Raw genomic sequence first — 55159 nt, forward strand, 5'->3', positions numbered from 1 at the left:
GCCGGGATGCTGGTGATCCTGCACTGCACGGGCTGGATCCCAGCGCAGGCGGAGCTCGGCTACCAATGGCAGGATCTACCCCAGTACTGGTGGAACTACAGCATCACAAGCACGGGTGGTGCATACTCGTTCAACGTGAACGTCTATGACGAGCCGCCTGATACTGGAAATATCTGCAACACAGATCGGCAATACTACGAGGTCCAAGTGGTCAATCAGGCGAACGCCTGTTGGGGAGGCGTGTGTCCTAGCCATACGGATTGGACAGGCGTGTGGAACGAGACGGTCGCGATCTGGTCCCCTCAGGTAATCGATCCGATTCTAACCGCGACCGAGGTTACCCCGTCGATCGTTCAGATTGTGGATTTCAGTAACGTGAACGCAGCCGGAGGATACCCAAACAACACTATCAGCTATGAGAGCGGAACCTCGTACACTACCACTTCCAGCTTTTGCTACCTGCTCGTCTTTGTCCAGCAATGCAGCAGTGCAAACACGACAGTGGCAACCAGCACCACCTTCTACGCCCCGGGCCACAATCTGGTCGTCACGCAACAATTCTGGGAGTCCGGCTCCTTGATTTTCGATGCATTCAGTCGCGAGTGGAGTATCATCTCTCTGAACTACTACCAACCCTATGCCTTGCCTGTGAACGAGCCCTCGATCTATCCGAGCAGTGACACGATCGTCCCTGGAAATGCCAGTGAGTATCTGTTGTACGGCTGGGGTGGAGCGGGTAGCGAGAATCAGGGGAGAATGGTGTTCAGCTCAGCCCCGATCGGCGGAAGCGTCACCGTAAGTTCGACGACGAGTAGCTCCCAAGTCAAGGCATTCAATCTGGATGTGGGCGTCGATCTCTACGGCGTCAGCGTCGCGACGACGCTTCTGTCGCTGGACTGGTCTCAGACCAGTAGCAGCACGGTGGCCGATACTCTGAGCTGGGAAGTCTACGGTGACAGCGAGACTGTCCCCGCCTGTTACGTGGTCTACGGCGTGGGTGGGTTTAGCTCATCCGCGGGATCGACGGCCGATGCCATAGGTATCTGGGAGTACGCTCCCGAAGAGTCCGGAGGAGTCTATTCCTGCCCGGTCCCGGCCTGAATTGCTGATAAGCCCACAAGTCCCCTAATGAGTTCCGTGGCCCCGAATGAGCAGAAATCGACTCGTTGCGGTCATCGTTGCGTTCGCTGTCGTTAGCGCTGGGAGCGTCGCATCACTCATCGTCTTTCGCGGCCCTGTAACCGCCGGTAACGAGGTGGTCGACGACGGTCCGACACTGTATCAGGCACTAGCCAATCTCAACACTTCGCTGGAGTCGCTGCCCGGTTCTCCCTGGTTCCCATCCCAAATCTACGGGGTGGCCAGCCCGATCCCAGTCAATCCCAGCTCTTGGGGATGGGACGAATACGATGGGACCCTCGCCAGTTGTCAGGCCGCATTCCATGGACTGACCATTTGGAATGGAACGCTGCCCTTGTTCCTCGGCACTTACAATTCTGGGACAGCGCCGTTCTGGCAAATCGTGTACTTCTCGAATGTCACGCAGCAGCTCGCCGTCGCGACCGATATCCGCGGGGCTCTCGAGGTCTATCCCCCCATCTCCATGTCGAGCCCGTGCGCTGTAGATTCGGGCCTCGGCTACGAACCTTGGCGCTGGATGCAATTCTGGCCGGTCGATGGATTCCCCGGGGACACTCCCGTCATGGCGAGCGATGCTTGGAACGTTGTGGCGAAGAGCTACGTTGCGTGGCTCGCGCGCCCGGTCGCGGAGATGTACATTTTTGGAGCCGACCAATTTGGCTCCGGCCAATCCTCGGCGAATCAAGTGAACTTCTTCACCTGCGGGACCGTCGGCGGCGCCGGGGTAGCTCGGGGCCTCGCGATTTACGGGAGCACCGACTCGCCGGACGACTCTGGCAACACGTGGAACTACTCGCTTGGCTGCACGCCTACGAACGACAACTGGACGGCCATCGGCATTCAGATGGACTTCGCCAACTCCAGCGTGTCGGTGTCCGGAAAGAGTGCCTGGATCTCTCGAGAATTTCAGCTTCGATACCTGCCGCCTTCTCCTCTCTCAGGTCCTGCGTACAACGCCCGGGGGATCACGAGCTGGATGACACGCGTGTACCTCAACAACAGCGAAGGAATGCCTATGTCCATGGCCTCCCCCGATTGCGAAGTCTGGGTCTCCTCCGTTTACGGATGTGCCGCGAACAGCTCGGGATGGTATGCTGTGCTGTTGTCTCCGGACGGGAGTTGGGAGGGAACGTTCGGCGAGACGCCGTCGGGTCCGATGTGGAGTTACCCCGTCCTACCGATCGCGAACAACGAGACCATTGTCCTAGTTGTGCCAGCGACGTGGACTGTCTCGGGCGACGAATTCTCTGTCGGCTCCACCACGAGTCAGCTTCCCCTCGGCGGTGCGACCACCCTCGAGTCAGGGTGAAACCCCCGAGTGGGGACCTTCGCGGCAGGCGGCCGAAGTCATGGACCGGCGCGAGGCCGGCTCACAGCCTGTCTCGCTCGGGAACAGCCGACCGGGATGAGCCGGTCCTGCGGCCCCAACGCTCGACGGCGCGATCACAACCCACCATGGACCCCGGCATGCCCAAGCAGGAAGGGCTCGAGGCCGGATCCACCCACGAGCCGGCGAGCGGGTCACGGGGCGGCAGCCGTGCAGGGACATCACCGGGCTCCAGCTCGCGGAGCAGTTCGAGATCGCCTCGAAGGCTCTATCGCACCGGCGCCGGGGCTCAATGGGCGCGGCCAGATTCGAACTGGCGACCTTCACCGTGTCAGGGTGACGTCATAACCGCTAGACTACGCGCCCTGCGGCGGCGCACCGACGCTCGGCTCTTATGCGTGTCGGCGCCGGCTCAGCCGTACCCGCCCGGAAACTGTCCCGGGTCGGGGTGGTCGTTCCAGTTGTAGTAGCCCATCGACTGGCGCTGCGCCTCGGTCGTCTCCTGGCGCAGCCCGCCCTGGAGCGAGCCGTACGCCTCCCGGATCTGCTCCTCGATCGAGCGCGCGCGCTGGAGCGCCTCGCGCAGGTGGGACGCCTCGATGAACTCGCTGCCCGCGACGGCCGCGAGGTCGCCGGCGGTGCGAATGAGGCCGCCGAGTTCTCGGAGGCGCAGCGTGAGCGCGTTGCGCCGCCCATCGAGCGATTCGGCGCGCCGGCGGGCCTCGCGGATCAGCTCGAGCACGGCGTCGCGGGTGGCGGGCCGGATGCGGCCGTCGACCGCGATCTCCTGCGCGCAGAACTGGGCGAGTCGCATCCGGTTCGTCTCCGAATCGGGCATCGAGGTCTCGAGCAGCACCTCGTAGCCGCTCCCCGCGATGCGCGAACGCAGCGGCGAGAGGATCCGGTGCAGGTCCTGGATGTTCGCGGCCGCCACCAGGATGAAGTCGCACGGGACGCCGTCCACACGGACCGCGGCGCCGCCGGACTGCGGGTTGCGGCCGGTGATCGGGAAGCGCTTCTCCTGCATCGCGGTCAGGATGTGGCGCTGCAGGTAGCCGAGGTGCGGCAGCTCGTCGAGGAACAGCACGCCGTCGTGCGCCTCGTGGACCGCGCCGGCGATCACGCGCTCGTAGGGCAGGGTGCCGAGCTGCGGATGTCCACCGTAGGGGTCGTGGCGGACGTCGCCGAGGAGCTCGGTCTCGCTCGCACCGGTCGCCATCACGAACGTGTTGCGGTCGAGCTTGACGAGGACCTTGCGCGGGCTCTCGTGCTGCAGCGTGCGCCGGCGTTCGAGCGCCCGCTGGTCGAGCACCTTGATCCGGTCACCGGCGCGTTCGTAGGCCACGACCTCCTCCACACCGTTCCTGAGGCGCGTCGTCCGGACCGTCTCCTGCGGGTTGCCCCCCGGGCTCGCCGTGAGCTCGAGGATCCCACCCACCAGGTCCCGGAAGGGATTGCCGCTGCCGGAAATGCCGGGAACGACCTGCTTCAGGTTGTTGCAGCTGGGGCAGTAGCGCTCGGTCGGCAACGAGTAGAAGCTGCAGCGTGGGCAGCGGTAGCCCAGGCGCTCGGCCACCGAGGCAGGGGCCTCCGTCGGGAGGATCAGCTCGCCTTCGACCGATCGCGCGGCCTCCCGTTCGCGGTACACCTCCTCGCGTGCCACGACCTCGATGCTCGGCCGCTCGGGGTTCTCCGGGTTGTGGACGACCCGAAGCTCGGTCCGGGGCCGGTCGAGGTGGAGCGCGAGCGCTTGCGCCGTCATCGACTTGCCGATGCCCGGCGGGCCGACGAGGAGGAGGTGCCGTCGCTGGTAGGCGGCGATCCGGGCGATCTCGACCGCCTTCTCCTGGCCGATAACCCGCTCGAGCGGATCGGTCGGGATCGGGATCTGGGCGGTCGTCTCGATCTCCTCGACCGCCACGGGCGATCGCCGGGGGCTCTCCGTCTCGGTGGCGGTCACGGTCGGTGTCTAGAAGGCCGAGCGCGGGGTAAAAGGTTGGCCGCGGGACCCTCGCGTCCCGCGGCCGGAGGGACGGGGGATCTCAGCGCGGGCCGGCGGGACCGCCGAGGTCCGCCTTGGTGAAGACTCGGACCTGCTCCGGGATCTTGCCCACGGGCCCGAGGCGGCTCGCGACGACGGTGCCGATCCCCTTCTCCTGGGCCACGTCCACGAGGCGCTGGCTCACGATCCCGTCGAAGACCAGGGCCTTGGCCGGGGTCGAGAGCGCGGCGAGCGCCTCGTACATCTCCTTGATCGGGGCCTCTCCGACCACGGCGTCGTCCTCCCCGACGAAGAGCGCGCGGGAGGCGTTCTCGATGCCGTTCAGCAACTCGAAGTAACGCTCGAGGTCGGGCGGCAGCGGCGCCGCGGGGACGGGAGGGGGCGGAGGGGGTGCCCGCATCGGCGGGGGCGGAAGGCGCTCCCGCTCGTCCCGGCGCGATCCCCCGCCGTTGCGCTCCTCGCGCCGCTCGCGACCTCCGCCCTCGCCGCGCTCCTCGCGCGGCTCGCGCGTGGCCCCGGTCGATTCGAAGCCGCTCATCTCGAGGTACTGGTTGATCGGGATCTTGTTGCGCAGGCACTTCAACAGCTGCTTCTGCGTGAGCTCCTCGACCTCGCTGCCGCGCGGGGCGCGCGCGACGAAGTCGACGTCCATCGTCTGGAGCATCTCGCGCAGGATCAGCTCGCCGGCTCGGTCACCGTCGGTGAACGCGGTCACGGTCTTGCCGCGGGAGAGGTCCTTCACGGTCTGCGGCACGCTCGTGCCCTCGACCGCGATGACGTTCTTGATCCCGCAGCGCAACAGGTTCAGCACGTCCGAGCGCCCCTCGACGACGATCAGCGCGTCGGCCTGGTCGACGTTGGGGCCGGCGGGCAGGTGCTCCGGCCCGTAGGTGGTGATCTCGTCGACCTGGACCGCCTTGCGGACGGCCTCGGTGAGGTCGACGCCCACGCCCTTCGACTCTTCCTGAAGCCGACCGAGGATCTCCTTCGCGCGCTCGACGACCTTCTGGCGCTTGGAGATGCGGATGTCCTCGACGCTGACGATCTCGATCTTCGCCCGGCACGGGCCGATCCGGTCGACGGTCTCGAGACCGGAGGCGAGGATCGCGGTCTCCACCTGGTCGAGCGAGGACGGTATGATGATCTCCCCCTCGCTCTTGCCCTTGCGGCTGTCGATCTCGACCTCGATGCGACCGATGCGGCCGGACTTCTGGAGGTCGCGCAGGTCGAGTTCGTCCCCGAGCAGACCCTCGGTCTGGCCGAAGACGGCGCCCACGACGTCGGGCTTGTCGATGACGCCCTCGGCGGCGATACGGGCGCGAATTTGGTACTTGGCGGCACTGGGGTCGTTGGTCATGGTTTTCCTTGCTCCGGAGAGGACCACCTCCCGCGGTCGCGGGGGGCCGTCCGGGAGCGGACCTAGCAGCGCCGAGCGACGCGAGCCGATGCGCGGAGCCTACGACAGACGAAGGGGCGGAGCATGAGTCGTGAGTCCGGGATCTCTCTGCGACGTCCGGGGCGAGCCTCGGTCCGTCTCCGGGATTGTCCTTCCGCCCGTGTTTAGCCGCGGTGGGTATTTAAGGGCGGAGGTCGGCGCGAACGACGCCGGGCCCGCGCGCCGGAGCGCGACGGCCGCGTCCGGTCCACCGGCGGTGAAATTCGCGCGGCTGCGAGAGACACTCTTTATAGCGGGCCCGGATAGGCCGCCTCGGAGCGCAGTTCAATGCCCCGTCGCTCGCGTCGCGCCGCGCCGGACCCGGACCCGGATGTGCCCGTGGCCGTCACCAAGCCCGAGGACGATTTCGTCTCGGCCCTCAAGAGCGATCTCGCCCGGACCCAGCAGGCCTCCGACCTCAAGAACGCCGGCGAGGACACTAGCCGACGGGCCAAGCTGAACCAGCGGCTGCTCCAGGACCTGTGGGAGGTCCACAACCAGTTCGAGGAGATCGGTGTCCACCTCACGATCGACCCCTCGCAGACCCTCTTCGCGACGTTCGTCGAGTACCCGACGACCTGGAGCTTCAAGGACAACTTCGACTTCGGCGCCGTCAAGACGATCGAGGTCGCGGACCGCGCCAGCGGCTGGGTCGGCTTCACCCTGCGGGCGTGGTACTATCGGACGCCCGAGGGACGGACGCACCTGCGATCGATCTTCGAGTGGTGCGACGGTGAGAGCTACCACCGCTACTCGGGCTGGATGCGGATGATGAGCCAGGCGGTGCTCTACGACGCGGCCGAGGAGGAGGTCGACCTCAAGCAGCTCCACCAGGTGCTGCGCGACGTCGTCGTCCACTGGTACGCGGCCCACCTGGAGAAGACGCCCGAGACGTTCGTCGCCCACCTGAAGGAGAAGTATCCGAAGGGTGCGTCGTACGCGAAGGAATCGTACCGCTGAGCCGTTTGCGCGCGCGGTCGCGCCCGCGCGCGCAAGCCTTGAAATAAGCGCTCCGGCCTCGGCAGCGCCCAGGGACGTCGCGGGCCGGGCCGGTCCCATGGGGCCCGACGACGTCGGGGGATCCGGTGGCCAACGACCTGCGCGAACACCTGGTCGCGTACTTCGAGGCGCACCACGCGGTCGTGGAGGCGAGCGCGCTGCAGTTGCTCCTCTCGGACCGCCAGCCCCTTGTGCTCTCGCACGAGCTCCTCGCGGCCCGGCGCGACGCATCGCCGTTCGTGACCCGGGAGATGGTCGAGGCCGCGCTCGCGCTGCGGCATCCGCCCGCGCGCGCCGCCCCGGCGGAGCTACGGGCGATGGCCCGGCGGGAGGACGCGCTGGCGCCGGTGCCGTTCGCGCTCCTGCGGGAGGGGTTCACCGGGCCGCCCGTCGCGACCGACCCGCTCGCGGCGTACGCGGCGCTCTTCCATTCCCGCTACCGCGCGATCGCGCGTCTGTTGCGGGGTCGACCCGAGCTCAGCAACCTTCGTGCGATCCGCGACCTGCGGCCGGCCGAGGGCAGCGCCTCGATCATCGGGATCGTGCGCGAGGTCCGCACGACGGCCCGCCAGCACCATCTCATCGTCACGCTCGATGACGAGACCGGCTCGATCACCGCGCTGGTGCCCAAGGAGTCGCCGGGGGCCCGCCTGACCTACCTCCCCGACGAGATCGTGGGCGTGCGTCTAGAGTTCGCCCGGGAGCCCGGCCGCATCCCGCGGGTCGTCGCCGTCGAGCGGCCAGAGGTGCCCGCCCAGCGCCCGGTCGGCCGGGCCGCGCGGCCCCGGCGGGCGGTCTTCCTCTCCGACCTGCACATCGGCAGCCGTTCGTTCCTCGACGAGTGCTGGGCTCACCTCGCCGAGTTCCTTCGAGGTCGGGGTCCGCGCGCCGAGCTCGCCGGTTCGATCGACCACGTCGTGATCGCCGGCGACCTCGTGGACGGGATCGGCGTCTACCCGCAGCAGGAGCGCGACCTCGCGATCGCGGACGTCGTCGAGCAGTACGCCGAGCTCGGTCGCCGCCTGCGCGAGCTGCCCGAGCGCCTGACGATCGTCGTTGTCCCGGGCAACCACGACGCGGTCTGCCCGGCCGAGCCCCAGCCCGCGCTACCGGCGAGCCTGCGCGCCTCGCTCCCCGAGAACGTCCGCTCGCTCGCCAACCCGTCGACCTTCGCCCTCGACGGGGTCGTGGTCGAGGCCTACCACGGTCGCAGCTTCGACGATTTGATCCCCGCGCTGCCCGGCAGCTCCTACGCGCGTCCCACCGAGGTGATGAAGCGGATGCTCGCGATGCGGCATCTCGCGCCGATCTACGGCGACCGGACCCCCCTCGCGCCGCTGCCGCGTGACGGGCTCGTCATCGACCCGGCCCCCGACATCCTCGTGACGGGCCACGCGCACACCTACGGCGTGGACCGCTACCGGGGCGTCCTCCTCCTCAACGCCTCGACCTGGCAGGCCGAGACCGAGTACCAGCGCATGCGCAACATCTCCCCCGTGCCGGCCCACGCGGCGGTCGTCGACCTGTCGACCCTCGAACTCGTCTCGCTCGACTTCTCCCACGGGGACCCGGTCCTCGCCAGGGTGGCCGGATGAGCCCGTACCCCGCCGACCCGGAGTGGGCGCGCGGCCCGATGCGCCTCGTCCTCACCACGTACCCGGGACGGGACCGCGCGCTCTCCGCCATCGGCGGCGTGCTCGAGCGACGTCTCGCGGCGTGCGGGAGCGTCGTGCCCATCGACTCGCGCTACTGGTGGAAGGGGCGGGTGCTCTCCGAAACCGAGGCGCTCGTCGTCTTCAAGACGGTCCCCAAGCGGGTCGGCGCGCTCTTCCGGTTCCTCGAGGAGGGGCATCCGTACGAGGTCCCGGAGATCGTCGAGATCGACGTCCCGAGGGCCACCGCAGGTTACCTCGCGTACCTCTCCGCGACCCTCGACCGAGCCGTCGCCCGCTCGGCGCCGACTAGGCGTCGGGCAGCACCGCGAGCCCCGGCAGCTCGAGGCCCTGGACGAACTCGAGCGCGGCGCCGCCCCCCGTCGACACGAACTGGAAGCCGTTGAGGACGCCGAGGTCCTCCGCGACGTGGGCGGAATCCCCTCCGGCGGCCACGTGGTAGCCCGGGATCGCGCCGAGCGCCCCGAGGACCTCGCGGGTGCCGGCGGCGAAGCGCGGGTCCTCGGCCCGCCCGAGCGGCCCGTTCCAGAAGACGGTCTTGGAGGTGCTGAGCACCTCGCGAAAGCGCGCGCGCGTCGCGGGCCCGATGTCGAGGGCGCGGCCGTCCGACGGGATCGCCTCGACCGGATGGACCTCGACGCCCGATCCGTCTGCCCGTTCGACCACGAGATCGCTCGGCAGGACGATCTCGGTGCCGGCGGCGCTCGCCGCATGCCCGAGCTCCTCGACGGCGGCCAGCAGGTCGGTCTCGACCGGGGAGGCGCCGAGGGGCACGCCGCGCGCCCGCAGGAACGGGAAGGCGAGCGCACCGCCCACCAGGAGCGAGGTCGCCTTGCCGCAGAAGCTGGTGAGCAGCGGGAGCTTGTCCGCGACCTTCGCGCCCCCGAGGACCACGACGTACGGGGTCTCGGGTCGCCCCATGAGGCGCGAGAGCTCGCGGATCTCCCGCTCGACGAGCAGACCGGCGACGGAGGGAAGGCGCTGGGGCACCCCCACCGTGGAGGCGTGGGCCCGGTGGACGACGCCGAAGGCATCCTCGACGAACAGCTCGCCGAGGCGCGCGAGCTGGGCGGCGAACGCGGGATCGTTCGCCTCCTCGCCGGGATGGAAGCGCAGGTTCTCGAGCAGGAGGAACTGACCGTTCTCGACGCGGGTGCTGAGCTCGAGCGCCCGGACCCCGACGATGTCCTCCGCGAGCGGGACGGGTTGCCCCAGGATCGAGCTGAGACGGCGCGCGACCGGCTTGAGGGAGAAGCGGGGGTCGTGCCGCCCCTCCGGCCGCCCGAGGTGCGCGAGGAGGATCGTCCGCGCGCCCGAGGATCGCAGGTGGTTGAGCGTCGGCAGGGCCTCGCGGATCCGCCGGTCGTCCGCGACCTGGCCGGCGGGGTCGAGGGGCACGTTGAAGTCGACGCGGACGAGGACGCGCCGGCCCCGGACCGCGGCCGAACCGATCCCACGCTTGCCGGCCATCGGCCGCGCTACGGTCCCCTTCGCTAAGACGGTTGTCGCCCGGCGCCGGGCCGTCGCGCTGCGGCCAGCTCCGCGACGACGGCGCGCGTGGCGGGGAGATCGATACCGCGAGCCTCGGCGATCCGCAGGATCTCCCCCGAGATCGCGTCGATCTCGGTCGGTCGACCCCGCTCCACGTCCTGCAGCATGCTCGAGCGATTGGCCGCTGTGGCCTGTAGGATCCGCTCGAGGGCCCGATCGGCCTCCGCGTCGGGGATCGGCACGCCGGCGGCCGCGGCGGCCCGTTGCGCCTCTCGCAGGAGCGCCCAGGCCCTCGCCCGGAACGGCGCGTCCCGGAGCCGGCCGTTCGGGACGCGGGCGAGCGCGCTCACCGGGTTGATCGCCGCGTTGACGAGCGCCTTGCGCCAGAGCTCGCGCGCGAGGTCCGGGACGCGACGGACCGGGATCCCTCCGCTCGCGAGTAGCTCGGCCCAGCGCTGCGTCGAGGGCCCGGCGGCGCCGGCGCGCTCGGTCTCGGAGAGCACGATCTCGCCTTCGCCGGGCTGCTGGACCACTCCGATCGCCTGCCAGTGCGCCGGGATCGAGTTGACCGCGCGCACGAGGACCGCCGGCGCTGCAGCCCAGCCCGCCCGCTCGAAGCGCGGCGTGACGTGCTCGAGGACGCCGAGTCCGTTCTGCGGCAGGAGGGTGGGCTGGGGGAGCGGAACGGCAGCCCCGATCGACGCGATGGCACCGTCGAGGTCGAACGTCTTCACGGAGAGCAGGATCGCCTCGGCGTCCGTCGGCGCGCTGAGGGCCGTGGCGGCCCGGACCTCGACGCGCCCCGGCCGTACCCCGGCCACGCGGAGACCGTGGGCTCGGACCACCCGCACGAGGGGCGCGCGACCGATCAGACAGACGTCGTGGCCGACCACCGCGAGGCGGGCGCCGAGGAGCGAGCCGATCGCCCCGGCGCCGAAGACGACGACCTTCACGGCGGCGCCCCGGCCTACGGGAAGCGGCGGACGAGGTTCGCGAGCGCCGGATCCTGACCCCAGTCCCGGCGCAGGAGGATGAGCAGCCGTTCGTAGTATCGGACCTGTTCGCGCGCCTGCCGGACCTTCAGCTCGAGGTACTCCTCCTCGCGACGCAGGCGCCCGAGCTCGGCGAGAAGATCGCGCTCGGTGGCGCGGAGCGTCTCGTGCCTATCGATTGCGGAGTGCGTAACTCGATGCGGCACTCATCATCTCCAGCGATGCGTTCGCCCGAACGGAGGGAAGCGTCGCCTGCACGGCCTCGCTCAGGCGCACGAGATCGCGGCGGACGCGCCGCAGGCGCGCCTCGATCCGCCGACGGTGCTCCCGCACCTCCGCGAGCGAGCGTTCGAGCACGTCCATCCGGCGACGCCAGTTGTCCCGCTCCTGCACGCTGAGCAGGGTGGAATCGACGTCGACCATCGCGGCCTCCGCACCGGCCCGTGCGAGAATCAAGGTTTCGCCCGAGGCGCCACGCCCCGCGCCGAGCCCCGTCGCTGACGTTTAAACCGACGGGACCGTGGGCCGACGCGGGAGGGGTCGGATGAGCTACCTGTCGAAGGTCGTTGTGCTCGGTGCGGGGAACATCGGCGGGTCGCTCGCGCAGCGCCTCGCCGAGCGGGACGTCGCCCGCGAGGTCGTGCTGGTCGACATCATCGACGGGCTCCCGCAGGGCAAGGCGCTCGACATCCAGGAGTCCGCGCCGATCGTCGGATTCTCGACCCGGGTCTCGGGCTCGACGTCGCTCGAGGTCGTCGGCGGGGCCGAGGTGGTCATCGAGACCGCCGGGCTCGCGCGCAAGCCCGGTATGAGTCGCTCGGACCTCCTGGAGAAGAACGCGGCGATCGTACGAGGGCATGCCGAGGCCGTACGGGACCGAGCCCCCCGGGCGGTCGTCATCGTCGTCACGAACCCGGTCGACGTGATGACCTACTTCTTCCGGCAGGTGAGCGGACTGCCGCCGGCGAGGGTCTTCGGCGAGTCGGGCACGCTCGACACGGCCCGCTTCCGCACCTTCGTCGCCGAAGCGCTGGGGGTCGCGCCGCGCGACGTCACGGGATTCGTCCTCGGCACCCACGGCGACACGATGGTGCCGATCCTCTCCCTCACGAGCGTGAGCGGCGTGCCGCTCGCGCGCCTGCTGCCCCCCGACCGGCTCGCGTCGATCGTCGAGCGGACCAAGCAGGGCGGCGGCGAGATCGTGAACCTGCTGAAGATGGGGAGCGCGTTCTACGCGCCGACGGCCGCGCAGGCCGAACTGGTCGAGGCGATGGCGACCGACGCCCACCGTCTCGTCCCGGTCGCCGCGCACCTCGACGGGGAGTTCGGCGAGCGTGACGTCTACATCGGCGTGCCCGTCGTGCTCGGGCGAGCGGGGATCGAGCGGATCGTGGAGGTCGACCTCACGCCCGTCGAGCGCGAGGCGTTCGCCGCGAGCGTGGCGGCCGTCCGCGCCGACCTGGCCCTGCTGGCCCCCCCCTCCGGTGCCGGCGGGGGCGTGCGGTGAGCGCCGACGCGGCGCCCGCCGCGGTGACGTTTGTCGAGATCAAGCGCCGCCTCGGCACGCTGCGCTTTTCCACGGACTCCCCGGAACACGCGCACATCACGACCACGCCGGCGATCTGCGCGAAGTGCCCGCATTCGTTCTGTACGTTCGTCTGTCCGGCCCAGTGCTACCAGCGGATCGACGGTCGCCTGGTCTTCCGCTACGAGGACTGCGTCGAGTGCGGCGCCTGCGCGATCGCCTGCGACCAGGGCTCCGTGACCTGGAACCTGCCGCGCGGTCCGTACGGCGTCCGCTACCGCTACGGCTAGGGCCGACCGGGCCATCGGGCCGACCCCGGCCGCGTTCGCGTCGACCCGCATCTTAAAGCCCCGGTCCCAGGGTCCTCGGGACGGAGCGACCACGACGCCGTCGGCGAGCACCGCCCCGGAGCCCCCCGCCCTGTTCCCGTACCGGGTGCGACCGGGTCAGGAGGCCGTCCTGCGCGAGGTGATCGCGCTGGCCGAGCGCGGCGGACCGTTGCTGCTCAACGCGCCCACGGGCAGCGGCAAGACCGTCGCAACCCTCGCGCCGCTGCTGGAACATGCCGAGCGCGCCGGCCATCGGATCGTCTACCTCGTGCGGACCCACTCCCAGGAGGTCCAGGTACTGCACGAGGCCCGGACGATCGCGCACCGGCTCGATCGGCCGTTCCTCGCCATCGGCCTGCAGGGGCGCGCGGGTCGCTGCTTCCTGCTCGAGAACGTTGCCGAGGTCAAGGGCGCCACCGCGGAGGAGCACGGCAAGCTGTGCGCGGACCGCAAGCGGGCGACCGAGCGCGCGATGCAGGGGGAGGCGCCGCTCGCCCCCCCACCCGAGCTGCCCGAGGGCGGCGAGATCGACCTCACCGACCTCGACGGGTGCCCGTACTACGCCCGCGTCCTCCAGACCGAGCTCGAGAGCCTCGTCGAGCGGTTCAGCGCCCGGCTGCCGAACCCGACCGAGTTCGAGGGGTTCTGCCGGGAAGAGAACCTGTGCCCGTACGAGCTCTCGAAGAAGCTCGTCCCGCACGCCCGGCTCGTGACCGCCCCGTACGCCTTCTTCTTCCACCCTCACATCCGCCGCTCGCTGTTCTCCTGGCTGGGCGTCGGCCCCGAGCGGGTCGATCTGGTGATCGACGAGGCCCACAACCTGCCGAACCACCTGCGCGAGCTCTCGACGGTCGCCCTCCCCCAGGAATCGGTCCGCCGGGCCCGGGCGGAGGTCGACGAGCGCGGGGACTTCCAGCTGCCGGACGGGCCGAGCGCCACGCGGTTCTTCGACATCGTCGGGGCCGCCGTGGAGGAGCTCGTCCAGGCGCTCGCGCGGGACGACGATGCCGTGCTGCCGCCCGCGGTGTTCGAGGAGGCCCTGTTGACCGCGCTCGGCGGCACCAGCCACCGGCTCGACACCTGGCTCGGCGCGCTGGCGACCTGGGGCGAGAACCTGCGCGAGGAGCGACGACGCGAGCGCCACCTCCCGCGCTCCTGGGTCCACACGGTCGCCCTGACGCTGCTGTCCTGGCCGCAGCTCGAGCCACCCGGGTACGTCAAGGTCGTGACCCGCCGCCCGCGCCCCGCGCTCGAGGCCTACGCCCTCGACGCCTCCGCGCCCGCCCGTCCGATCCTCGACTGCCACCTGTCCGTCCACATGTCCGGCACCCTCGTCCCGCTCGAGGAGTACCGCGACTCCCTCGGCCTCGGCGCGGGGGCCCGCCTCGTCGACGTGCCCTCCCACTTCCCGGCCGAGCACCGGCGGTTGCTCTACGACCGGTCGATCACGACCCGCTTCGAGGAGCTCCACGCCGACCCGCGGGCGGTCGGACGGATCGCCGACCGCCTGGTCGAGGTGCTGCAGTCGCTGCCCGTGAAGACGGCCGTGTTCTTCCCGAGCTTCGAGCTGATGCAGCGGGTGCTCGAGGCCGGGCTGCAGTCGCAGCTCCCCGGGAACGTCTTCATCGAGTACGCGAAGCTGCCGATGGGCGACCTCTGGCGCTCGATCGAGGGCTGGAAGAAGGACCCGGAGGGGACCGTGCTGATCGGCGTCGCCGGCGGCCGGCTCGCCGAGGGGATCGACTACCCCAACGAGGAGCTCGAGGCGGTCGTGCTCGTCGGGATCCCGTATCCGCGGCCGACGGCCAAGCGCGAGGCCCTGCGCCGCTACCTCGACCTGACCACGGGCAAGGGCTGGGAGTACACGGTCGAGGCGCCGGCGACGCGGATGATCCTGCAGGCGTGCGGGCGGATGATCCGCTCGGAGCACGACCGCGGGATCGCCATCATCCTCGACCGTCGCGCGGCGGCGTTCGCCGCCCACCTGCCCGGCCTCGAGCCGATCGAGAACCTGGCCGAGACGACGCACCGCTTCTACGGCCGGCGGGCGCGCTGGTCCCGGACCGCGAGCCGCCCCCCCGGCACCCCGAGCGCCGCCAGCGCCCGGGACACCGAGCGCAACTCCTAAGAGCGCGCCCGGGCGCTCCATCGCGCGTGATCATCACCCGCACGCCGCTGCGGATCAGCTTCATGGGGGGCGGGACCGATCTCCCGTCGTTCTACCGGGCCTACGGTGGCGGCGCGGTCGTTGGCGCGGCGATCGATCGCTACATCCACGTCCTCGTGAACGAGAAGTTCGACCGTTCGATCCGGGTCGCCTACTCGCGAACGGAGAACGTCGAGCGGCGCGAGGACCTTCAGCACGAGCTCGTGCGCGAGGCGATGCGGATCGCCGGCGTCTCGGAGGCCGTCGAGATCCACACGGTCGCCGACATTCCGGGCGAGGGCACCGGTCTCGGCTCGTCCTCCAGCGTGACGGTCGGCCTCCTCCACGCGCTCCACGCCTTCATGGGCCGCCTCAAGGACCCCTCCGAGCTCGCGAGCGAGGCCTGCCGGATCGAGATCGACATCCTGGGTGGGACGCTGGGCAAGCAGGACCAGTACATCGCCGCGTTCGGTGGGATCCAGCACTTCGAGTTCCGGCCGGACGACTCCGTCGGCGCGACGCCCCTGCCCCTGTCGACGGCCGACCGCGAGGCGCTCAGCGACCACCTCTCGCTCTACTATACCGGCATCACGCGGCGGGCGGCGGGAATCCTGAAGGACCAGGAGGCCCGTACCGCCGCGAACGAGGAGGCGCTCGTGCGCCTGCGCGCGCTCGTCGGCCCGACGCGCGCCGCGGTCCTGCGAGCCGACTGGGCGGAGCTGGGACGCCTGCTCGACGAGGGCTGGCAGCTGAAGCGGGGGCTCTCCGCGTCGATCTCGAACCCCGAGATCGACGCGCACTTCGCGCGGGCGAAGGCGGCCGGCGCCTTCGGCGGCAAGGTCACCGGCGCGGGCGGCGGCGGCTTTCTCCTGCTCGTCCACCCGCCCGAACGCAGCCGTGAAATAGCGGCCGCCCTCTCTCCGATGCCGCGCCTCCCCGTGCGGATCACGCCGGAGGGCTCGCGGATCCTGGGCGTCCATCGATGAGCGATCTCCCCGGACTCGACGCCTACGCCCGGAGCTACCTGGCCGAGGCGCGGGAGGCCCTGCGCGACGACTACGTGATCGCCGCGATGCGGCGCATCGTGCCCATCGTGCTCGAGGCCCGCGCCCGCGGCCGGCACGTCTTCCTCTTCGGCAACGGGGGGAGCGCCTCGACCGCCTCGCACTTCGTGACGGATCTCGCCAAGGTCGCGCGCCGTGGCGACGCCCCCGCGATCCGGTCGCTCGCGCTCACCGACAACATCCCGAGCGTGACCGCCTGGGCGAACGACCGGGACTACGCCTCGATCTTCTCCGAGCAGCTGCGGGCCCTGGGGAGCGCGGGCGATGTCGCGATCGCGATCTCGGGCAGCGGCAATTCCCCGAACGTCCTCGCCGCGGTGGCGGTCGCTAGCGAGCTCGGCCTGCGCACGATCGGGCTGACCGGCATCGGCGGCGGGAAGCTGAAGGACCTGGTCGAAGTGCCGGTGGTGGTCCCGTCGGACAGCATGCAGCACGTCGAGGACGTCCACGTGAGCCTCCTCCACCTGTTGACCGCCTACCTGCGCGACGAGGGGCCGACCTCGTCCCGATGATCGTCCTCGTCCGGGACTACATGGTGCTCGAGGTCGAGCACCTGCGGGACACGGCGACGATCGGGGAGGCGATCGACCGACTCTCGAAGAGCCGGCACCACGGCCTGCCCGTCACCGACGCCGCGGGCAAGCTCGTGGGCTTCGTGAGTGCGAAGGAGCTCCTCCGGCACGCCACCGAGCGCGCGCAGCCGCTGAGCGGCATCCTCCGGCCGGGCACGTACACGGCCCGCCCCGAGACCGGTCTCGACGACGCGGCCCGCATCATGTTCCGCTTCGGCCTGCGCGACCTCCCCATCATCGACGTCGACGACCGGTTGTGCGGGATCCTCTCGAATCTCGACATCGTGCGCTCGCACTTCGAGCGGGCGTCGCCGGCCAAGGCCGATACCCTCAAGCACCTGTTGAGCGAGCGCTACGGTCTGCCGTTCTCCTTCCACCGCGGCCGCGTGACCCTCGAGCGGCTCACGCCGACGCAGTGGAAGGTCTTCGAGGACGAGCTCGAGGGCCGTCGCTACGAGCTCGAGCGCGGGTTCGCCGAGCCCGTGCTCGTCGTGCAGAAGGGCGACGCCTGGATCCTCGTGGACGGACATCACCGTGCCCTCGCGGCCCGCGAGATGGGCCTCCCGCAGCTCCAGGCGTTCATCCTGACCTGCGACCAGCCCGAGGCGTTCGGACGGGTCGAGACCGGCTTCGAGCGCCTGGCCCGCGAGCACCACCTGCGCACGATCGACGACATCGAGATCGACCGATCGGCCCACCACCCCCTCATCGAGGTGACGACCCAGTTGATCCGGCGCTTCGAGGCGGGCGCCGCGCACGACGCCCCCTCCGCCCCGTGAGGGCGGGCGCCGGTCGGTCCTTACCGATGCGATAAGAGCGGCGGCGGGGCTCTTGGCCCCGGTCGCGAATGCCGTTCCCCCTCCCGCCCCTCGGGGTCAACGCCTCGCTCGTGCCCTTCGCCGTCGTCGCGCTCGCGATGATCGCGATCACGATCTTCGTCCTCGGCCAGGTGCTGCCGCGCGACGGCCGCTCGCCGCTCGTCACGCAGATGCTGCTCGCGCTCGCGGTCCTCGGTGGCGGCAGCGTGCTGCTGCTCGCCCTCGTCTTCGTGTTCCTCAACCCGGACGGGACGAGCGCCTGGACCTGGGTCCTGCTCGCCTTCAACTTCATGATGATGGCGCCGGCCGGGATCTGGTTCATCGGCCTCGTGATCTTCCGCGACCGCCGGGTCACGGTCGACGACTGGGCCTGGCCGGTCAGCCTCGGCCTCGTCACCACCGGCTCGGAGGTGCTGATGGGCCTGCTGTTCGTCGTCGGGGACGCGAACGGTGCCTCGGCCCTCGCGCCGACCTTCGCGCTGGGTCTCTCGTCCATCTGGTTCTTCTGGTCGATGGCGGCGATCATGGTCGCGTTGTTGCTCTGGGCGCCGCTCGATCCGATCGAACGCGGTGCGCTCGTCACCCTCACGCTCGCCGCGGTGATCGGACCGTGGGTGACGGCGTTTCCCATCGTCGGCGGGATCGCGATGACCGTGCTGATGGCCGGCGCCTTCGCCGTGATCGTGCGGGCGATCACCCAGCGCCGCGCCGTGCGCGCGGAGGAGGCCGGCCTCCTGCTCGGCCTCGCGGCCGCGTTCCTGGCGACCGCCCTCACGGGGCTCGCCCTCGTCGCGACCGGCGGCACGGTCGCGGCCGTGCTCGCCTTCGGCAGCGTGATGGCCGTCGTGATGGGCGTCGAGATCGCCTACCTCGTGCGGCGCTTCTACCTGGGACCGCCCTCGCCTGCCTGGGTCCGCCGGGCCATCTCCCCCGAGGAGGGGGCGCGCCCGGACCTGCGGCGGGCGGTGACGCGGGCCGACGGGCCGGCCTCCGAGGCGCCGACCGGGCTCTCCGGCGCGGCCGGCCGATAGTGGCGCCCGCTCCGGCTCGGGATTCGTACAACACTCATATCAACGGCGCCAAGGTCGCACCGCCGTCAGGGGAGACCGTGACGGAGCCGCGGGCGCGCCGACTCTCCGGGCCCGCTCGGCGCGCGATGCCCTGGTTCGTGGCCGGCCTCCTGCTGGCGACCGTCGGGCTCCCGTCGGTCGCCGCGATCGGTCCACTGCCGTTCGCCCCCTCGGTGGGGTTCGGTCACCCCGCCGCGCGGAACTCCTCGGCGCTCGTCGTCCTCACGGACCGCCCGCGCTTCGTGCCGGACGCGCTGAGCGCGAACGCGAGCGCCACGATCTCCATCGAGCTGTCGAACGCCGGCGCCTACGACCACACGTTCACGCTCTCCAAGGTGCCGAACGTGATCCTGAACACCTCCTGGACGCCGACCGAGCTCGACGCGTTCTTCAACGCGAACGGCTCGCTCGCCAACGTCACCGTCGCGCCCCACGGCCTCGCGTGGGCGAACGTATCGTTCAACGGCTCGGTCGGCGGCGACTCGTTCGAGTTCGTATCGGTCGTGCCGTTCCAGTTCCAGGCCGGGATGTGGGGGTTCCTCAACGTCTCGGCCACCGGCCCGGGCATCCAGCTCTCGGAGAACACGACCGACAGCTACCAGTTCGTCCCGGCGGTCCTCTCCGCCACGCCGACCCACTACCCGGCGGTGCTCGACGTCCTGGTGACCAACACGGGCCAGCTCGGCCACACCTTCACGGTCTCGCCGCTGTCGAACTACACGCTCTCGCCGGGGAACTTCTCGAGCACGTTCGCCTCGAACCCGCCGCTCGTGAGCGCGCCGGTCCCGAGCGGGCCGGGCAGCACCGTCTGGGGGAACTTCACCGTCCACGCCCCCGGCGTCTACCAGTACATCTGCACGATCAGCGGCCACTTCGCGAACGGCATGACCGGGCTGCTCTACGTGGGCGTGACGGTACCGCCGCCCCCGACTCCCCCGTCGACCGCGATCGTGGAGACCTGGGTGCTCATCGGCTCCGGCGCCCTGCTCGGCATCGGCATCGTCGTCACGGCCGTCGCCTCGTTCGCCGGTCGCTTCCCCGCCACGGGCGGTGGTCACGACCGGCACGAGTGAGGCGATCGGGGCCCGGGACGTCGGGCGTCCTAGGTCACGACGAGGAACGAGCGCATCGTTCCGTGGAACTCGCCGCAAAACTCCGTGCACTGGATCAGGTAGTGCGTCCCCGCGGCGACGTCGGGCACCGAGAAGGCGAACATGTTCGTGCGGCCGGGGATCGCGTCGATGCGAACGCCGAGCTGCGGGATATTGAACGAGTGGATCACGTCCGCGCCGGTGACGTTGATCTGGACCTCCGCGCCCGGAGCGGCCCATAAAGCGCCGCCGCTCACCGTGTTCGTGCTCGCGTCGTACGTCGTGTTGAAGCAGCCGGCCTTCGAGGCGTTGGCGTAGCAGAACTCCCACCACCACTGGTGGCCGATCACCGTGACGTACTCCGTCGGGTCGCTCGGGAGCGCGTCGAGCTGGTAGAGGAGGATCGTCGAGTAGGCCGCCACCCCGGCGAGGAGTGCGACCACCGCGAGGGTCCAGGCGACCTCGAGCTTGTTAACCATACCGGCGGTTCCTCATGCCCGGATCGCGGAACTTCCAGACGGCGTAGACGAGGTAGGCGAAGGTCACGATCGCCCCCGCCACGCTGATGCCGATCATCACCCAGAGCAGCGGGTTGGTGAGTTCCAGGTTCGATTCGGCGGCGGCGATCGGGCCCAGGAGCAGCGCGACCGGCACGGCGGCTGCGACGGCCGATCCCCCACTACGGGGATCGCGTTCGCTCACGCGTCGCACCGGGGAGCGAAGCTACATATCGCCCGCGTACGAACCGGGCACCGGCCCCTCCACCGACCGGGGTCCGCGCCCTGTACGTACGGAGGGGCTTTAGAGGGCGGGCTCCGTCCTCCGCCCGTTTCGGTCGACGGTGGAGCGATGAGCCTGCGAGGTCCCGAGCGCGCGGCGGTCGCTCTCGCGCTCGCGGTGCTCCTCGTGGGCGGTGCCGCGATCGCACTCGTGGACAGCGCGCCCGCGCGCGCGGCGACCGCCGTGCGCACCGACGCGAGCGACGCGGTCTCGGTCACGGCCGTCTCGGGCTTCTCGTTCACGCCCAACGCGGTCCAGGGCCTTCCGACGAACGCGACGATCACGCTGACGTTCACCGACTCGGACTCGCTCGACCACACGTTCTGGATCATCGGCAAGCAGGGCTGGGTGATCCCGCCGTCCTACTCCTCCGGCCAGCTCGAGGCGCTCGCGTTCGGCCACCTTCCTCCCGCGCTCGTCGGGGCGAACGCGAGCGCGAACGGCGGGCAGAACATCACGACCTTCACGTCGCCCTCGGCCCCCGGGTGGTACGAGTTCGTCTGCACCGAACCCGGCCACTTCCAGAACGGCATGTACGGCTTCATCGCGTTCGGGATGAACCTGCCCGGGAACCTCACCGTCTCGGCCGCGAGCACCAACCCCGGTGCCGCGGTGTTCATCATCGTCGGGGTCATCGTCGGGCTCGTCGTGATCGCGCTCGTGCTCGGCTTCGTCGTCGGCCGCCGCCGGGGCGCGACCTACGAGATGCCGCCGGAGCGCCTCGGCTACCCGGAGCCGGAGTCGCCGTCCGAGCCGGAGTCGCCGACCGGCGCCCACGAGCCTCCCGGCTGACGCGCCACCGCAACCCTCAAATCTCGGCAGTCGCATAACCTACGGACCTCGTAGTAGGTTCGGGGAGACCGAGATGGCATGGGGACAGCCCAACCGGGAGCGCCGCGTGCTGAAGGCGGGCCACTCGTCGATCGCGGTCACGCTGCCGAAACCGTGGGCCGAGGCGATGAACCTGCGACCGGGCGACCTCGTCGTCTTCGACCAGAACGACGACGGGACGCTCTACCTCAAGCCGGCGCCCGTCCCCGGGGCGGCGAGCTCGGGCGCGCCGTTCCTCGTCTCGGCCCGGTCCTTCGACACGCCCGGCGTCCTCGAGCGCCTGGTCGTGGGCGCCTACCGTGTCGGGCACGACTCGATCGAGATCCGCACGGACCTGCCGCTCGCGCCCGACCGGGTGGAGGAACTCCTCGCCGCGGCGCGGGGCCTGCTCGGCGTCTCGGTCGTCGCGCAGGAGCCGACCCGCGTGGTGCTCCAGAACTTCATCGACCCGTCGAAGTACGGGCTGCCGCAGCTCGTCCAGCGCATGAAGATGATCCTCGTCGCCTTCCTGGAAGAGGCCGAGGAGGTCATCGCCCGCCGCCAGCGCAGCCGCCGCATCTCGACGCTCGAGGAGGAGAGCACGAAGGTCCTGGCGCTCCTCGTGCGCCAGCTCTTCCTCGCGAGCCGCGACTGGTCGCTCGCCCGCCGCATCGGCAGCCCCGATCCGCGCCAGCTGCTCGAGTGGCGCGTGGTCGTGCACTCCCTCGAGGAGCTCGCCCAGCTCTTCAGCGCGAGCCTGCGTACGCTGAGCGACGAGGCGCCGAAGCGCTCCGCCGCCGGCCTCGACGCCCTCGCGCTCGGCCTTCCCGAACTCAAGATCCAGCTCAAGGCGGTCGTCGAAGCGCTGATGCGGCCCTCGCTCGACCACGCCTGCGAGGTGTACCATGCGACGGACCGCGTCGGCGCCGAGGTGCGCGCCGCGGCCGACCGTCGCGCCGGCCGGGCTCGCACGTCCGGCCTGCGCTCGGCCTCGGTCCTGCTCGGCCGGGGCGCGACGTGCCTCGGCGTCCTCGCCGAGATCGCGATCGATCGCGCGGTCTCCTCGGGCACTGAGACCGTGATGGTCGAGGCGGCCTGAGGCCGGTTTATCTACCGGCCGTAGGGACTTTCGGTACGAGTCCGGTCGTCCCGTACGAACGCCATATCGGCCGAGGGGCCGCTCGCAGCGGCGAGGCGCCGATGTTCGATTCTCTCGACGATTGGCTGATCATCGCGGTGGTGGCGGGGATCCTGTTCTACGGCTCGAGCAAGATCCCGCAACTGGCCCACAGCCTGGGGCGCTCGGTGGGCGAGTTCAAGAAGGGCCGGATCGAGGTCGAGCGCGAGCTGAAGGCGGAACAGGCCGGCGCGGCCGCGCCCGCCGCCTCCGGGCCGGGCCGCTAGGCGCGAACGCTCCCGCGCGGCATGCTCGAGGAGTCGAATCCCCGGTGCGATCGAGCCCCCGTGTCGGCGCCGGGCCCCGGGGGCCGGGGGGAGGCGGCCGGGTGACTGATGGGCGAGCTCGATCGGATCCTCTCGGTGCTCGGCGAGGTCCGGCGTCGCGCGATCCGGATCGGGGTCGTGCTGGCCGGCCTGTTCGGGTTCCTGCTGTTCTTCGAGCTCATCCCTGTCTCGGTGCGGGTCCTCGGGGTCCGCCTGCCCCTCGCCTACCCCTGGCCGAACCCCTTCTACAACGTCACCGCGCAACTGTTCATCGCGATGCGGCAGTGGATGCTACCGTCCAACGTCGAGCTGCTCAACGTCGGTGTCGGCGACTCGATCCTCGTGCAGATGGAGATCGGGCTGCTCGTCGCGCTGATCCTCGGGATGCCGTGGATCGTCCACGAGGTCGCGGCGTTCCTGGTGCCCGCGCTGCGTCGCAACGAGCGCCTCCTCCTCCGGCAGATCGGGATCCCGGCGACGGCGCTCTTCGCGATCGGTACGGCCGCGGGGATCGTCTTCCTCACGCCGTTCACTTTCCGACTGCTCTTCCGCTACGTCGCGGCGATGGGCCTCGCGCCGGTCCTCGGCGTCCAGGACTTCGTGACGTTCGCCCTGCTCTACTCGCTCGCCTTCGGCGTGGTCTTCGAGCTGCCGGTCTTCATCTACGCCCTCACGCGGCTCGGCGTGGTCAAGGCCGGGGCCTGGCGCAAGCACTGGCGCGGCGCGGTCCTGGGCTCGCTTGTCTTCGGCATGATCGTGACGCCGGACAACTCCGGGATCACGATGCTCATCATCGCGACCCCGATGATCGGCCTCTACCTCGGTGGCGCCTACTTCGCCGCGCGCTGGGAGGCCCGACAGGAGCCACCGGCGGCACCGCCACGGCTCGCCGCGGGCGCGGGGTGAGCTGATGGCGCTCTTCTCGGACATCGACTGGCTCATCGTCCTCGGCGCGGCCGGCCTGCTCCTGTTCGGCAAGGACAACGGCGCGACGCTGCGCACGCTCGGGCGCTGGTACGGGCGGGCCGCGCGCCTGAAGCAGGAGCTGCTCGAGGAGTTCTCGAAGGCGGCCGATCTACCGGTGGCACCCGCCGGCGCCCGCTCGATCCGCGGCGCCCTCCTCGGTCTCGACGCTCCGGCCGCCTCCGTCCGCGGGATTCCCGCCGCGGTGACCGTCGCGCCTCGGCCCTCCGCGCCCCCCCTCGCCCCCGCCTGGGGGCCATGGACGGGCGGGGCGCCGGTCCCGACGTGGTCGATGACCGTCCCCATCGAGGTGCCCGAGGAGGCCGCCCGCCCGTGAGCGCGCTGACGCCCGAGCAGGTCGTGACGCTCACGGAGATCCTCGTGATCCTGATGGGGATCGGGATCACCTGGGCGGTCTACCTCGGCAGCGATCGGGCGGAGCTGCCCGGCGATGCGACGGTCCCGGACCCGAACGACGTCGACGATGCGCGGCCCGACACGCGCGGGAGGACCCTGCGGTGATGGGCCTCTCCGACTGCCCGGCCTCCTGCCCGTACCTCGCGGACCGCCCGGCGGCCCTCGACTTCCCGGTGGGCCAGATCCGGCGCTTGGCGGCGATCGACCCCGAGGACGACGTCGACGAGACCAAGCGGAACGTCCTCAAGCTCCTCGCGGTCGCGGGGATCGTCGGGGCCGGGGTCGGCGGCCTGGTCGGCGGGACGCTCCAGTACGTCCAGCCGCCGACGGTCGGCCTGACGAGCTACCCGAAGACGCAGCTGCTCGACGTCGACGGGAGCCCGCTGTCCGTCTCGAAGGTCGAGAGCGAGTACAACGTCGACACCGCCGATCTCTACCTGTTCAACTACCCGCTGCGCAACGAGCCGAACTTCCTGCTCAACCTGGCGCCCGCGAACGGACAGGCGCCCTCGCCCACGAACCCGGGGGCCTGGCAGGTGCCGAGCGGCGTCGGGACGAACGGCTCGATCGTCGCTTACAGCGCGATCTGCCAGCACCTCGGATGCCCCGCGCCGGCGATCTCCTACTACCCGCCGGGCACCTGCTCGCGGACCTTCAACGGGCAGCCGTTCTACATCCACTGCTCCTGCCACGGCTCGACCTACAATCCGGCGAACGGGGCGTCGAACCTGACCGGACCGGCCGTGCTGCCGCTGCCGCAGGTGATCCTGACCGTCGAGGACGGCGACCTCTACGCGACCGGCATCACACCGTCGAGCCCGCCGGTGAACGGGCACCTCAACACGCTCCAGGGCGACTACGGGGTCGGGTCCTCCTCGCAGCTCGCCAAGGAGAGCCCCGTGATCCTCTGCAGCTTCCCGTCGTAGGAGGTCGCCGGACATGTCGTTCACGAACTGGTACAACCGAACCCTGAACCGGCTCTGGGGGTTCGTCGAGGACCGCACCGCGATGCGGAAGTGGGCCCTGCGGCCCCAGCCCGAGTTCACCTTCAAACCGTCCTACTGGACCGGCGCGTTCGTCGCGGTCGCGTTCTTCTACCAGGTCCTGTCCGGGCTGCTGCTCCTGCTCTACTACCAGCCGAGCACGAACACGACCCTGACCGCCTGCGGCCAGCCGGTCGGCACGCAGTCGATCGCCCCGGCCGCCTGGTGCTCGACCTACTACATCGTCCACTCGGTGCCGATGGGCCAGCTCCTGCTCTCGAGCCACCTCTACGGCGCCTATGCGATGATCTTCCTCATGTTCGTCCACTTCTACCGCGGCTACTACCTCGGCGTCTACAAGGCGCCGCGCGAATTCTCCTGGATGCTCGGCACCCTCCTGATGATCACGACCCTCGGGATGGGGTTCACCGGATACCTCCTGCCGTACACCCAGATCTCGTACAACGCCACCAACGTCGGGCTCGTGCTCGCGCTGCGACTGCCGACCGTCGGGCCGCTCCTCGGACCCCTGATCCTGTCGGACGGGACGAGCCAGGGCCTGCTCTCGCGCATGTTCGCCGCGCACGTGCTGCTCCTGCCGCTCGCGCTCGGGGCGCTCCTCTACGCCCACATCGCCTTGTTCGAGTCGCACGGGATCGCGCCCCCGGCCACCTCCGACCCGCTCCAGCGTCGGCGCTACACCGAGAAGGAGGACAAGCAGCACGTCCCGTTCGTCCCCCACATCCTGTGGTACACCCTGAAGTGGGGCCTCCTCTACGTCGGGGTGCTGTTCGGGATCGCCGCGCTCTGGCCGTGGACCCTCCCGACGTACGTCGGCAACGTTGCGGCCGCCGCGGTCGTTACGGAGCCGGACTGGTACTTCCTGTGGCTGTTCAAGTTCGTCGATTTCCAGGGGGTCACCCCCGTCCTCGCGGTCGGCGTGACCACCGTGCTGATCGCCTACGTGCTGTTCCTGCCGTTCCTCGACCGCTCGACGCGGACGCACCCGCGCGATCGGCCGTTCTTCATCTGGCTCGCGACGAGCCTGCTCGGCTTCTTCATCCTCATGACCGTCTGGGGCGGCGAGACGCCCGGGGTCCAGATCGTCCCCATCTCGATCGCCGAGACGATCGGGCCGGTCTTCGCGGTGAACGCCCTCGTCACGCTCCTGTTCTACTGGCGCTACCGCCGCAGCTACCAGCGCCGGCTCGCCGCGCGCGAGAGCGCCCTCGCCGGGATCGCGCCGGCCCCACCGCTCACCCCGATGCCCGCGCCCACCCGGGCCTCCACGGAGGCGACGGCCGTTGAGTAGCTCGGAGGCGCCGCGCTGGCGGACCGGCTGGCTGTGGGGGATCCTCGCCGCGCTCCTCGTGGTCGGGACCGTCGGCTCGGCGACGGTGGTCTACGGTTTCCTGGGCGTGGAAAGCGGGGGCGTCCTCTTTGCGATCCCCCTCGTCGTCGGCGCGCTCGTCGCCGCGCTCGCCTTCCTGTTCCTCGCCGGCATCCTGTACCGCGTCGACCGCTACCGCGGTGCGACCGCTCGGAGGATCGAGTTCTTTGAGTAGCGAGGTGGTCGACCGCGCCGCGATCCGTCGGCTGCGCCGGCGACTCCTGGCGATCTACGACGGGGTGACCTACCTCATGCTCGTCGGCATCGCCGTCCTGCTCGTCTACTCGATCGAGCTCGGTTCGCTGACGAGCCCCGGAGCGCAGGAGTCGTTCGGGATCGCGCTCGCGCTCATGTTCCTCATGTCGACCGTGATCGTCCACATCGTGGACCGGACCTACCGGGTCTGGCCGCTCGGCCGCCGGATCCATCCGACCCCGCCCGGGCCCGTGACGGTCGAGGCGCAGGTCCGCTTCGTCAAGGTGCTGATCTTCGTGATCGCCGCGGCCGGGATCGCCTACTTCCTCGGGGCGCTGCTCGCATGACCGATCTCACCGAGCCGGTCACCGCGATCGTGCTGATCGCCGGGCTCGCGACGTTCCTGCTCTGGGTGTTCACCTACCACGGGACCTGGCTCGTCCCGACGATGAAGAAGTGGCTGTTCACGACCGATCACCAGCGCATCGGCCTGATGTACATCGTCACCGGCATCCTGTTCTTCTTCATCGGCGGGATCTACGCGGTGCTCATCCGCACCGACCTCGGCCTGGTCCAGGGCCTCGGGTTGGACCCGCAGACGACGCTCGGCATCACGCCGGACGTCTACTCGACCCTGTTCACGATGCACGGCGTGCTGATGATCTTCATGTTCATCATGCCGACCCTCGCCGGCTTCGGCAACTACCTCGTTCCCTCGATGATCGGCTCGCGGGAGATGGCGCTCCCGCGGATCAACGCGATCGCCTTCTGGATGCTCCCGCCCGCCGGCGTGATCCTGATCCTGTCGAACGCCTACGCCGGCTGGACCGGCTACGTCCCGCTCTCGATCGAGACGTTCGGGCCGAACCCGTACGGTGTCGATCTCTGGATCCTCGGCCTGCACATCCTCACGATCTCCTCGATGCTCGGGGCGATCAACTTCCTCGTCACGATCCTCAAGCATCGCGCGCCGGGCGTCCACTACTGGAACATGCCGCTGTTCGTCTGGGCGACCCTGATCAACTCGGTCCTCCTCATCTTCGCGCTGCCGTCGCTCTCGATCGCCCTCACCTTCGTGCTGTCCGATCGCAACTTCGGCACGCACATCCTCGCGGCGGTGAACGGCACGCCCCTCGGCGGCGCGCTGCTCTACCAGAACATCTTCTGGTTCTTCGCCCACCCCGAGGTCTACATCATGGTCCTGCCGGCGTTCGGCCTGGTCTCCACGATCATCCCGAAGCTCGCGCGCAAGGACATCTTCGGCTACGGCGCGATGGCGATCAGCCTCGGCGCCTTCGCCGTGCTCTCCTTCGCGGTCTGGGAGCACCACATGTTCGTAACGGGGATCGCGACGAACGTCCGGTTCGTCTTCATGCTCGCCACGATGGCGATCGCGGTCCCGTCCGCCGTCAAGACGTTCAACTGGATCGCGACCCTCTGGGGCGGCCGCATCTGGATGGCGGTGCCGATGTGGTTCTGCGTCGCGTTCATCACCGGCTTCGTGATCGGCGGGCTCTCCGGCCTCCTGCTCGCGTCGATCCCGATCGACTATCTCTACCACGGGACGTACTTCGTGGTGGCCCACTTCCACTACATCCTGCTCGGCGGGACGCTGATGGCGATCTTCGCCGGGATCTACTTCTACTTCCCGATCATCACCAAGCGCTGGTACAGCCAGCGCCTCGGCCATCTGCACTTCCTCCTGACCTACGTCGGGATCAACCTGCTGTTGTTCCCGATGTTCATCCTCGGCGCCGAGGGGATGCCGCGGCGGGTCTACACCTACCTGTGGGCCGGGAACTTCCAGGCGCTCAACTTCCTATCGACACTCGGTGCGTACATCCTCGGGATAGGTCAGCTCGTGTTCGTCTTCAACATGGTCTACAGCTACTTCGCGGGCCAGCCCGTGACGAGCCCCGATCCCTGGGGCGAGGAGCTCGCGGTCCGCATGAGCGGGCCGGCCCACCCGCTCCCCTCACGCCTGCCGACCCCGGGGCCGACGCCGACCGCGGCTTCCGCCGAGGGCCCGTAGAGGACCGTGCGCGGCCACGACCTCTTCCGGATCGCCGCCCTCGTCACCGTGGTGCTCTGCTACACGACGATCATCCTCGGCGGCAACGTCATCACGACCGACAACGGACTGGCCTGCCCGTCGTGGCCGACGTGCTTCGGGAACGGGAACTACCTGCCCAGCGTCTCGGGGGGCGCGGCGATCGAGTGGAGCCACCGGGTCTCCGCGTTCTTTCTGAGCGTGAGCTCGCTCGTCCTCTCCGGGCTCGCGCTCGCCTACGAGCGGGGCCGTCGGGTCCTCCTGCGCCTTGCCGTCGGGGCGCTCGCGCTCGTCGTCACCGAGGCGCTCCTCGGCGGGGTCGTGATCCACTCCTCCCTCGACCCCGGCATCGTCCTGCTGCATCTCGGGATCGCGACGGCGCTCTTCGGCATGCTGCTGGTCCTCGCGCTGCTCGCCAACCTGAAGGAGATGCCCCGGCGCTGGATCGATTGGGCCCGCCGCGCCGCCGAGGAAGGACCCGCGGCCCGGGTGCGGTCGAGCGGCACGGCCGATCGCGCCCCCGCGGGCCCGGCCGAGCCCGGCCGGCCGGCCCGCGTCCCGGGAGGCTGAGCGGCCCCCGGGCCGGAACGGCGATGGCCGACGCGACCGCGACCGGCCCGCCCTCCTCTCGCCGGGCCCTCTTGGCGGACGTCGTCGCGCTCACGAAGCCCGGCATCACGGCCCTGATCTGCCTGGTCGCGGTCGGCGGGTTCCTGCTCGCCGCGCCGGGCGCGGTGGCGTTCGGTCGCCTCGGGCTCCTGGTGGCGACCGGCGCGGCGGCCTCCGCCGGCTCGGCGATGCTGAACCACTACCTCGACCGGGACCTGGACGCGCGGATGCGACGCACCCAGCACCGCCCGCTCCCCGAGGCGCGGATCGCGCCCTCGGGCGTCGTGGCCGCCGGCGGGATCGCGCTGCTCGCCGGCGGCGTCGCCGCCGCGAGCCTGCTGCTCAACCCGCTCACCGGCCTATCGATCCTGCTCGGCGGGCTCACCTACGTCGTCGTCTACACGGCCTGGCTCAAGCGCCGCTCGAGCTGGAACATCGTGATCGGGGGGTTCGCCGGCAGCGCCCCGGCCCTCGCGGGCGGAGCGGCCGCGCTCGGGACCTGGAGCCCGGCGGTGATCGCGTTCGCGCTGCTCGTCTTCCTGTGGACGCCGCCCCACTTCTGGAGCCTCGCGCTCCTCCTCAAGGACGACTACGCGCGGGCCGGGCTCCCGATGCTGCCGCGCATGGACGACGCGGCGTACTCCGCGCGCGTGGTCGTGGTCTCCGCGGGCCTGCTGGTCCCCGCGACGCTCGCGATCGGGCTCACCGGGGCGCTCGCCTGGCCGGTCCTCGCGGTCCTGCTCGCGCTTGGCGCCGGCTTCGTCCTGGTGACGAGCCCGCTCTGGCACGGTGCGAGCCGGGCGGTGGCGCGCCGGGGCTTCCTGTACTCGGGACCGTACCTGCTCGGCGTCGTGGTGGCGATCGTCGCGAACGCGCCGCTCCTGCGGCTCGGGCTCGGGCCGGCGTTCTAGCCGAGCGCTCCGGTGCGCACGTCGAGCTTATCTCGGGAGCCGGACCTCACTGCGTCGATGCCCGAGACGGAGCCCCGGAGCTCGGAGTCCGACCGGCTCCGCGCGGCCGAGAACGTCCTCAAGCGCCTCGGGTTCTCCCGCGTGCCGCCCGCCCGCCGCGAGGGCGAGGGCGGCGCCGCCTTCTGGGTCCAGGAGGCGGGGGTCCCTCGCCGGACGTTCCCGGTGTTCGTGCCGCTGGCGAGCCCGGCGAGCGACGACCGGATCGAGGAGTGGGCGAGCGCCGCGAGCGGCGCCCACGGCCTGGGTCGCCGCGCGATCTTCGTCGTGCCGAGCGACCGCGCGGCCGACGAGGCGTGGGCGCGCCTCTCCCGGCGCCCGGGCACCACGATCGACAACGAGGTCTCGGTCCTCGTGGTCCCGACCGGCGTCCGTGCCCCGCCCGAGGCGGGCCACTTCCATCTCCGGATCGCCGAGCCCCGCGAGATCCTCGCGCTCGCCACCGGGATCGTGGTCGGCCTGTTCCGCCGGGCGCGGGCGTCGGACGAGCCGGGCCAGGTCGACTTCGAGGAGCTCCTCGCGCTGTTGAAGGCCCGCTTCGGCGTCGACGTCCACCGCTCCCTCGGCGTCAAGAGCGACGAGGACGCGCTGTACCTGCTCTACCAGCTCGCGCTCCGCGACGCCTACGCGCCCGGCGACCCCGGCACGAACCTCCACCTGCTCGTGCTCAAGCCCACGGGGCCCGCGGCCCGGCTCCCGTGGTTCGCCGGCTAGCCCGGACGAACCGAGCCGATATGAAGCCGAGACCGCTCGGCCCGACCGGGGCCCGATGAGCGCGCCGGCCGGCTTCCGCACGCCGTACGCCCGCTCGCCCGGGAGCTCGATGCCCGGCCCGGAGGTCGGGCCCGAGGAGGGTAAGCGCGACCTGTGGGGGTTCTTCTGGCTGACCCTCGCCAACACGGCGATCATCTCGGCGGCGGGGATCGGCGTCTGGCTGTACCTCCACCACTAGCGCGCGGGGCGCGGCGCGCGCACCGCTTCGGGAAACCATTATCAGCGCCGTCCGGGTCCGCGCGCCGCCGGCGCGGCACGGGGCCGTGGGGTAGCTTGGACCATCCTTCTTGCTTGGGGTGCAAGAGACTCCGATTCAAATTCGGACGGCCCCATCCTCCCCGCCGGTCCGGCGCCCGGCTCATGTAGCCGGTCCCGTTCGGCCCGCGATGCCCCGGCGGTTCGTCGCCGAGCGCCGTCGCGACCCGTACTACCGCGCCGCGCAGCGCGACGGACTGCGCAGCCGCGCCGCGTTCAAGCTCGCGTACCTCGACGACCGATACCACCTGCTTCGCCCCGGCGCCCGGGTGCTCGACCTCGGCGCGGCGCCCGGCGGCTGGTCGGTGGTCGCCGCCGCGCGAGTCGCTCCGCGCGGGCACGTCGTCGCGGTCGACCTTCGGCCGATCGAACCGATCGCCGGCGTTACGGTCGTGCGCGGTCGCGTGGGCGACCCCGCGCTGCGGGCCCGGCTCGGTACCGAGCCGTTCGACCTCGTCCTCAGCGACCTCTCGCCCCGGATCAGCGGGGCGTACGCCACCGACCACGCCCGCAGCATCGGGCTGGTGCGGGAGGCGCTCGCGCTCGCGAACGAGGTGCTGCGCGCGGGCGGGGCGTTCGTTGCGAAGGCGTTCGACGGGGACCTGTTGGCCGAACTCGAAGCCGAGCTCGCCCAGCGCTTCGCCGAGGTGCGCCGCACGAAACCGCCCGCCTCCCGCGAGCCTTCGTCGGAGATCTACGTGGTCGGACTCGGTCGGCGCACGCGTCGTGCCGCACCCCCTTCCGGGGGCCGGGACCCCGTCCCTCCGGGGGCCGATATATAGGACCGCCTCTTCCCGCGGGTCCACCGTTTTCGAGGTCTGGTTACTCGTGATCCGGTTCGGACCTGCGGGGATCCCGCTCTCGTGCAAGGGGCGGACGCTCCGGGACGGGATCGCCGACGTCCACCATCTCGGGCTCACCGCGATGGAGGTCCAATTCATCAAGGTCAACCCGCTCACGCGGATCGCGCTCGACGAGGAGATCGGCAAGCTCCCGCGCGAGATCCCGCTGCAGCTGATCATGAACGTCGGCGCCGGCGACCACGATGGCGGGACGCCGTCGCTCGGGGCCTTCGCGACGCCGGTGAAGAAGCGCGACTCGCTGACCACGCTCACCTGGAGCCTCGCGAAGGACCACGCCGACCTCGCGCAGACCAAGGCGCTCGCGCGCGCCCTCGACGTCGACCTGACGCTCCACGCGCCCTACTACGTCGACTTCTTCGGCTCGAGCGACGCGCGCGAGCAATCCACGCGCCAGATCCAGTGGGCCGGGGTGCTCGCCCAGGGCCTCGGCGCGCGCCTCGCCGTGACCCACCTCGGCTTCTACGGCGGCGGGGAGCGCGCCGACTCGATCCAGGAGCTCACCCACATCGTGGGCGACCTGTCCGACTGGCTCGCCAAGTTCTCCCGCGGCACCGTGCGCCTCGCGATCGAACCGAGCGGGCACCCCGACGTCTTCGGTTCGCGCGAGGAGGTCCTCGACCTGGTGCGGCGCGTCAAGGGGACGGTCCCGGTGCTGAACCTGCCGCATCTCGCCGCGCGGGAACGGCGACCGTTCGACGAGGTCGGCGACCTCGAGCCCCTGGTCAAGGAGTTCGTCGCCGCGACCAGCGGCCCGCTCTACCTCAACTTCTCGGGCGTCGAGTTCTACGGGTCCGGGGAGTTCCGCCTCACCCCGATCAAGCGCGGCCTGCTGCGCTTCGACCCGCTCGCGGAGCTGCTCGCGGAGCGGGACTACGACGTGAGCGTGATCTCGAGCTCGCCGCTCCTCGAGCACGACGCGATGTACATGAAGCTGCTCTACGAGCGGGCGCTGACGCGCCGCTACGCGCGCCTGCACGCGCCGCCCGCGCCCAAGCCGGCGAAGAAGCCGGCGGGCGCGTCGCCCGCGCCCGAGCGGGCCCGCCCGGTCGTGCGGGCCGCCGCGAAGCGCGCCCGGCCGGCCCCGCGGCCCCGGCCGGCGGCCGCACGGCCGGCGCGCCGCCAGGAGGGACGCCACCGTGGCGCGCGCCGCCGATAGCGCTCCGGCGTTCTCCCGCGCGCAGCGTTACATCGCCGAGCGGGTCTCCGACGCGCTCGACCGCCTCGATCCCGCGACGATCCACCGGGTCGTCGAGCTCATCGCGCGCGCCCCGGCGACGTTCGCCTACGGCGCCGGGCGCAGCGGCATCGTCGCGCGAGCCTTCGCGATGCGCCTCGTCCAGCTCGGGCTCACCGCCTACGTCATCGGCGAGAGCGTCACGCCGATCGTCCGCCGGGGCGACGCGGTCGTCATCCTGTCGGGGCGGGGCGAGAGCTACTCGTCGATCCAGACCGCGAACATCGTGAGGCGCGAGGGCGCCGAGCTCATCGTGATCACGGGCCACGCGACCTCCAAGCTCGCGCACATCGCGACCGCGCTCCTGCCGATCGGCTTCCCCGAGGATGCGGAGCGGCCGCGCTGGGCCCCGCTCGGCACCCTGTTCGAGTCGGCGGGCCTGCGCCTGACCGACGCGATCGTCGCCGAGCTGATGGTCGTGCGCGGCGAGACCGAGGAGTCGATGCGCCGGCGCCACGCGATCATGGTGTAGGGCGCGCGGTCGCGACGCCGCGCGCCCCAAGGGTTAAGGGTCGACTCGTCTCCTCGCGCGCGTGCCCGCCCGTGCGGCGCCGGCCGCGCAGACCCTCGTGCCCGTGCCGACCCGCTTCTTCGTCACCAGCGGCAAGGGGATCAACAAGACGAGCGAGCTGAACGCCTTCGATCTCGCGCTCCTCCAGGCCGGCATCGGCGAGCAGAACCTCGTCAGCGTCTCCTCGGTCCTCCCGATCGGGATCCGCCAGATCGATCGCGTCCCGATCGCGCGCGGCGCGATCACCCACGCGGTGCTCGCGCGCTACTCCGGCGGCGAGGGCGAGGTGATCAGCGCGGGCATCGCCTACGGGTTCCGCACCGACGGGGAGGGCGGCTACGTCGCCGAGGGGCACCTGCACGGCACCCAGAAGTCGCTCAAGGAGTTCCTGCGCTGGCGCATGCAGGAGATCGCCCATTTCCGGGGCGTGGAGCTGCGGCGGATCCACTACCGGACCGAGGAGCTGTCGATCCCGATGGACCACTACGGCGTCTGCATCGCCGCCTGCGTCTTCCTTCCCTAGCGCGCCGGGCCGCGCTACAAGAGCTTGCGGAAGAGCAGTTTGTCCTCGAGGCTACCCTCGATCGCGAGCCGCCGGGTCACGAGCGCCTTCATCGGCCCGATCTCCTTGTGCACGAGGCCGTTGAACGTCGCGACGTCGGTGACGATCGTGACGTCGGCGCCGTTCGCGCCGCCGCTGCGCAGGTTGGTGAGGCGCCCGTCCCTGAGGTCGACCGCGTAGCTCCCCACGTCGGTGAGCCGGATGCGGATCGTGCGGGCGAGGCCGTGGAGCTCCTCGGCCATCGCCGGCGTGGCCGCGGCCTTGCGGTTGAACCGGTCGACGAGCGAGGCGAGCGTCTCCTCCACCGTCATGGCCCGAAGCGATCGAGGGTCCGAGCCGGCCGAGCGCGTTTAACCCTTTGCACCGTTTCCCAGGACCGGCGCATCCACTCCGGGATCGACCCGCCGTCGCGGGCATGGCGCGCCACGCACGCCTGCGTGACGGGGTCGGACGGATAGCCGCTGCCCATCGGTTCGTCGACGGCTCGGCGCAGCGCCTCGAGCGCGGCGTCGCGGCGGACCTTCGCGACGACCGACGCGGCGCTCACGACCGGGATGTCCTGGTCCGCGTGGTGCCGGCTGACGATGCGGGTGGGCGCGCCGACCCGGGCGGCGAGGCGGCGGCCGAAGCGCGCCGCGTCGACGTCGCAGGCGTCCACGTACGCGACGTCGGGGCGGAACTCGCGGACGAGGTCGGCGAACGTCTCGAGCTCGAGCTCGTTGAGGCCGCCGCGCGCGACGTAGCGGTCGATGGCGCGCGGCGCGAGCTCGACCGCGCGCTCCTCGCCCACGCCGCCCAGCCGGGCATAGACGTCCGCGCGCGCGACGGGGCTCAGCCGCTTGGAGTCGCGCACGCCGAGCGCGCGCAGCGGCCCCTCGCGATCCTCCTCGCAGCAGAAGCCGCCGACGACGAGGGGCCCGAGGACGCTCCCGCGACCGGCCTCGTCGATCCCGAGGACGCGGCGCCCCGTCGTCCGGCTCCCCCGCGGGCCGTAACGGCCTGAGGGGTTAAACCCGCGGGCGCTTGACCTCCGGCGTGCGGCTCGACGGGCTCGTGGTGCCGGCCCTCACGCTCTTCTCCGCCGATGGCGAGCTCGACGCCGGCCGCAACGCGCGCTTCGCGCGCGAGTTGGCCGACGCCCGGGTCGACCACCTCTTCGTGTTGGGCTCGGCCGGTGAGTTCCCGTCGATCACCGACGCGGAGCGCGCGCGCTATCTCGACGCGGTGGTCGACAGCCTGCCGGGCCGCACCGACGCCTGGGTCGGCTGCGGCGCGCCGTCCACCCGCCAGGCGGTCCGCTTCGCGAGCGATGCGGAGGGCGCCGGCGCCGCGGCGGTGGTCGCGGTGCCCCCGTACTATCTGCATCCCACGCCCGAGGCCGTCGACCGTTACTATCGGGCGATCCGGGCGGCCGTGAAGATCCCGCTCTTCGCCTACAACATCCCGTCGCTCGTCGGGTACGCGCTCGATCCGGCGCGCCTTCACGCGCTCGCCCGCGACGGCACGCTCGCCGGTACGAAGGACACCTCGGGCGCGCTCGGGAGCGTCACGTCGTTCCTCGAGGGAGCCCCGGCCGGCTTCGCGGTGTTCCCCGGGGACGACGCGCTCGCCGCTGAGTCGATCCGCCGCGGCGCCGCCGGGGCCGTGATGGGGATCGCGAACATCGTCCCCAAGCTCTGCCGTGAGCTGGTCGGCGCCGCCCGCGCGGGCGACTGGGGGCCGGCTGCCGAGCGCCAGGCGCTGGTCGACCGACTCGTCGAGGTAATCCGCGCCGGGCCGTTCCCCTCGGTCGACAAGTTCCTCGCCGCGGAGCTGCGAGGCGTGGACGTCGGCTACCGGGCGCCGTACGACCCGCTGTCGGCCGTCGAGGAGCGCGCGGTCCGCGCCCGGCTGGATCCCCTGCGCGACGCCCTGCGACCGTTCCTGTCCGGGTGAGCCCTTGCGCGCGATCGTCGTGCGCCCGCCGGCGCCCGGGGCCTCGCTCGAGGACGTGACAGGGCCGACGCTCGGGCCGGGCACGCTGCGGGTCCGGGTCCTCGAGGTCGGCGTCTGTGGAACCGACCACGACATCGTCGCCGGCAAGTATGGCCAGGCGCCGGCCGGCGCCGGCTACCTCGTGCTCGGTCACGAGAACCTCGGCGAGGTGGCCGAGGTCGCCGACGGGGTGGTCGGGTTCTCGGTCGGCGACACCGTCGTCGCGACCGTGCGGCGCGGCTGCGGACGGTGCCGCTTCTGCTTCGCGAACCGCTCGGACTTCTGCGAGACCGGCGGCTTCACCGAGCGCGGGATCTCCGGCGCCCACGGCTACATGGCCGAGGAGTACGTGGAGGTCCCCGAGTACCTCGTCGCGGTCCCGCCCGAACTGCGGCGGGTGGCGGTGCTGCTCGAGCCGCTCAGCGTCGTGGAAAAGGCGATCCTGATGGGCCAGCGCGTGCTCGACCGCAAGGAGCCGAGCCCGGGGTTCCCCCGGACGGCCGCGTCGACCGCGCTCGTCGCCGGGACCGGCGCCGTCGGGATGCTCGCCGCCTTCGTCCTGCGTCTCCGGGGCTACGAGGTCACGGGCGTCGACCGGCACGATGCGTCGCCGGCGGTCGACCTGCTCGCGACGATCGGCGCCCGGCACGCGAACGTCGTCGGAGGGCTGGGCACGCTCGGCGGCGCGCGCTTCGACCTCGTGGTCGAGGCGACCGGCTCGGTGCCGCTCGACTTCGACCTGGTGGACGTGCTCGCCCCGAACGGCGTGCTCGTGCTCACCGGCATCCCGGACGCCGACGCCCCCCCGACGTCCGTTCCGGGCGGGGCGATCTTCCGCGGGATCGTCCTGCACAACCAGGCCGTGGTGGGCTCGGTGAACGCGAACCGCACCTACTTCGAGACCGGGCTCGCGGACCTCGGCGCGTTCGAGGCGCGCTGGCCCGGCGCGGTCGACCGGATGATCTCCTCCCGTCGCCCGCTCGAGCGATGGGCGGAGGTACTCCTCGGCCGCGCGGGCGGGACGGTGAAGAACGTCCTCACCATCGCCGGTGCGGCGCCCGCGCCCTCGAGCGCGCGATAAACCTCTTATACCGCACCCCGCTCGCACGGCCCTCCGGAGTCGGATGGGGATCTGGCAGGGCCGCTCGCGTCGCAAGCGCACCGGCGGACGCCTGCGGCCGATCCGCAAGAAGCGCCGGTTCGAGATCAGCCGCGAGCTCCAGCACGCGACGATCGGTCCGGGCACCGTGAAGCCGTACCGCATCCGCGGGGCGAACTCGAAGCTGCGGATCCTGACGACGCAGACGATCAACGTCTACGACCCGGCCACGAAGTCGATGCGGCCCGCGAAGGTGATCACGGTCCGCGAGAATCCCGCGAACCCGAACTTCGTCCAGCGCAACATCATCACCCGGGGCGCGATCCTGGAGACCGACGTCGGCCTGGTGCGCGTCCGCTCTCGGCCGGGGCAGGACGGCGTCCTCAACGGCATCCGAATCGGCGCCGCCACGCCGCCGGCGTAAGCGACCGGCCGGGGCCGCGATGCCCGACCATTTCTACGTCTATCCGGCCTACCTCGGTCGGGGCCTCAGCCGGCGGGCGGGCCGCCGTTTGCCCGAGAGCGAGGCCGTGGCCGACGCGACCGCCGAGGAGATCGCGCAGGCGGCCCAGCGGCTCGGCTACAGGGCCGAGCTCGAGTCCGCGAAGCAGTACCCGCGACGCTTCTTCGCCTACGAGGGGCGGGTCAAGGTCACGAAGCGGGCCGGCACGACCAAGACCACGTTGTTGCGGGCGCTCGCGGCGGAGGTCCGCCGCCACCGCCCGGCCTCGGCGAAGAAGTGACGATGGACGAGCCGGGCACGATCTACTTCGCCGGCACGGCGGGGGCGGGCAAGACCTCGTTCGTCCGCGCGTTCGCCGACTGGATGCACTCGGCCGGGTACGAATCGACGATCGTCAACCTGGACCCGGGCAGCGAGTCGAAGAGCCTCGAGCCGGCGGTCGACATCCGCGAGTGGGTGCGCCTGGACGACCTGCAGGACGAGTACGGGCTCGGGCCGAACGGGGCCCAGATCGCGGCCGCCGACATGATCGCGCTCAAGATCTTCGACGTGAAGCAGGCGATCGACGAGCTACGCACCGACTACGTGCTGGTCGACACGCCCGGCCAGATCGAGCTGTTCGCCTTTCGCGAGGCGTCCCGGGCGATCGTCGACGCGCTGAGCGGCGACCGGTCCCTGATCGCCTTCCTGTTCGACCCGGCGCTCGCGCGCTCGGCCTCGGGCTTCGTCTCGCTGCTGCTGCTCAGCGCCACCGTCGAGTTCCGCTTCCGGCTGCCGATGCTGAACGTGCTCGCGAAGGCGGACGTCCTCACCGCCGAGCAGCTCGCGGAGATCCGCGGCTGGGGAGAGGACCCCTCGGCCCTCCATGATGCCGTATCGCGCGACGCGCCGACCCCCGACGTGCAGCTCTCGACCGAGATCGTCCGCGCGATCGAGGTGCTGGGCCCGCTGAGCGGCCTCGTCCCGACCTCGGCGAAGGAGGGGACCGGCCTCGAGGCGTTCTACCAGGGCGCCCAGCGCGTCTTCGGCGGCGGCGAGGACCTCGAGCCCTCGCACGCGCCCGCGTCGGACTGAGCGGATCAGCCCTCCGTGAAGAACAGGCCCATGCCGGCGGAGGCGGACTCCTCGTCCTCCTTGATGCGGCGGTAGACGCGCTCGGCATCCGCCGGCTTCGCGCCCAGGGGGCCGAGGAGCTCGTCCGCGCGACGGACCGCCTCGGGCCCGCCCTCGAGCAGCACGTACAGCGCGTCGGCGGGGCCGCTCAGGGTGCTCGCATCGCGGATCGTCTGGCTCTGCCGCGAGAGCTGGTCGTCCCGCAGCGCGGCCTCCAGCGCGCCGCGCTGCGCGCTGGGGAGGAGGTACAGGGTCCAGGCCATGCGGCGGGCGACCGACCCGGCCTATATGGGTTCGCGGGGCCGTTAGGCAGATACGGGGCTCCGCCGGTCCTCCGGGGGTGTTCGCCTCGACCACCGAGGGACCGGTGCTCCTGATCGGGGTCGCGCACGTCGTCGACCTCGAGAGTCCGCTGCGCCGTCTGCTCGCGGACCGGACGCTCGATGCGATCGCGATCGAGCTCGACCCGGAGCGGGCCGCCTCGCTCCTCGGCGATGGCGCGACGTCGGGTCCGTCCCGCGGACCCGCCTTCGCCCGGCTCTGGGCGCACGTCCAGCGTCGCCTCGGCGATCAGATCGGTGGCGGGCCGCCGGGGGCGGAGATGAAGGTCGCCGCGCGCCTCGCGGCCGAGCGGCGCCTGCCGCTGTTCCTGATCGACGACCCGATCGGCACGACCCTGGCGCGGCTCGTGCGGTCGATGCCGCTCCGAGAGCGCGTGGCGCTCCTCGTCGGCGCGTTCGTCGCGCTGTTCGTGCCGGCCCGGCTCGTCGAACGGGAGATCGACCGCTACGTGGAGAGCCCCGAGGCCTACACGGAGGAGTTGCGGCGGGCGAGCCCCACGATCGCGCACGTCCTGCTCGACGAGCGCAACGAGCACATGGCCGAGCGCCTCGCGACGCTGCGGGGCCGCGGGTACGGTCGCCTCGCCGCCGTGGTCGGCGACGCGCACCTTTCCGGGCTCGGCTCGGCGCTGCGGCGTCGCGGAGTGCCGATCGAGTCGATCCCGTTCCGCGCCCTGCGGGAGCCTACAGTACCGTCGATGCCTTCGACGTGATCGCGTCGACGGCGGCGCCGACCGAGTCCGCGAGGGCGGCGAGCTCGGGGGAGGCGTACTGCTCGAGTCGGCCCTCGTCGGCGAGGGCGGAGATCGCCGGGGCGAGCGGCAGCCGGGCCAGCAGCGGGATGCCGTACTCCTCCGCGACCGTCGCGACGTGGCCCTCGCCGAACAGCGGGATGCGCTCGCCGCAATGCGGGCAGGTGATCCAGCTCATGTTCTCGACGACGCCGAGGAGGGCGACGTGGAGGTCGCGGGCCATGTTCATCGCCTTCTTCACGATCAGCGCGGCGAGGTCCTGCGGGGTCAGCACGAAGACCATCCCGTCGATCGGGATCGTCTGGAACACGGTGAGCGGCACGTCGCTGGTCCCCGGCGGCATGTCGATGAGCAGGTAGTCGAGCGGCCCCCAGTGGACGCCCCCGAAGAACTGGGTGATGAGCCGCGTGACGAGCGGACCCCGCCAGATCACGGGCGCCTGCTCGTCCTCGACCATGAACTGGGAGGAGACGATCGGCATGCCCGAGCGCGTCCGCACCGGCTCGATCCCTTCGCCGCGGTCCGTGAGCGGGCCCTTGAGCCCCAGCAGCTTGGGGATCGACGGTCCGGTGATGTCCGCGTCGAGGATTCCGACCGCCCGGCCGCGGCGCCCGAGCTCGGCGGCGAGCAGCGCGGTCACCGATGACTTACCGACCCCGCCCTTGCCGCTGCCGACCGCGACCACGTGGCGGATCGCCCCCTTGTCCATCCGCTGGAGGAGTCCACCGGGGCGGCCCCGGGGGGGACCCGCCGCCGACGGGCTGGAGGTCGGGCGCATCGCGCCCGGGCCCGATGGCGCGCTCACGTTCGAAGGACGCCGGAGTGGCTATATAACGGGCGGCTGGGTCGCCGCCCCGCGAGGTCGCGCGCGATGACCGTCGGGCGATCCTCGGCGCTGGACGAGATCTTCCGGCCGCGATCGATCGCCGTGATCGGCGCGTCCAACCGCCCCGGCACCGTCGGCGCGAGCCTCTTCCGCAACGTCCTCGGCGCCGGCTACCGGGGCGTCGCCTACCCGGTCAACCCCCGATGGGAGAGCGTCTCGGGGGTCCGCTGCTACCGCCGGGTGGCGGACCTCCCCGACGTCGCGGAGCTCGCGGTCGTCATCGTCCGCGCACCGGAGGTACCGGCGATCGTCGACGAGCTCGGCGCCGCCGGCACGCGCGGCGCGATCGTCATCTCCTCCGGTTTCGGGGAGGTGGGCGCCCCGGGCCCGCGGCTCGAGGCCGAGCTGGTCGACCGGGCCCGGCGCCACCGCATGTCGCTGGTCGGCCCGAACTGCTTCGGCGTACTGAACACGGACCCCGAGGTCGGGCTCAACGCCACATTCAGCGAGGACCTGCCGCCGCGCGGCAACATCGCCTTCGTCTCGCAGAGCGGCGCGCTCTGTGCCGGCATCCTGCAGTACGGCATCGCGGAGCGGATCGGCTTCTCCCGGTTCGTCTCCGTCGGAAACCGCGCCGGGGTCGACGAGAACGACCTGCTCGCGTCGCTGGCGGACGACGCGGCCACCCGCGTGGTCCTGCTCTACATGGAGAGCCTCGCGAACGGCCGACGCTTCCTCGAGGTCGCGCAGGAAGTAACGGAGCACAAGCCGGTCCTCATCATCAAGAGCGGGCGCACGCCGGTCGGGGAGCGAGCGGCGCGCAGCCACACCGGCTCGCTCGCGCAGTCCGGCCGGGACCAGCTCTACGATGCGCTCTTCGAGCAGGCGGGCGTGCTGCGGGCGGACACGATCGCGGACCTGTTCCGCATGGCCAAGGTGTTCAGCTCGGGTGTGCGCCTGGACGGACCGCGCCTCGCGATCCTGACCAACTCCGGTGGGCCGGGGATCGTGGCCGCGGACGCCGCCGCGCGCCAGCACCTCGAGCTGCCGACGCCGTCGGCCGCGCTTCGGTCGGCCCTCGCCCGGAGGCTCTCGCCGTCCGCCGCGCTCAGCAACCCCCTCGACATGACCGCGGACGCCGGACCGGAGCAGTACCGCGAGGCACTGCACCGGCTCCTGTCCGAGCCGACGATCCACGGCGCGCTCGTGATCGCGACGCCGACCGGCACGCTGACCGGCGCGGAGGCCGCCCGCGCGATCCGCCAGGGCCGCGGCGCGAGCCGCAAGGCCGTGACGGCGTGCCTCTTCGGCCTCACCGACCTGTCGAAGGAGGTCGCCGATCTCGAGGCCCACGGCATTCCCACGTTCACGTTCCCGGAGGAGGCCATCCAGGGCCTGGGCAGCCTCGCGCGCTACCGGGCCTGGGGCGCGCGGCCCCGGACGCCCGTGCGCTCGTTCCCCGTCGACCGCGCCAGGGTGCGACGTGCGCTCGCCCGCGCGCGCGCCTCGGGCGCGACGGTCCTCCCGGAGTACCTCGCGCGCTCGATCCTGTCGGCCTACGGCCTGCGCTTCCCCGAGTCCCACCGGGTCCGAACGCTCGACCAAGCCCTCTCGGCGGCGAAGGAGCTCGGCTACCCGGTCGTGCTGAAGGTCGCCTCGCCCGACATCTCGCACAAGACGGACGTCGGCGGCGTCGCCCTCGGCCTCGAGGGCGCGGAGAGTCTCTCGGAGGCCTGGACGCGGATGGGCGCGACGCTCTCGACCCGGGCCCCGCGAGCGCGGATCGTCGGCTTCGAGGTCGAGGCGCAGGTCCCGTCGGGCACCGAGGTGCTCGTCGGCGTCCAGCGAGACCCGAACTTCGGCCCGATCCTCGTCTTCGGGCTCGGGGGGATCTACGTCGAGGTGCTGCGCGACGTGACGTTCCGGCTCGCGCCGCTGCGGGCGCTCTCCGCCCGGCGGATGATCTCCTCGGTGCGCGGCTTCCCGATCCTCGAGGGCGTGCGCGGCGGGCCGCCCGGCGACCTCGCGGCGCTCGCGGAGGCCATCGAACGGGTCAGCCAGCTCGCGACGGAGCTGGACGCCGTGAGCGAGCTCGACCTCAACCCACTGATCGTGCGACCCGTCGGCGAGGGCGTCGTCGCGGTCGACGCGCGGCTCGTGCTCGCACCGTCTTCCAGATCGGGACCGTCCGCTTCAGCCGGTCGATCAGGAAGCGGGTCGCCGCGAACGCGGGGGCGCGGTGGGCGGCCGCCGCCCCGACGATGACCGCGATCTCCCCCGAGGCGACCCGACCCACGCGGTGCCACAGCACCGTCCGCTCGACGCCGTAGCGTGTCCGGGCGGCGCGATCGAGCGCCGCGAGCACGTGGAGGGCCGGGGCGAGATGGACCTCGTAGTCGAGCGCGAGGACGCGCCGGCGACCCGTACCGTCGGCGCGCACGCGCCCGGCGAACAGTACGACGCCGCCGAGGCCCGGGGACTCGAGCTCCCGGGCCGCGGTCGCGAGCGATAAACGGCGTGCGGTGAGGCGGTGCGACACGCTAGCCACCGCCGTAGGGGGGGTGGACCGCGAACTCATCCCCCGCGCGCAGGCGCTCGCTCCCGCGGCCGAGGTACGCTCCGTTGCGGACGAGGCGGGCGGTGCGCAGCACGCGAGAGAGGGCCGGATAGGCGACGCCGAGCGCGCGCACTAGCTCGTCGGCCCGCACCCCCTCCGGGGCAACGGGCCAGTCGAGCTGGGCGCGGCCGACCGCGGTCCGCGCGGTCGAGAAGAGGAGCACGCGCACCGTGCCGACCATCGCGCCGCCAGTCCGACGGCCGTCTAAGCGTTCTCGGCGGCGCGCGTGCCGCACAACCGCTTAATACGCACGCCCGATAGAAGCGCGGATGCCGGATCTCGCGGTGCGCGCCGGCGGCCAGGCCGGCGATGGGATCGCCTCGATCGGCGAGTCGATCGCCCGGTGCCTGTCGCGCATGGGCTGGCACGTCTTCGCGCTCAATGCCTACCAGTCCGTGATCCGCGGGGGCCACGTCTGGTTCCAGGCCCGCGCGTCGGACCCGCGTCCCTACTCGCAGGGGGACCGGGCCGACGTCCTCTATGCGCTCGACAAGCAGACGGTGTCGATCCATGCGCCGTCCCTGCGCGCGGGCGGCACGGTGATCTACGACCCCGAGAAGTTCGCGGTGGCGGAGTCGGATCTGCCGGCGGGCGTGCGGGCCCTCGGGGTCCCGACGCTCGAGATCGCCCGCAAGTACACCAGCCAGTCGATCCTGCAGAACGCAGGCGGCATGGGGGCGGCCGCCTTCCTCGCCGGGATCCCGCTCGAGCTCCTCCAGGAGGTCCTGAAGGACTCCTTCGGCAAGAAAGCCGGCGAGATCGCCGACTGGAACCTCGGCGCCGCCGCCGCCGGCTTCGCGTTCGCCGCGTCGCATGCCTCGGCGAGCGAGCACGCGCTCGCGCGCCGGGGGGCCCCGAAGCTCCTGATGAACGGCAACGCCGCCATCGCGCTCGGCGCGGCCGCCGCGGGTTGCAAGTTCCTCGCCCAGTACCCCATGACGCCCGCGTCCTCGATCATGCACTGGATGGCGGCGCACGCCCAGAGCCTCGGCGTCGTCGTGAAGCAGGCGGAGGACGAGCTCGCGGCGATCAACATGGCGATCGGCGCGTCGTTCGGCGGAGTGCGGGCGATGACCGCGACGAGCGGGGGAGGGTTCTCGCTCATGGTCGAGGCGCTCGGAATGGCCGGGATGACCGAGACCCCGCTCGTCGTCGTCGAGTCGCAGCGCGCCGGTCCGTCGACCGGTCTGCCGACGAAGACCGAGCAGGGCGATCTCAACCTCATGCTCGGCGCGGGCCAGAGCGAGTTCCCGCGGGCGATCCTCGCACCGAGCCATCCGGCCGAGGCCTACCGCGCGGCGATCCGCGCCTTCGAACTCGCGGAGGACTGGCAGACCCCGATCCTCGTCGCGAGCGACCTCCATCTCTCGGAGAACATGGCGACGGTCGACCGGGAGGAGATCCCGACCGCGGTGCCCGTGCGCTCGCTCTTCACCGTCGAGCCGAACGGCCATGACTACCACCGCTACCAGTACACCGATAGCGGCGTCTCGCCCCGCGCGATCCCGGGGCAGCCGGGCCTGCAGTTCGTCGCGGGCTCCGATGAGCACGACGAGCGCGGCCATCTCATCTCCGACGTGAAGTCGGGCATCCCGGTCTGGGTCACGGAACGCCAGCGCATGATGGACAAGCGCATGCGCAAGCTCCACGGGATCCTCGCGGCCGCCGAGCCGCCGGCCTGGGAAGGGCCGGCGAGCGCCGACCTGACGTTCGTCGCCTGGGGCTCCACCATCGGCGCGATCCGGGACGCGCGGGAGATGCTGGCCGCGCAGGGCCGAGCCACGAACCTGCTGCACTTCCCGACCGTCTATCCGCTCGACCCCGAGCGGGTACGCGCGGAGCTATCGAAGTCTCGGCGCACCCTGCTCGTCGAGGCGAACTACTCCGGACAGTTCGGCCGCCTGATCCGGGCCGAGACCGGGGTCGAGCTCGCCGAGCGGTTCCTCAAGTACGACGGCGAGCCGTTCTACCCGCACGAGATCGTGGCGCGGGCGCTCGAGGTGATCGGTCATGGCGGATAGCGCCGCGCGCGCGGTCGGTGTGCCGACCGGGCCCGCGCTGCCGGTGGTCGGCAAGTCCGACACCAAGCCCACGTGGTGTCCGGGCTGCGGCGACTTCGGGGTCGTCGCGGCGGTCGAAGCGGCGCTCAAGCGCCTCGGGATCCCGTCGTACAACGTGGTGATCGTCTCGGGGATCGGCTGCTCGTCCAACCTGCCGCACTTCCTCTCGTCCTACGGCTACCACGGCATCCACGGTCGGGTCCTCCCGGTGGCCGAAGGCATCCGCTGGGCGAACCACGGCCTCACCGTCATCGGCACGGGGGGCGACGGGGACGGCTTCGGGATCGGGGCCGGTCACTTCGTCCACGCGATGCGGCGCAACGTCGACCTCACCTACGTCACGATGGACAACCAGATCTACGGGCTCACGACCGGCCAGGCGAGCCCGACCTCGCAGATGGGCCAGAAGACGAAGTCGACGCCGACCGGCGTGATCGAGCATCCGATCGACCCGATCTCGCTCGCGCTCGCGAGCGGGGCGACCTACGTCGCCCGCGGCTTCTCCGGCGACGTCAAGCAGTTGACCGAGCTCGTCGCCGGCGGGATCCAGCACAAGGGCTTCGCGTTCGTCGACGTCTTCAGCCCGTGCGTCACCTACAACAAGCTAAACACCTTCGACTTCTTCCGCCAGCGCGTCTACAAGCTCGAGAGCGCTGGCCACGACCCGAGCGACATCGTGGCCGCCTGGCAGCGTTCGCTCGAGTGGGGCGACAAGATCCCGATCGGGCTGTTCTACCGCACCGACCGTCCCTCCTACGAGGACCTCGAGCCGGTGCTCCAGGCCGGCCCGCTCGCCCAGCAGCCGGCCGGCCTTGCGGGCCACGAGAACGTGCTGGACGAGTTCGTCTAGCGCGGTCGATCGGCCTAGCCGAGGTCGATCTGGAAGAGGTAGGCGTCCCCGTCCTGGAACCAGAGCGGGAACGCCGTCGGATCCGCCAGCAGGGGCGCCGGAGAGAACGGCGGCCAGAGGACCGTGTTGGCGCCGGTGACGATCAGGAACCCGGCGTCGAGCGAGGCGAGCGCGTCCCGTCCGCTGCCGTTCAGCGTGGCATTCGATAGCTGGCTGACGACGAGGCGGTACGACGCGTTCGACCACTGCCAACCCGGGACGAGCGGATAGAGCAGGACCACGTTCGCAACGTAGCCGGGGAGGAAACCGGCCGCGCTCCCCGGGGCGATCACCACCCGCGCCCCGGCGGGAAGGTGCCCGGCGGCGTAGCCGAACAGGGCGAAGTCGCCGGCGCTCACGTTCCCGAAGTCCGTGTAGAGCTCGGAGAGGACGGGGGGCAGGGCGGTCGTCGTGAGCACCGCGCCCGGCACGATGACGATCACCGCGATCCCGATGGCGATGGCCCCGCGCGGCAGGACGGAGCGGCGGACCGGCCGGGCCACCGAGCGGGGCGGTGCCGGCGGCCGATCGGCCGCGAACGCCCGCTCGAGCGCCAGCACGAGCGGAAGGGCCGCGACGAAGCCGTAGAGCGTGAACAGCCAGATCGACAGCTCCGCCGCGCTCGACACATCCGCGAAGCGAACCGCCGGTCCGAAGCCGGCGGAGCTCGCCCACAGCACCCCGAGCAGCGCGACGATCACGACGGCGGCGACGAGCGCGAAGCGACGGAACGGCGCGAGGTAGCGGGCGAGCCCGGAGCGGCTCCCCGCCACCACGAGCAGCCCGAGGCCGATCGTGAGCAGGATCGCGAGCTCGAGCCGCAGCGTCGGGACGGGTGAGAGCCAGACGTCGGTCGCGCGGAACAGGTAGGGATCGATCCCGCCGACGAACTGTGCGCCGTTGATGCCCGGAAAGGTCCCGGCCGGAGGGCCGGCCGCTCCCAGGGTGAGCCCGGGGCTGTTCCATCCCTGGGCCAGCACGTAGAAGGTGGGCGCGAGCGGGAGGAGCGCCGCGCCGACCGTGATCGCCCATCGCCCCAGGCGCACCGCGAACTCTCGCCAGCTGCCGAAAGGGCCGAGCGCGGCGAGGACGAGGAACGTGAGCAATAGCCACTGGGCCCCGACGGGATTCATCGCTGCCGAGTAGCCCACGAGCAGGCCGAAGGCGAGCGCGCCCGTCCACCGATCCTCCGGCGCCGGGGAGGGTCGGACCGCCTCGCCGGCGAGGAGGAGCACCAGCGGGAAGGCGAACACGAAGTCATTGCTCCCGCCGACGAGCACCCGGGTCCACGACGCCACCGACGCGAGGAAGATCGCACCCGCGACGCCGGCGATCTCGGTCCCGAAGGCGCGGCGGGCGAAGGCGAACCCGCCGAGCGGCGCGAGCCCGAGGAACAGCGGCGTCACGAGCAGGCTCGTACGCGCCGCCGGTAGGCCGAAGTCCAGCTGGGCCCAGGCGAGCCAGACGGTCGTGCCCTGAGGGTAGAGCAGGCCGAGAGGGGCGTACGGCCGGAACGACAGCGGGATCGATCCGTGCTGCAGGAGGAGGGCGACGTAGGTCGTGAGGAGGCTGGCATCGAACGTGTTGCCGGTCGCGACGGGCAGCGCGATCGAGAGCTCGTAGGCGAAGAGCGCGAGCGCGCTCGCGAACGCGACGGCGCTCGGCCCGCTGAGGCCGATCCGCTTGGCCCAGGTCCGGTCGGGCCGCCCGCCGCCCCGGCCCCGGTGGATCGCCCGGGCGACGACCGCGAGCGCCGCCGCGACCGGCACCGCCAGGACGACCGGCGCGACGAAGGCCCCGATCGGCAGCGCCGCGAGCAGGTACATCGCCGCCCCGCCGAGATAGAAGTCGAGCAGGAGCCGTTCGATGAGGCCGAGCGAGCGCCACATCGCGACCCAGCGCTCCGTGAACCGGCGCACGAACTCGCCGAGGAACGCGGCGGCCGCGGCCCAGGCGAGCAGCTCGAGGGCCCACGCGACCCCGTTCGGGCCGGGCAGGGTCACGCCCTCGCTAACGGCGTGCCCTAATAGCAACGTGCCGCCGAAGCGCTACGTATTTACCGCCGGTCGACCCGACCGACGGCCGGGCGACCGGAATTGTCGACTGCGTCCGGGGCCCGCGACGGCCTCTCGAGCGTCACCCGAGGCACGCTCTTCCTCCTGATCGCGACGCTCTGCTACGTCGGGCTCAACTTCGTCGCCCGCGTGATCATCACCCACACGATCTCGACGGAAGAGTGGAGCTCGTTCTCCCTCGGACTCACGATCATCGGGGTCGTCGGCTCGATCGGCGCGCTCGGGCTCACGAACGCCGTCGCCCGAGGGCTTCCCTACGCGCACTCCGACGACGAGCGGCGCGGGATCGTCCGAGGTTCCGTGGTGATCAGCGTCGCCTCCGCGGCCATCTCCTCGATCGGCCTATTCCTCCTCGGGCCGGAGCTCGCCGGCCATCTCGGGCTTCCCGATCTGGGGCCGACGTTCGAGCTGTTCCCGCTGGCGGTCGCGACGTCCGTCGTCATCGGGATCATCGCGGCGATCTTCCAGGGCTACGAGGACGTCACGCCGAACGCCCTCTTCGTGCAGATCCTCACGCCGGGCTTCTTCGTCGCCTTCCTCGGCATCGCCGCGATCCTCCCGTCCCGGCTCACGTTCGAGGCCGCGCTCGTCGCCTACGTCGCCGGGAACGTCGCCGCGCTCCTGCTCGCCGTCGGCTACGCGCTCCAGCGGCTCGGCCACCTCTTGCCGGCGGGCCCGCGCGCGCCGGGGGCGGTGGGCCGCCTGATGAACTTCGCGGTCCCGCTGTTCTTCGTCGGACTGTTGGGAACCTTGACCGGGGGCGGCGACTCGCTCGTCCTCGGCGCCTACCATGCCGCCGAGTTCGGCTACTACAGCAACGCCCTCACCCTCGCGCGCCTGCTCCAGGTCGGGATCGGCGCGGCCGCCTACATCTTCCTGCCGGTCGCGGCCCGGGCGCTCCGGCAGAAGGACAACTCGACGATCGAGCTGACCTACGTGACCGTGACGAAATGGATGATCCTGTTCTCGCTGCCGCTCTTCCTGCTGTTCTTCGTCCTGCCCGGCCCGTCGCTCGAGTTCGTCTACGGCGCGCAGTACTCGCACGCGACCCTTCCGCTGCAGATCACCGTGCTCGGGGCGTTCGTGACGACGGTCCTGGGGCCCGCGGCCAACGCCCAGGTCGCCTTCGGCCAGGCCCGCCTGCTGGCCTACAACGCCGGGATCGCGGCCGCCGTCGACGTCGGTCTCGCGTTCGTCCTCGTCCCGGCCTTCGGCATGAACGGCGCCGCCATCGCTTGGACGATCGCCAACGCGAGCTACACGGCGCTCTCCCTCATCGAGCTCGCGGTCCTCACGCACGTCCACCCGTTCCGGCCCCACTTCTTGGTGCCCCTGGTCGTGACGGCGGTACCGGTCGGGGCGGTCCTTTCGCTCGCGCCGGTCCACTACCCGCTGTGGTCGCTGCCCGTGATCGGGGTCGCGATCGCCGGTCTATTCGTCCTCGTCGTACTCGCGACGCGGAGCATTGACGAGGGCGACCGGCTGCTGCTCGGAGCGTTCGAGGGGCTCGTCGGCCGTCCCCTGCCCACCCTGCGGCGCATCGGGCGCGCGGGCGTCCGTCGTCCCAACCGCTGAGGCCGGTCCGGGCGATCTCGACTCGCGCGCGTGATCGAGCAGCAGCAGGACGACCCCGCCGGCGAGCAGGAAGAAGACGAATTCGGCGAGCGTGTTCGCGACGGCGACCGCCCCCGCCGCGTCGATCACCGCGGTGACGACGAGCAGCATCAGCGCGGCCGCGATCGGGTAGCGCGAGTCGAGGCGTGCCCACTGCGAGTAGACCATGTAGGCCAGCAGGAGCGCGAGGAAGACGGGGACGTACGGGAATCCCACGTCGGCCCGCAGCGCCGTCGAGGACGTAACGTTGGGCGGTCGTATAACCGCGGGACCGGCCGGCGCCGAGAACGTTCGTGGGACAGGCTTATAGTCGGCCGGCCATCATCCCCGACTCGGGACGCCCCGACGGCGTCCAGGTTATGGCTCGATCGCACGCGACCTCCCGCGTGGTGCCGATAGCGCTCGGCCTCGCGATGCTGGGGATCATCATCGCGGCGGCGCTCTCCCCCAACACCGGGGCCGTGCCGGCGCAGGGGTACTGCCAGTACAACCAGTGCATCGCGGGGACCTCGATCCCGTGGTGGGTGGTCGCCGTGATCGCGATCGTCGTGGTCGCTGCCCTCGGCGCGGCGCTCTTCCTCATGCGCCGTCGCCGCCCCCCGAGCGGCGTGCGCCCGTACGCGGGCGCGGCCGGTGGCGGGGCCGCCGCTGGCGGACCGGCCCCGCCGGGCGGAGCGGCGCCGGCCCAGCCGGAGTACCTGGAGACGGCCGAGGACGTGGGCTCGGCCCCACCGGTGCCCGCGGGCGCGGTCGCCGGGGCCGGTGCCGGCGCCGCTTCGGGCGCGGCGGCGAAGGGCGCCCAGGAACCGGACATCGATTCGCTGATGGCCGAGCTCGACAAGATCAGCACCGAGATCCTCAAGCGGCCGAAGACGCCGCCCGAGGGTGGCGGCGACACCGGTGGCACGAGCTGAGCTCGTCGACCCCCGCTCCTTAAGAGCCGGCGGCCGGTCGTTTCCGGGATGCCGAGCGATCCACGTGCGGCGGAGGAGGAGCGGCTGCTGGACGCGCTGCGCCTCGCCGTGCACGGCGCGCCGCGTCCGCCCCGGGAGATCGAGGTCGGCATCGCGCTGTCGATCGCGCTCGGTCGCCGTCGTCCGTCGGTCGCGTGCGGGGGGTGCCAGAACCCGCTCGACTTCGAAGGGATCCCCGCGCGGACGAACGCCCGGCTCGGCGAGCCGTTCCGCCTGATCTGGGACGCGCCGGCGACCGCGTAGCCCCGGCGGAAGACGGCCGCGAGGTCCACCGAGCGTGACGTTCTCCCTCATCGGCTCCCTGATCGACGGGATCACGCTGGTCCTCGGCACGATCGGCCTCCCCGGCCTCTTCGCGCTCATGGTGGTCGAGAGCTTCGGAATCCCGCCGATCCCGAGCGAGGTGATCCTGCCGTTCGCCGGCTTCCTGGTCGCGGAGGGGACGTACCCGCTCGTCGATGCCACCGCCCTCGCCCTGGCCGGAGGGCTCGTCGGCGCCTTCGCGGCCTACGCCGTCGGCCGGTGGTGGCGCTCCCGCCTCATCGGCTGGGGCCTCGGCGCGGTGCGCATCCGCCCCGAAGACCTCGACCGGGTCGACCGGTGGTTCGCGGAACGGGGGGAGGCGACGGTCGCGATCGCCCGGGTCGTGCCGATCGTCCGCAGCTACGTGAGCTATCCGGCGGGGACCGCCCGCATGAGCCCGGTCCGCTTCGGTGCCTACACGCTGCTCGGTTCCGCCCCGTGGACGATCGGCCTCCTCTTCGCCGGCGTCGCCCTCGGCGCGGACTGGTACCTCCTCGAGGCCTACCTCGCGCCGCTCGACTACGCCTTCGTCGCTCTCCTGGTCGCCGGGGCGGGCTACGTGGGGCTGCTCGCCGCCGGCCGCATCACCCCGGGCTGGCCTCCGCGGCGCCGCGCCCGCGCGTCGGATCCCGACCCTCCGGCCGGCCCCGGGTAGCTAGCGCGACGCCGCCGGCGACGGGGGCCGCGCATAGTCCGGCCGCACGACGCGGCCGGTCGGCGACCCGACGTACTCACCGGCCTCGACGATCCGCTCCCCGTCGCGGTAGTGTTCGCGGGGAAGGACCGCTTCCCACCCCTCGAACGGCGTCCAGCCGCAGGCGCTGTGCAGGTGCGCTCCGGCGAGCCGGCGTCGAGCGCGGAAGTCGACGACGACGAGATGCGCCCGGTGGCCGGGAGCGAGGCGGCCCATCGGTTGACCGAGCCAGCGCGCCGGCCGATCGATCGCCGCCCGGACCAGGGTGCCGAGGTCGAGGGCGCCGGCCCGGACGCGCTCCAGTAGGAGCGGCAGCATCGTCTCGACCCCCGGGACGCCGCTCGGCGCCCGGTCGAACGGCGCGTCCTTCTCCGCGGCCGGGTGGGGCGCGTGATCGCTGGCGAGGAACGGGATCTCTCCTTGAGCGAACGCGGTCCAGAGGGCCCCCCGCTCCCGCTCGGCGCGCAACGGAGGATTGACCTTGAAGCGGCCGCCGGTCCCCGAGGCATCGGAGAGCAGGAGGTGGTGCGGCGTTACCTCGGAGGCGGCCGCGACGCCTACCGCCCGGCGGAGCGCGGTGACGCTCGTGATGTGCGCGACGTTGCATCGGAGCGACGGGGGTGCGCTCGCGAGCCGATCGATCGCGGCGAGCTCGGCAGCGATCGGTCGGACGGCGTTCCAACCGACCGGGTCCGCGGCGGACGTCCCGGCCGAAAAGCGGTCCGGATCCTCTGCATGGACCGAGAGGGCGAGCCCGGTCTCCGCCACGCGCCCGAAGAGCCCGGGCAGGCCGGCCGGGAGCGGCGCCCGCTCGATCCCCGTGGTCGGACTCAGGTACATCTTGAAGCCGCCGGCGAAGCGACCCAGCGACTCGATCGCCGCCGACTCCGAGGCCGCCGCGTAGAGGAGCACGTCGATCGCGGCGCGGCCGGGCACGCGCGCGGCCTTCTCCTCCAGTCGCTCGCGGTCGGTCACCGGCGGGAGCGTGTTCGGCATGTCCGCGATCAGCCCCACGCCCCCGATCGCGGCCGCGATCGTACCGGTCGCGAAGCTCTCGGCCGCCAGCGGACCGCCGGGGTCGCGAAAGTGAACGTGGAGGTCGGTGGCCGCCGGCAGGATCACGGCGTCCCCGAGGTCGCGCCGGGGCGCGCCGGTCCGCACCTTGCCGACCGACGCGATGCGCCCGTCGTCGCCGATCGCGATCTCGACCGGCTCGAGCCGGCCGTGGACGAGCGCACGGCCGGCCAGGATCAGCGAGGTCCCCACCGTCTCGGCGGGAGCCTCGGCCCGTCTCCGCCGAGCGGGTGCCATCGCCGCTCGGACGCCGGTCCCGATAAAGAAGGAGTGCCTGCGCTCCGGGACGCTATCTCCTCGGTGCGGATTCGCCCGGCGTGGACGATCCCCCCGCCGGCGCGCCCGGCTGGACGTACGCGCGCAGTGGGGTGGACGTCGGAGCCCGCGGGCAGGCGCTGGCGGCGTTCCTCGCCGAGGTCCGGTACCGGGCGCGGCCCGATCACGGCCGACCGGTCCGGGCCCCGGGCCATTACGCCGGTCTCGTTCGGATCGGTCGCGAGACGCTCGCGGTGACCACCGACACGGTGGGCACGAAGGTGCAGCTCGCCGAGCGGCTCGGGCGATGGGAGGAGGTCGGCGAGGACCTCGTCGGGGCCAACGTCAACGACCTCGCTTCGGTCGGCGCGCGACCGGCCGGCCTCGTGGACACGATCCTGTGCGCCCGCCCGGAGCCGGCGGTCTTCGCCGCCCTCGGCCGGGGCCTCGACCGGGGACTGCGCGCGGCCGGATGCTCCCTGCTCGGCGGCGAGACCGCGGTCGTCCCTTCGATCGTCCAGGGGATCGATCTCGGGGGCACCGCGGTGGGATTCTTCCCTCGGGGCCGTCGGCCCGTGCTCGGCGAGCGGATCCGGCCGGGCGACGCCCTGCTCGGCATCCCCTCGAACGGTCTGCACGCGAACGGCTTCACCCTGGTTCGGCGACTGCTCGAGGAGCGTTCGGTCGACCTCGCTCGCCCCCGGCCCGGGGCCGCCGTCCCCCTGGGTGAGGAGCTGCTCGCGCCGACCCGGATCTACACCGGTGCGGCCGAGGCGATCGCCGCGCGGCCCGAGACGCACGGTCTCGCGCATCTGAGCGGCGGCGGGGTCCGCAACCTCGTGCGCCTGCACGCGCGGGTGGCCTTCGTGCTGGAGCGCTGGCCCCCGCCGCCCCCGCTCTTCGACTGGCTCCAGCGGCTCGGCGAGATCGCCGACGCCGAGATGTTCCGGACCTTCAACATGGGGATCGGCTTCGTCCTCGCGGTCGCGCCGACGCATCTTGCCGAGACGCGCCGCCGGATAGCGCGCGCCGGCGCGCCGGACGCGGTCGTCATCGGCCACGTGGAGCGGGGTCGCGGCGTCCGGGTCCCGAGCCGCGGTCTCTCGTTCGAAGGCTACGACTAGCGAGCAGCGGGCGGCGCGCGCGCGGCCAAACGATTATCCCGCATCCTCCCTAGCGCGCGGCGTGCCCGCCGGCCGAGCGTACCTGGGCTCGGCCGTCGGCTTCCCCCTGCTCGCCGCGTTCCTGTGGGCGCTGTACTACATCCTCGTCCTCGCCGCGACCCCGCGGTCGAACCCGTCGGCGGTGTTCGTCTACCCGTTCCTGTTCGGCGGGGTCGCCTACGCCGCCTGGACGGGGATCCGCGGCGACGGCGCGGCCTTCCTCGCCCTCTGGCGCAGTCCGGCGGCCTGGCTGAGGGTGGGCCTGCTTCTCGGCATGCAGCTCTCGGTGCTCGCGGGGACCTACCTCATCGGCCCGGTCGACGTCTCGCTGCTGTCGTTGATCGGGGACGTGGTGATCACCCCGATCTTCGTCGCCGCGGCGTTCCTGGAGT

The 55159-nt window shown here is 71.6% G+C and carries 63 protein-coding genes and 2 tRNA genes (1 of these 65 cut by a window edge); 49 read left to right on the top strand and 16 right to left on the bottom strand.

The features are described 5' to 3' along the window. Both VEL82_07690 and VEL82_07695 read left to right on the top strand, forming a co-directional pair. The coding region (locus tag VEL82_07690; protein ID HXW67737.1) for a hypothetical protein at positions 1 to 1101 on the top strand (1101 nt) is incomplete at its 5' end. A 154-nt stretch (positions 1102 to 1255) separates the two neighbouring features. Beyond that, positions 1256 to 2449 carry a hypothetical protein gene (locus tag VEL82_07695; GenBank protein ID HXW67738.1) on the top strand — a complete coding sequence of 398 codons (1194 nt, stop codon included), beginning with the start codon at positions 1256 to 1258 and terminating at the stop codon, positions 2447 to 2449. A gap of 311 nt (positions 2450 to 2760) precedes the next feature. On the opposite strand, the gene VEL82_07700 is transcribed toward VEL82_07695, so the two are convergent. The 3 genes from VEL82_07700 to dnaG all read right to left on the bottom strand — a co-directional run bounded on the left by VEL82_07700 (position 2761) and on the right by dnaG (position 5826). After that, positions 2761 to 2833 (bottom strand) — tRNA-Val (locus VEL82_07700). A 46-nt stretch (positions 2834 to 2879) separates the two neighbouring features. Next, entirely contained in the window at positions 2880 to 4427 is a 1548-nt protein-coding gene (locus tag VEL82_07705) for an ATP-binding protein (protein ID HXW67739.1), read from the bottom strand. 82 nt (positions 4428 to 4509) lie between these two features. After that, complete coding sequence (gene dnaG, locus VEL82_07710; GenBank protein HXW67740.1) at positions 4510 to 5826, bottom strand: DNA primase DnaG; 1317 nt, start codon at positions 5824 to 5826, stop codon at positions 4510 to 4512. Between the two features lie 366 nt (positions 5827 to 6192). Here dnaG and VEL82_07715 point away from each other — a divergent pair, with 366 nt between their 5' ends. The 3 genes from VEL82_07715 to cutA all read left to right on the top strand — a co-directional run bounded on the left by VEL82_07715 (position 6193) and on the right by cutA (position 8962). Beyond that, positions 6193 to 6864 (top strand): hypothetical protein, encoded by a 672-nt coding sequence (locus tag VEL82_07715; protein HXW67741.1) that lies wholly within the window; start codon positions 6193 to 6195, stop codon positions 6862 to 6864. A 125-nt stretch (positions 6865 to 6989) separates the two neighbouring features. Further along, complete coding sequence (locus tag VEL82_07720; protein HXW67742.1) at positions 6990 to 8498, top strand: metallophosphoesterase; 1509 nt, start codon at positions 6990 to 6992, stop codon at positions 8496 to 8498. Next, positions 8495 to 8962, top strand: coding sequence for a divalent-cation tolerance protein CutA (gene cutA, locus VEL82_07725; protein HXW67743.1), 468 nt, complete (start codon positions 8495 to 8497; stop codon positions 8960 to 8962). Before VEL82_07720 ends, cutA begins: the two co-directional genes overlap by 4 nt. Here cutA and VEL82_07730 read toward each other — a convergent pair. The 4 genes from VEL82_07730 to VEL82_07745 are packed head-to-tail and all read right to left on the bottom strand — an operon-like array spanning position 8865 to position 11482. Beyond that, complete coding sequence (locus VEL82_07730; protein HXW67744.1) at positions 8865 to 10046, bottom strand: phosphoglycerate kinase; 1182 nt, start codon at positions 10044 to 10046, stop codon at positions 8865 to 8867. The two genes, cutA and VEL82_07730, sit on opposite strands and share 98 nt — an antisense overlap. 23 nt (positions 10047 to 10069) lie before the next feature. Continuing rightward, positions 10070 to 11020, bottom strand: coding sequence for a ketopantoate reductase family protein (locus VEL82_07735; protein HXW67745.1), 951 nt, complete (start codon positions 11018 to 11020; stop codon positions 10070 to 10072). A 14-nt stretch (positions 11021 to 11034) separates the two neighbouring features. Next, the gene (locus tag VEL82_07740; GenBank protein ID HXW67746.1) at positions 11035 to 11265 is read right to left on the bottom strand and encodes a hypothetical protein; all 231 of its coding nucleotides are present in this window, start codon (positions 11263 to 11265) and stop codon (positions 11035 to 11037) included. Continuing rightward, a complete protein-coding gene (locus tag VEL82_07745; protein ID HXW67747.1) occupies positions 11231 to 11482 on the bottom strand; it encodes a hypothetical protein in 252 nt (83 codons plus the stop codon). The genes VEL82_07740 and VEL82_07745 overlap by 35 nt, the downstream gene beginning before the upstream one ends. Positions 11483 to 11603: 121 nt before the next feature. Here VEL82_07745 and mdh point away from each other — a divergent pair, with 121 nt between their 5' ends. From mdh to VEL82_07785, 8 genes are all read left to right on the top strand, one after another. Next, positions 11604 to 12566, top strand: a complete 963-nt coding sequence (gene mdh, locus VEL82_07750) for a malate dehydrogenase (GenBank protein ID HXW67748.1) — start codon at positions 11604 to 11606, stop codon at positions 12564 to 12566. Then, positions 12563 to 12874: a 4Fe-4S dicluster domain-containing protein gene (locus VEL82_07755; protein HXW67749.1), complete on the top strand. Its 312-nt coding sequence runs from the start codon at positions 12563 to 12565 to the stop codon at positions 12872 to 12874. The genes mdh and VEL82_07755 overlap by 4 nt, the downstream gene beginning before the upstream one ends. A 145-nt stretch (positions 12875 to 13019) precedes the next feature. Beyond that, the gene (locus VEL82_07760; GenBank protein ID HXW67750.1) at positions 13020 to 15041 is read left to right on the top strand and encodes an ATP-dependent DNA helicase; all 2022 of its coding nucleotides are present in this window, start codon (positions 13020 to 13022) and stop codon (positions 15039 to 15041) included. A 26-nt stretch (positions 15042 to 15067) separates the two neighbouring features. Further along, on the top strand, positions 15068 to 16045 hold the full coding sequence (locus VEL82_07765; protein HXW67751.1) for a GHMP kinase: 978 nt from the start codon (positions 15068 to 15070) through the stop codon (positions 16043 to 16045). Then, a complete protein-coding gene (locus tag VEL82_07770) occupies positions 16042 to 16635 on the top strand; it encodes an SIS domain-containing protein (GenBank protein ID HXW67752.1) in 594 nt (197 codons plus the stop codon). Before VEL82_07765 ends, VEL82_07770 begins: the two co-directional genes overlap by 4 nt. Next, positions 16632 to 17474, top strand: coding sequence for a CBS domain-containing protein (locus tag VEL82_07775; protein HXW67753.1), 843 nt, complete (start codon positions 16632 to 16634; stop codon positions 17472 to 17474). Before VEL82_07770 ends, VEL82_07775 begins: the two co-directional genes overlap by 4 nt. A gap of 68 nt (positions 17475 to 17542) precedes the next feature. Continuing rightward, a complete protein-coding gene (locus tag VEL82_07780) occupies positions 17543 to 18544 on the top strand; it encodes a hypothetical protein (GenBank protein HXW67754.1) in 1002 nt (333 codons plus the stop codon). Between the two features lie 125 nt (positions 18545 to 18669). Next, positions 18670 to 19656: a hypothetical protein gene (locus tag VEL82_07785; protein ID HXW67755.1), complete on the top strand. Its 987-nt coding sequence runs from the start codon at positions 18670 to 18672 to the stop codon at positions 19654 to 19656. Between the two features lie 29 nt (positions 19657 to 19685). On the opposite strand, the gene VEL82_07790 is transcribed toward VEL82_07785, so the two are convergent. Together VEL82_07790 and VEL82_07795 are read right to left on the bottom strand one after the other, a co-directional pair. Beyond that, positions 19686 to 20153 carry a cytochrome c oxidase subunit II gene (locus VEL82_07790; GenBank protein ID HXW67756.1) on the bottom strand — a complete coding sequence of 156 codons (468 nt, stop codon included), beginning with the start codon at positions 20151 to 20153 and terminating at the stop codon, positions 19686 to 19688. Continuing rightward, positions 20146 to 20376 carry a hypothetical protein gene (locus VEL82_07795; protein HXW67757.1) on the bottom strand — a complete coding sequence of 77 codons (231 nt, stop codon included), beginning with the start codon at positions 20374 to 20376 and terminating at the stop codon, positions 20146 to 20148. Before VEL82_07795 ends, VEL82_07790 begins: the two co-directional genes overlap by 8 nt. A gap of 147 nt (positions 20377 to 20523) precedes the next feature. On the opposite strand from VEL82_07795, the gene VEL82_07800 reads away from it, so the two are divergent. From VEL82_07800 to VEL82_07895, 20 genes are all read left to right on the top strand, one after another. Then, a complete protein-coding gene (locus VEL82_07800; protein ID HXW67758.1) occupies positions 20524 to 21246 on the top strand; it encodes a sulfocyanin-like copper-binding protein in 723 nt (240 codons plus the stop codon). A gap of 73 nt (positions 21247 to 21319) precedes the next feature. Further along, positions 21320 to 22363 (top strand): AbrB/MazE/SpoVT family DNA-binding domain-containing protein, encoded by a 1044-nt coding sequence (locus VEL82_07805; protein ID HXW67759.1) that lies wholly within the window; start codon positions 21320 to 21322, stop codon positions 22361 to 22363. A 101-nt stretch (positions 22364 to 22464) separates the two neighbouring features. Continuing rightward, on the top strand, positions 22465 to 22668 hold the full coding sequence (locus VEL82_07810) for a twin-arginine translocase TatA/TatE family subunit (GenBank protein HXW67760.1): 204 nt from the start codon (positions 22465 to 22467) through the stop codon (positions 22666 to 22668). A 108-nt stretch (positions 22669 to 22776) separates the two neighbouring features. Further along, complete coding sequence (locus VEL82_07815; GenBank protein HXW67761.1) at positions 22777 to 23613, top strand: twin-arginine translocase subunit TatC; 837 nt, start codon at positions 22777 to 22779, stop codon at positions 23611 to 23613. 4 nt (positions 23614 to 23617) lie between these two features. Further along, positions 23618 to 24007, top strand: a complete 390-nt coding sequence (locus tag VEL82_07820) for a hypothetical protein (GenBank protein ID HXW67762.1) — start codon at positions 23618 to 23620, stop codon at positions 24005 to 24007. Further along, positions 24004 to 24192 (top strand): hypothetical protein, encoded by a 189-nt coding sequence (locus VEL82_07825; GenBank protein HXW67763.1) that lies wholly within the window; start codon positions 24004 to 24006, stop codon positions 24190 to 24192. The genes VEL82_07820 and VEL82_07825 overlap by 4 nt, the downstream gene beginning before the upstream one ends. Then, complete coding sequence (locus VEL82_07830) at positions 24192 to 25013, top strand: Rieske 2Fe-2S domain-containing protein (GenBank protein HXW67764.1); 822 nt, start codon at positions 24192 to 24194, stop codon at positions 25011 to 25013. The genes VEL82_07825 and VEL82_07830 overlap by 1 nt, the downstream gene beginning before the upstream one ends. 13 nt (positions 25014 to 25026) lie before the next feature. Further along, positions 25027 to 26382: a cytochrome bc complex cytochrome b subunit gene (locus VEL82_07835; GenBank protein HXW67765.1), complete on the top strand. Its 1356-nt coding sequence runs from the start codon at positions 25027 to 25029 to the stop codon at positions 26380 to 26382. Next, positions 26375 to 26635 carry a hypothetical protein gene (locus VEL82_07840; GenBank protein HXW67766.1) on the top strand — a complete coding sequence of 87 codons (261 nt, stop codon included), beginning with the start codon at positions 26375 to 26377 and terminating at the stop codon, positions 26633 to 26635. The genes VEL82_07835 and VEL82_07840 overlap by 8 nt, the downstream gene beginning before the upstream one ends. Then, entirely contained in the window at positions 26628 to 27002 is a 375-nt protein-coding gene (locus VEL82_07845; GenBank protein ID HXW67767.1) for a hypothetical protein, read from the top strand. The genes VEL82_07840 and VEL82_07845 overlap by 8 nt, the downstream gene beginning before the upstream one ends. Continuing rightward, positions 26999 to 28687: a cbb3-type cytochrome c oxidase subunit I gene (locus VEL82_07850; GenBank protein ID HXW67768.1), complete on the top strand. Its 1689-nt coding sequence runs from the start codon at positions 26999 to 27001 to the stop codon at positions 28685 to 28687. Before VEL82_07845 ends, VEL82_07850 begins: the two co-directional genes overlap by 4 nt. Positions 28688 to 28693: 6 nt before the next feature. Then, entirely contained in the window at positions 28694 to 29275 is a 582-nt protein-coding gene (locus tag VEL82_07855; GenBank protein ID HXW67769.1) for a COX15/CtaA family protein, read from the top strand. 23 nt (positions 29276 to 29298) lie between these two features. Beyond that, positions 29299 to 30225, top strand: a complete 927-nt coding sequence (cyoE, locus tag VEL82_07860) for a heme o synthase (GenBank protein HXW67770.1) — start codon at positions 29299 to 29301, stop codon at positions 30223 to 30225. A 57-nt stretch (positions 30226 to 30282) separates the two neighbouring features. Then, positions 30283 to 30996 carry a hypothetical protein gene (locus VEL82_07865; GenBank protein HXW67771.1) on the top strand — a complete coding sequence of 238 codons (714 nt, stop codon included), beginning with the start codon at positions 30283 to 30285 and terminating at the stop codon, positions 30994 to 30996. A 55-nt stretch (positions 30997 to 31051) separates the two neighbouring features. Next, on the top strand, positions 31052 to 31234 hold the full coding sequence (locus VEL82_07870; protein ID HXW67772.1) for a hypothetical protein: 183 nt from the start codon (positions 31052 to 31054) through the stop codon (positions 31232 to 31234). 79 nt (positions 31235 to 31313) lie between these two features. Further along, positions 31314 to 31388: transfer RNA gene (locus tag VEL82_07875), tRNA-Pro, on the top strand. Positions 31389 to 31442: 54 nt separating this feature from the next. Further along, positions 31443 to 32093: an RlmE family RNA methyltransferase gene (locus tag VEL82_07880; GenBank protein HXW67773.1), complete on the top strand. Its 651-nt coding sequence runs from the start codon at positions 31443 to 31445 to the stop codon at positions 32091 to 32093. Positions 32094 to 32139: 46 nt separating this feature from the next. Then, positions 32140 to 33330 (top strand): TIM barrel protein, encoded by a 1191-nt coding sequence (locus VEL82_07885; protein HXW67774.1) that lies wholly within the window; start codon positions 32140 to 32142, stop codon positions 33328 to 33330. Then, positions 33311 to 33880 (top strand): SIS domain-containing protein, encoded by a 570-nt coding sequence (locus VEL82_07890; protein ID HXW67775.1) that lies wholly within the window; start codon positions 33311 to 33313, stop codon positions 33878 to 33880. The genes VEL82_07885 and VEL82_07890 overlap by 20 nt, the downstream gene beginning before the upstream one ends. 61 nt (positions 33881 to 33941) lie before the next feature. Continuing rightward, positions 33942 to 34442 (top strand): pyruvoyl-dependent arginine decarboxylase, encoded by a 501-nt coding sequence (locus VEL82_07895; GenBank protein ID HXW67776.1) that lies wholly within the window; start codon positions 33942 to 33944, stop codon positions 34440 to 34442. A 14-nt stretch (positions 34443 to 34456) separates the two neighbouring features. Here the strand turns inward: VEL82_07895 and VEL82_07900 are convergent, their stop codons facing one another. Together VEL82_07900 and rnhB are read right to left on the bottom strand one after the other, a co-directional pair. Next, a complete protein-coding gene (locus VEL82_07900; GenBank protein ID HXW67777.1) occupies positions 34457 to 34792 on the bottom strand; it encodes an SCP2 sterol-binding domain-containing protein in 336 nt (111 codons plus the stop codon). Beyond that, a complete protein-coding gene (gene rnhB, locus VEL82_07905; GenBank protein HXW67778.1) occupies positions 34789 to 35430 on the bottom strand; it encodes a ribonuclease HII in 642 nt (213 codons plus the stop codon). The genes VEL82_07900 and rnhB overlap by 4 nt, the downstream gene beginning before the upstream one ends. Before the next feature lie 86 nt (positions 35431 to 35516). On the opposite strand from rnhB, the gene VEL82_07910 reads away from it, so the two are divergent. From VEL82_07910 to VEL82_07930, 5 genes are read left to right on the top strand one after another with little or no spacing between them, the layout of a single operon-like run. Further along, positions 35517 to 36416: a dihydrodipicolinate synthase family protein gene (locus VEL82_07910; GenBank protein HXW67779.1), complete on the top strand. Its 900-nt coding sequence runs from the start codon at positions 35517 to 35519 to the stop codon at positions 36414 to 36416. 4 nt (positions 36417 to 36420) lie between these two features. Further along, complete coding sequence (locus tag VEL82_07915; GenBank protein HXW67780.1) at positions 36421 to 37536, top strand: glucose 1-dehydrogenase; 1116 nt, start codon at positions 36421 to 36423, stop codon at positions 37534 to 37536. A 43-nt stretch (positions 37537 to 37579) separates the two neighbouring features. Continuing rightward, entirely contained in the window at positions 37580 to 37978 is a 399-nt protein-coding gene (locus VEL82_07920) for a 30S ribosomal protein S8e (GenBank protein ID HXW67781.1), read from the top strand. 19 nt (positions 37979 to 37997) lie between these two features. After that, entirely contained in the window at positions 37998 to 38297 is a 300-nt protein-coding gene (locus VEL82_07925; GenBank protein HXW67782.1) for a signal recognition particle subunit SRP19/SEC65 family protein, read from the top strand. A gap of 2 nt (positions 38298 to 38299) precedes the next feature. Beyond that, positions 38300 to 39091 (top strand): ATP/GTP-binding protein, encoded by a 792-nt coding sequence (locus VEL82_07930; GenBank protein HXW67783.1) that lies wholly within the window; start codon positions 38300 to 38302, stop codon positions 39089 to 39091. Between the two features lie 5 nt (positions 39092 to 39096). Here the strand turns inward: VEL82_07930 and VEL82_07935 are convergent, their stop codons facing one another. Beyond that, complete coding sequence (locus VEL82_07935) at positions 39097 to 39393, bottom strand: hypothetical protein (protein ID HXW67784.1); 297 nt, start codon at positions 39391 to 39393, stop codon at positions 39097 to 39099. 77 nt (positions 39394 to 39470) lie between these two features. On the opposite strand from VEL82_07935, the gene VEL82_07940 reads away from it, so the two are divergent. Next, positions 39471 to 40184 carry a TraB/GumN family protein gene (locus VEL82_07940; GenBank protein ID HXW67785.1) on the top strand — a complete coding sequence of 238 codons (714 nt, stop codon included), beginning with the start codon at positions 39471 to 39473 and terminating at the stop codon, positions 40182 to 40184. Here the strand turns inward: VEL82_07940 and VEL82_07945 are convergent. Beyond that, positions 40156 to 41028, bottom strand: coding sequence for an Mrp/NBP35 family ATP-binding protein (locus VEL82_07945; protein ID HXW67786.1), 873 nt, complete (start codon positions 41026 to 41028; stop codon positions 40156 to 40158). The two genes, VEL82_07940 and VEL82_07945, sit on opposite strands and share 29 nt — an antisense overlap. Positions 41029 to 41094: 66 nt before the next feature. Here VEL82_07945 and VEL82_07950 point away from each other — a divergent pair, with 66 nt between their 5' ends. Together VEL82_07950 and VEL82_07955 are read left to right on the top strand one after the other, a co-directional pair. Then, positions 41095 to 43314, top strand: coding sequence for an acetate--CoA ligase family protein (locus VEL82_07950; GenBank protein HXW67787.1), 2220 nt, complete (start codon positions 41095 to 41097; stop codon positions 43312 to 43314). A 34-nt stretch (positions 43315 to 43348) separates the two neighbouring features. Continuing rightward, positions 43349 to 43561 carry a hypothetical protein gene (locus tag VEL82_07955; GenBank protein HXW67788.1) on the top strand — a complete coding sequence of 71 codons (213 nt, stop codon included), beginning with the start codon at positions 43349 to 43351 and terminating at the stop codon, positions 43559 to 43561. A gap of 28 nt (positions 43562 to 43589) precedes the next feature. Here the strand turns inward: VEL82_07955 and VEL82_07960 are convergent, their stop codons facing one another. Further along, positions 43590 to 43847: a MoaD/ThiS family protein gene (locus VEL82_07960; protein ID HXW67789.1), complete on the bottom strand. Its 258-nt coding sequence runs from the start codon at positions 43845 to 43847 to the stop codon at positions 43590 to 43592. 88 nt (positions 43848 to 43935) lie between these two features. Between VEL82_07960 and VEL82_07965 the strand changes: the two genes are divergently transcribed. Further along, complete coding sequence (locus VEL82_07965) at positions 43936 to 45687, top strand: 2-oxoacid:acceptor oxidoreductase subunit alpha (protein ID HXW67790.1); 1752 nt, start codon at positions 43936 to 43938, stop codon at positions 45685 to 45687. After that, positions 45677 to 46576 (top strand): thiamine pyrophosphate-dependent enzyme, encoded by a 900-nt coding sequence (locus VEL82_07970; GenBank protein HXW67791.1) that lies wholly within the window; start codon positions 45677 to 45679, stop codon positions 46574 to 46576. The genes VEL82_07965 and VEL82_07970 overlap by 11 nt, the downstream gene beginning before the upstream one ends. A gap of 14 nt (positions 46577 to 46590) precedes the next feature. Here VEL82_07970 and VEL82_07975 read toward each other — a convergent pair whose 3' ends face one another. After that, entirely contained in the window at positions 46591 to 48618 is a 2028-nt protein-coding gene (locus VEL82_07975) for a hypothetical protein (protein HXW67792.1), read from the bottom strand. A 93-nt stretch (positions 48619 to 48711) separates the two neighbouring features. Here VEL82_07975 and VEL82_07980 point away from each other — a divergent pair, with 93 nt between their 5' ends. From VEL82_07980 to VEL82_07995, 4 genes are all read left to right on the top strand, one after another. Then, entirely contained in the window at positions 48712 to 50265 is a 1554-nt protein-coding gene (locus VEL82_07980; protein ID HXW67793.1) for a flippase, read from the top strand. A gap of 425 nt (positions 50266 to 50690) precedes the next feature. Continuing rightward, positions 50691 to 51218 carry a hypothetical protein gene (locus tag VEL82_07985; protein ID HXW67794.1) on the top strand — a complete coding sequence of 176 codons (528 nt, stop codon included), beginning with the start codon at positions 50691 to 50693 and terminating at the stop codon, positions 51216 to 51218. Positions 51219 to 51266: 48 nt separating this feature from the next. Beyond that, positions 51267 to 51521: a hypothetical protein gene (locus VEL82_07990; GenBank protein ID HXW67795.1), complete on the top strand. Its 255-nt coding sequence runs from the start codon at positions 51267 to 51269 to the stop codon at positions 51519 to 51521. Between the two features lie 34 nt (positions 51522 to 51555). Continuing rightward, positions 51556 to 52236: a DedA family protein gene (locus tag VEL82_07995; protein ID HXW67796.1), complete on the top strand. Its 681-nt coding sequence runs from the start codon at positions 51556 to 51558 to the stop codon at positions 52234 to 52236. Here VEL82_07995 and VEL82_08000 read toward each other — a convergent pair whose 3' ends face one another. Then, positions 52237 to 53586: a dihydroorotase family protein gene (locus VEL82_08000; GenBank protein HXW67797.1), complete on the bottom strand. Its 1350-nt coding sequence runs from the start codon at positions 53584 to 53586 to the stop codon at positions 52237 to 52239. An 80-nt stretch (positions 53587 to 53666) separates the two neighbouring features. On the opposite strand from VEL82_08000, the gene purM reads away from it, so the two are divergent. Next, positions 53667 to 54728: a phosphoribosylformylglycinamidine cyclo-ligase gene (purM, locus tag VEL82_08005; protein ID HXW67798.1), complete on the top strand. Its 1062-nt coding sequence runs from the start codon at positions 53667 to 53669 to the stop codon at positions 54726 to 54728. Between the two features lie 61 nt (positions 54729 to 54789). Further along, positions 54790 to 55159: the beginning of a DMT family transporter gene (locus tag VEL82_08010; GenBank protein HXW67799.1), read on the top strand. The gene runs 575 nt beyond the window's last position; 370 of the gene's 945 nt are visible here — the first part of the coding sequence; it begins with the start codon at positions 54790 to 54792; its stop codon lies off the right edge, out of view.

The sequence above is a fragment of the Thermoplasmata archaeon genome (genome assembly GCA_035622275.1).
GTDB lineage: Archaea > Thermoplasmatota > Thermoplasmata > Lutacidiplasmatales > UBA184 > Lutacidiplasma.

Bases quoted from the DNA above. Each gene is read 5' to 3' on its own strand.
- dnaG (HXW67740.1), bottom strand. From the start codon at position 5,826: ATGACCAACGACCCCAGTGCCGCCAAGTACCAAATTCGCGCCCGTATC.
- VEL82_07715 (HXW67741.1), top strand. From the start codon at position 6,193: ATGCCCCGTCGCTCGCGTCGCGCCGCGCCGGACCCGGACCCGGATGTG.
- cutA (HXW67743.1), top strand. From the start codon at position 8,495: ATGAGCCCGTACCCCGCCGACCCGGAGTGGGCGCGCGGCCCGATGCGC.
- VEL82_07730 (HXW67744.1), bottom strand. From the start codon at position 10,046: ATGGCCGGCAAGCGTGGGATCGGTTCGGCCGCGGTCCGGGGCCGGCGC.
- VEL82_07745 (HXW67747.1), bottom strand. From the start codon at position 11,482: ATGGTCGACGTCGATTCCACCCTGCTCAGCGTGCAGGAGCGGGACAAC.
- mdh (HXW67748.1), top strand. From the start codon at position 11,604: ATGAGCTACCTGTCGAAGGTCGTTGTGCTCGGTGCGGGGAACATCGGC.
- VEL82_07770 (HXW67752.1), top strand. From the start codon at position 16,042: ATGAGCGATCTCCCCGGACTCGACGCCTACGCCCGGAGCTACCTGGCC.
- VEL82_07775 (HXW67753.1), top strand. From the start codon at position 16,632: ATGATCGTCCTCGTCCGGGACTACATGGTGCTCGAGGTCGAGCACCTG.
- VEL82_07780 (HXW67754.1), top strand. From the start codon at position 17,543: ATGCCGTTCCCCCTCCCGCCCCTCGGGGTCAACGCCTCGCTCGTGCCC.
- VEL82_07785 (HXW67755.1), top strand. From the start codon at position 18,670: ATGCCCTGGTTCGTGGCCGGCCTCCTGCTGGCGACCGTCGGGCTCCCG.
- VEL82_07790 (HXW67756.1), bottom strand. From the start codon at position 20,153: ATGGTTAACAAGCTCGAGGTCGCCTGGACCCTCGCGGTGGTCGCACTC.
- VEL82_07800 (HXW67758.1), top strand. From the start codon at position 20,524: ATGAGCCTGCGAGGTCCCGAGCGCGCGGCGGTCGCTCTCGCGCTCGCG.
- VEL82_07805 (HXW67759.1), top strand. From the start codon at position 21,320: ATGGCATGGGGACAGCCCAACCGGGAGCGCCGCGTGCTGAAGGCGGGC.
- VEL82_07810 (HXW67760.1), top strand. From the start codon at position 22,465: ATGTTCGATTCTCTCGACGATTGGCTGATCATCGCGGTGGTGGCGGGG.
- VEL82_07815 (HXW67761.1), top strand. From the start codon at position 22,777: ATGGGCGAGCTCGATCGGATCCTCTCGGTGCTCGGCGAGGTCCGGCGT.
- VEL82_07820 (HXW67762.1), top strand. From the start codon at position 23,618: ATGGCGCTCTTCTCGGACATCGACTGGCTCATCGTCCTCGGCGCGGCC.
- VEL82_07830 (HXW67764.1), top strand. From the start codon at position 24,192: ATGGGCCTCTCCGACTGCCCGGCCTCCTGCCCGTACCTCGCGGACCGC.
- VEL82_07835 (HXW67765.1), top strand. From the start codon at position 25,027: ATGTCGTTCACGAACTGGTACAACCGAACCCTGAACCGGCTCTGGGGG.
- VEL82_07850 (HXW67768.1), top strand. From the start codon at position 26,999: ATGACCGATCTCACCGAGCCGGTCACCGCGATCGTGCTGATCGCCGGG.
- cyoE (HXW67770.1), top strand. From the start codon at position 29,299: ATGGCCGACGCGACCGCGACCGGCCCGCCCTCCTCTCGCCGGGCCCTC.
- VEL82_07865 (HXW67771.1), top strand. From the start codon at position 30,283: ATGCCCGAGACGGAGCCCCGGAGCTCGGAGTCCGACCGGCTCCGCGCG.
- VEL82_07870 (HXW67772.1), top strand. From the start codon at position 31,052: ATGAGCGCGCCGGCCGGCTTCCGCACGCCGTACGCCCGCTCGCCCGGG.
- VEL82_07880 (HXW67773.1), top strand. From the start codon at position 31,443: ATGCCCCGGCGGTTCGTCGCCGAGCGCCGTCGCGACCCGTACTACCGC.
- VEL82_07900 (HXW67777.1), bottom strand. From the start codon at position 34,792: ATGACGGTGGAGGAGACGCTCGCCTCGCTCGTCGACCGGTTCAACCGC.
- VEL82_07920 (HXW67781.1), top strand. From the start codon at position 37,580: ATGGGGATCTGGCAGGGCCGCTCGCGTCGCAAGCGCACCGGCGGACGC.
- VEL82_07925 (HXW67782.1), top strand. From the start codon at position 37,998: ATGCCCGACCATTTCTACGTCTATCCGGCCTACCTCGGTCGGGGCCTC.
- VEL82_07930 (HXW67783.1), top strand. From the start codon at position 38,300: ATGGACGAGCCGGGCACGATCTACTTCGCCGGCACGGCGGGGGCGGGC.
- VEL82_07935 (HXW67784.1), bottom strand. From the start codon at position 39,393: ATGGCCTGGACCCTGTACCTCCTCCCCAGCGCGCAGCGCGGCGCGCTG.
- VEL82_07950 (HXW67787.1), top strand. From the start codon at position 41,095: ATGACCGTCGGGCGATCCTCGGCGCTGGACGAGATCTTCCGGCCGCGA.
- VEL82_07960 (HXW67789.1), bottom strand. From the start codon at position 43,847: ATGGTCGGCACGGTGCGCGTGCTCCTCTTCTCGACCGCGCGGACCGCG.
- VEL82_07965 (HXW67790.1), top strand. From the start codon at position 43,936: ATGCCGGATCTCGCGGTGCGCGCCGGCGGCCAGGCCGGCGATGGGATC.
- VEL82_07970 (HXW67791.1), top strand. From the start codon at position 45,677: ATGGCGGATAGCGCCGCGCGCGCGGTCGGTGTGCCGACCGGGCCCGCG.
- VEL82_07990 (HXW67795.1), top strand. From the start codon at position 51,267: ATGCCGAGCGATCCACGTGCGGCGGAGGAGGAGCGGCTGCTGGACGCG.
- VEL82_08000 (HXW67797.1), bottom strand. From the start codon at position 53,586: ATGGCACCCGCTCGGCGGAGACGGGCCGAGGCTCCCGCCGAGACGGTG.